Annotated in this window: 58 protein-coding genes, 1 tRNA gene and 5 pseudogenes (2 of these 64 only partly in view); 36 read left to right on the top strand and 28 right to left on the bottom strand. The window is 63.0% G+C overall.

Annotated features, from left to right (window positions below):
* From BN9444_RS03530 to BN9444_RS03500, 6 genes and pseudogenes are all read right to left on the bottom strand, one after another.
* Positions 1-405 carry the beginning of a serine/threonine-protein kinase gene (locus tag BN9444_RS03530; RefSeq protein ID WP_066511188.1) on the bottom strand. It extends 1,026 nt beyond the left edge of the window, so the window shows 405 of its 1,431 coding nt (coding positions 1-405); it begins with the start codon at positions 403-405; the stop codon falls past the left edge of the window.
* A 6-nt stretch (positions 406-411) separates the two neighbouring features.
* A pseudogene (locus BN9444_RS03520) lies at positions 412-1,996 on the bottom strand (penicillin-binding transpeptidase domain-containing protein).
* Positions 1,993-3,342: an FtsW/RodA/SpoVE family cell cycle protein gene (locus BN9444_RS03515; protein ID WP_066492827.1), complete on the bottom strand. Its 1,350-nt coding sequence runs from the start codon at positions 3,340-3,342 to the stop codon at positions 1,993-1,995. The pseudogene BN9444_RS03520 and the gene BN9444_RS03515 overlap by 4 nt, the downstream one beginning before the upstream one ends.
* The gene (locus BN9444_RS03510; protein WP_066492828.1) at positions 3,343-4,794 is read right to left on the bottom strand and encodes a PP2C family protein-serine/threonine phosphatase; all 1,452 of its coding nucleotides are present in this window, start codon (positions 4,792-4,794) and stop codon (positions 3,343-3,345) included. It lies immediately after the preceding gene.
* Complete coding sequence (locus BN9444_RS03505; protein ID WP_066492831.1) at positions 4,791-5,240, bottom strand: FHA domain-containing protein FhaB/FipA; 450 nt, start codon at positions 5,238-5,240, stop codon at positions 4,791-4,793. The genes BN9444_RS03510 and BN9444_RS03505 overlap by 4 nt, the downstream gene beginning before the upstream one ends.
* A 32-nt stretch (positions 5,241-5,272) precedes the next feature.
* The gene (locus BN9444_RS03500) at positions 5,273-6,103 is read right to left on the bottom strand and encodes a DUF3662 and FHA domain-containing protein (protein ID WP_066511203.1); all 831 of its coding nucleotides are present in this window, start codon (positions 6,101-6,103) and stop codon (positions 5,273-5,275) included.
* A gap of 194 nt (positions 6,104-6,297) precedes the next feature.
* On the opposite strand from BN9444_RS03500, the gene BN9444_RS03495 reads away from it, so the two are divergent.
* Positions 6,298-6,382, top strand: a tRNA-Leu gene (locus tag BN9444_RS03495).
* A 571-nt stretch (positions 6,383-6,953) separates the two neighbouring features.
* Here BN9444_RS03495 and BN9444_RS03490 read toward each other — a convergent pair.
* On the bottom strand, positions 6,954-7,616 hold the full coding sequence (locus BN9444_RS03490) for a response regulator (RefSeq protein WP_068801422.1): 663 nt from the start codon (positions 7,614-7,616) through the stop codon (positions 6,954-6,956).
* Positions 7,609-8,706: a sensor histidine kinase gene (locus tag BN9444_RS03485; protein WP_199872838.1), complete on the bottom strand. Its 1,098-nt coding sequence runs from the start codon at positions 8,704-8,706 to the stop codon at positions 7,609-7,611. The genes BN9444_RS03490 and BN9444_RS03485 overlap by 8 nt, the downstream gene beginning before the upstream one ends.
* Before the next feature lie 260 nt (positions 8,707-8,966).
* Here BN9444_RS03485 and BN9444_RS03480 point away from each other — a divergent pair, with 260 nt between their 5' ends.
* A complete protein-coding gene (locus BN9444_RS03480; protein ID WP_084759230.1) occupies positions 8,967-9,812 on the top strand; it encodes a CPBP family intramembrane glutamic endopeptidase in 846 nt (281 codons plus the stop codon).
* 302 nt (positions 9,813-10,114) lie between these two features.
* Here BN9444_RS03480 and BN9444_RS03475 read toward each other — a convergent pair.
* Positions 10,115-10,333 (bottom strand): annotated as a pseudogene (locus BN9444_RS03475) (recombinase family protein); the annotation flags it as partial.
* Positions 10,334-10,683: 350 nt separating this feature from the next.
* On the opposite strand from BN9444_RS03475, the gene cmtR reads away from it, so the two are divergent.
* Positions 10,684-11,043: a Cd(II)/Pb(II)-sensing metalloregulatory transcriptional regulator CmtR gene (cmtR, locus tag BN9444_RS03470; protein ID WP_035106074.1), complete on the top strand. Its 360-nt coding sequence runs from the start codon at positions 10,684-10,686 to the stop codon at positions 11,041-11,043.
* On the top strand, positions 11,001-11,639 hold the full coding sequence (locus BN9444_RS03465) for a cadmium resistance transporter (protein WP_197418401.1): 639 nt from the start codon (positions 11,001-11,003) through the stop codon (positions 11,637-11,639). The genes cmtR and BN9444_RS03465 overlap by 43 nt, the downstream gene beginning before the upstream one ends.
* 202 nt (positions 11,640-11,841) lie before the next feature.
* Here the strand turns inward: BN9444_RS03465 and BN9444_RS13415 are convergent.
* A pseudogene (locus BN9444_RS13415) lies at positions 11,842-12,555 on the bottom strand (IS6 family transposase).
* 185 nt (positions 12,556-12,740) lie between these two features.
* Here BN9444_RS13415 and BN9444_RS03455 point away from each other — a divergent pair.
* A complete protein-coding gene (locus BN9444_RS03455; RefSeq protein ID WP_066485647.1) occupies positions 12,741-13,406 on the top strand; it encodes a type 1 glutamine amidotransferase in 666 nt (221 codons plus the stop codon).
* Here BN9444_RS03455 and BN9444_RS03450 read toward each other — a convergent pair.
* Entirely contained in the window at positions 13,386-13,757 is a 372-nt protein-coding gene (locus tag BN9444_RS03450; protein ID WP_084759229.1) for an NUDIX domain-containing protein, read from the bottom strand. The two genes, BN9444_RS03455 and BN9444_RS03450, sit on opposite strands and share 21 nt — an antisense overlap.
* On the opposite strand from BN9444_RS03450, the gene BN9444_RS03445 reads away from it, so the two are divergent.
* The gene (locus tag BN9444_RS03445; RefSeq protein ID WP_338078332.1) at positions 13,705-14,070 is read left to right on the top strand and encodes a CHY zinc finger protein; all 366 of its coding nucleotides are present in this window, start codon (positions 13,705-13,707) and stop codon (positions 14,068-14,070) included. The two genes, BN9444_RS03450 and BN9444_RS03445, sit on opposite strands and share 53 nt — an antisense overlap.
* Here BN9444_RS03445 and BN9444_RS03440 read toward each other — a convergent pair.
* The gene (locus tag BN9444_RS03440; protein ID WP_230384179.1) at positions 14,067-14,630 is read right to left on the bottom strand and encodes a hypothetical protein; all 564 of its coding nucleotides are present in this window, start codon (positions 14,628-14,630) and stop codon (positions 14,067-14,069) included. The two genes, BN9444_RS03445 and BN9444_RS03440, sit on opposite strands and share 4 nt — an antisense overlap.
* A gap of 93 nt (positions 14,631-14,723) precedes the next feature.
* The gene (locus tag BN9444_RS03435; protein ID WP_066513304.1) at positions 14,724-16,031 is read right to left on the bottom strand and encodes a M20/M25/M40 family metallo-hydrolase; all 1,308 of its coding nucleotides are present in this window, start codon (positions 16,029-16,031) and stop codon (positions 14,724-14,726) included.
* A 95-nt stretch (positions 16,032-16,126) separates the two neighbouring features.
* On the opposite strand from BN9444_RS03435, the gene bioB reads away from it, so the two are divergent.
* The 3 genes and pseudogenes from bioB to BN9444_RS03420 all read left to right on the top strand — a co-directional run bounded on the left by bioB (position 16,127) and on the right by BN9444_RS03420 (position 18,303).
* Positions 16,127-17,107 carry a biotin synthase BioB gene (gene bioB / locus BN9444_RS03430; protein ID WP_066513303.1) on the top strand — a complete coding sequence of 327 codons (981 nt, stop codon included), beginning with the start codon at positions 16,127-16,129 and terminating at the stop codon, positions 17,105-17,107.
* Complete coding sequence (gene bsaP, locus BN9444_RS03425; RefSeq protein WP_068801416.1) at positions 17,107-17,364, top strand: biotin synthase auxiliary protein BsaP; 258 nt, start codon at positions 17,107-17,109, stop codon at positions 17,362-17,364. The genes bioB and bsaP overlap by 1 nt, the downstream gene beginning before the upstream one ends.
* A gap of 10 nt (positions 17,365-17,374) precedes the next feature.
* Positions 17,375-18,303, top strand: a pseudogene (locus BN9444_RS03420) (Sir2 family NAD-dependent protein deacetylase).
* A gap of 18 nt (positions 18,304-18,321) precedes the next feature.
* Here the strand turns inward: BN9444_RS03420 and BN9444_RS03415 are convergent.
* Positions 18,322-18,843 (bottom strand): hypothetical protein, encoded by a 522-nt coding sequence (locus tag BN9444_RS03415; RefSeq protein ID WP_068801415.1) that lies wholly within the window; start codon positions 18,841-18,843, stop codon positions 18,322-18,324.
* A gap of 125 nt (positions 18,844-18,968) precedes the next feature.
* On the opposite strand from BN9444_RS03415, the gene BN9444_RS03410 reads away from it, so the two are divergent.
* From BN9444_RS03410 to BN9444_RS03390, 5 genes are read left to right on the top strand one after another with little or no spacing between them, the layout of a single operon-like run.
* Complete coding sequence (locus BN9444_RS03410; protein WP_066513299.1) at positions 18,969-20,819, top strand: HtaA domain-containing protein; 1,851 nt, start codon at positions 18,969-18,971, stop codon at positions 20,817-20,819.
* Positions 20,820-20,862: 43 nt separating this feature from the next.
* Complete coding sequence (locus BN9444_RS03405; protein WP_066485711.1) at positions 20,863-21,921, top strand: heme/hemin ABC transporter substrate-binding protein; 1,059 nt, start codon at positions 20,863-20,865, stop codon at positions 21,919-21,921.
* Positions 21,914-22,957: a FecCD family ABC transporter permease gene (locus BN9444_RS03400; RefSeq protein ID WP_181734636.1), complete on the top strand. Its 1,044-nt coding sequence runs from the start codon at positions 21,914-21,916 to the stop codon at positions 22,955-22,957. Before BN9444_RS03405 ends, BN9444_RS03400 begins: the two co-directional genes overlap by 8 nt.
* Positions 22,957-23,763, top strand: coding sequence for a heme ABC transporter ATP-binding protein (locus BN9444_RS03395; protein WP_068801414.1), 807 nt, complete (start codon positions 22,957-22,959; stop codon positions 23,761-23,763). Before BN9444_RS03400 ends, BN9444_RS03395 begins: the two co-directional genes overlap by 1 nt.
* Positions 23,764-23,766: 3 nt before the next feature.
* Positions 23,767-24,825, top strand: a complete 1,059-nt coding sequence (locus tag BN9444_RS03390) for an HtaA domain-containing protein (protein ID WP_068801413.1) — start codon at positions 23,767-23,769, stop codon at positions 24,823-24,825.
* 15 nt (positions 24,826-24,840) lie between these two features.
* Here the strand turns inward: BN9444_RS03390 and BN9444_RS03385 are convergent, their stop codons facing one another.
* Both BN9444_RS03385 and BN9444_RS03380 read right to left on the bottom strand, forming a co-directional pair.
* Positions 24,841-26,001: an alpha/beta fold hydrolase gene (locus tag BN9444_RS03385; RefSeq protein WP_068801412.1), complete on the bottom strand. Its 1,161-nt coding sequence runs from the start codon at positions 25,999-26,001 to the stop codon at positions 24,841-24,843.
* 272 nt (positions 26,002-26,273) lie between these two features.
* Positions 26,274-26,693 carry an organic hydroperoxide resistance protein gene (locus tag BN9444_RS03380; protein WP_066485737.1) on the bottom strand — a complete coding sequence of 140 codons (420 nt, stop codon included), beginning with the start codon at positions 26,691-26,693 and terminating at the stop codon, positions 26,274-26,276.
* 85 nt (positions 26,694-26,778) lie between these two features.
* Here BN9444_RS03380 and BN9444_RS03375 point away from each other — a divergent pair, with 85 nt between their 5' ends.
* The 9 genes from BN9444_RS03375 to BN9444_RS03335 all read left to right on the top strand — a co-directional run bounded on the left by BN9444_RS03375 (position 26,779) and on the right by BN9444_RS03335 (position 34,596).
* Positions 26,779-27,234, top strand: coding sequence for a MarR family winged helix-turn-helix transcriptional regulator (locus BN9444_RS03375; RefSeq protein WP_066513290.1), 456 nt, complete (start codon positions 26,779-26,781; stop codon positions 27,232-27,234).
* 14 nt (positions 27,235-27,248) lie between these two features.
* Positions 27,249-28,640: an AMP nucleosidase gene (gene amn / locus BN9444_RS03370; protein ID WP_066485745.1), complete on the top strand. Its 1,392-nt coding sequence runs from the start codon at positions 27,249-27,251 to the stop codon at positions 28,638-28,640.
* A gap of 56 nt (positions 28,641-28,696) precedes the next feature.
* Positions 28,697-29,212 carry a phosphoribosyltransferase gene (locus tag BN9444_RS03365; protein ID WP_066485748.1) on the top strand — a complete coding sequence of 172 codons (516 nt, stop codon included), beginning with the start codon at positions 28,697-28,699 and terminating at the stop codon, positions 29,210-29,212.
* A 354-nt stretch (positions 29,213-29,566) separates the two neighbouring features.
* Positions 29,567-30,976, top strand: a complete 1,410-nt coding sequence (locus BN9444_RS03360) for a SulP family inorganic anion transporter (protein WP_066486039.1) — start codon at positions 29,567-29,569, stop codon at positions 30,974-30,976.
* Between the two features lie 178 nt (positions 30,977-31,154).
* Positions 31,155-31,817: a biliverdin-producing heme oxygenase gene (locus BN9444_RS03355; protein WP_181734637.1), complete on the top strand. Its 663-nt coding sequence runs from the start codon at positions 31,155-31,157 to the stop codon at positions 31,815-31,817.
* A 126-nt stretch (positions 31,818-31,943) separates the two neighbouring features.
* Complete coding sequence (locus BN9444_RS03350; RefSeq protein ID WP_082723180.1) at positions 31,944-32,726, top strand: HtaA domain-containing protein; 783 nt, start codon at positions 31,944-31,946, stop codon at positions 32,724-32,726.
* Between the two features lie 228 nt (positions 32,727-32,954).
* The gene (locus BN9444_RS03345; RefSeq protein ID WP_066485753.1) at positions 32,955-33,443 is read left to right on the top strand and encodes a ferritin; all 489 of its coding nucleotides are present in this window, start codon (positions 32,955-32,957) and stop codon (positions 33,441-33,443) included.
* A 135-nt stretch (positions 33,444-33,578) separates the two neighbouring features.
* Positions 33,579-33,947 carry a hypothetical protein gene (locus BN9444_RS03340; RefSeq protein ID WP_141629254.1) on the top strand — a complete coding sequence of 123 codons (369 nt, stop codon included), beginning with the start codon at positions 33,579-33,581 and terminating at the stop codon, positions 33,945-33,947.
* A 49-nt stretch (positions 33,948-33,996) separates the two neighbouring features.
* Positions 33,997-34,596 carry an HAD family hydrolase gene (locus BN9444_RS03335; RefSeq protein WP_066485755.1) on the top strand — a complete coding sequence of 200 codons (600 nt, stop codon included), beginning with the start codon at positions 33,997-33,999 and terminating at the stop codon, positions 34,594-34,596.
* On the opposite strand, the gene BN9444_RS03330 is transcribed toward BN9444_RS03335, so the two are convergent.
* Both BN9444_RS03330 and BN9444_RS03325 read right to left on the bottom strand, forming a co-directional pair.
* Positions 34,593-35,672 carry an ROK family transcriptional regulator gene (locus tag BN9444_RS03330; RefSeq protein ID WP_066513288.1) on the bottom strand — a complete coding sequence of 360 codons (1,080 nt, stop codon included), beginning with the start codon at positions 35,670-35,672 and terminating at the stop codon, positions 34,593-34,595. The two genes, BN9444_RS03335 and BN9444_RS03330, sit on opposite strands and share 4 nt — an antisense overlap.
* A 78-nt stretch (positions 35,673-35,750) precedes the next feature.
* On the bottom strand, positions 35,751-36,455 hold the full coding sequence (locus BN9444_RS03325) for an NAD-dependent deacylase (protein ID WP_066513284.1): 705 nt from the start codon (positions 36,453-36,455) through the stop codon (positions 35,751-35,753).
* An 18-nt stretch (positions 36,456-36,473) separates the two neighbouring features.
* Between BN9444_RS03325 and BN9444_RS03320 the strand changes: the two genes are divergently transcribed.
* Positions 36,474-37,043, top strand: coding sequence for an LOG family protein (locus BN9444_RS03320; protein WP_068801478.1), 570 nt, complete (start codon positions 36,474-36,476; stop codon positions 37,041-37,043).
* A 58-nt stretch (positions 37,044-37,101) separates the two neighbouring features.
* Complete coding sequence (locus BN9444_RS03315) at positions 37,102-38,748, top strand: DUF885 domain-containing protein (protein WP_066513279.1); 1,647 nt, start codon at positions 37,102-37,104, stop codon at positions 38,746-38,748.
* Between the two features lie 61 nt (positions 38,749-38,809).
* Here BN9444_RS03315 and BN9444_RS03310 read toward each other — a convergent pair whose 3' ends face one another.
* Both BN9444_RS03310 and BN9444_RS03305 read right to left on the bottom strand, forming a co-directional pair.
* Positions 38,810-39,175 carry a DUF1304 domain-containing protein gene (locus BN9444_RS03310; protein WP_066485766.1) on the bottom strand — a complete coding sequence of 122 codons (366 nt, stop codon included), beginning with the start codon at positions 39,173-39,175 and terminating at the stop codon, positions 38,810-38,812.
* Positions 39,176-39,212: 37 nt separating this feature from the next.
* Positions 39,213-40,268: an AbrB family transcriptional regulator gene (locus BN9444_RS03305; protein ID WP_230384180.1), complete on the bottom strand. Its 1,056-nt coding sequence runs from the start codon at positions 40,266-40,268 to the stop codon at positions 39,213-39,215.
* Between the two features lie 22 nt (positions 40,269-40,290).
* Between BN9444_RS03305 and BN9444_RS03300 the strand changes: the two genes are divergently transcribed.
* Positions 40,291-41,061, top strand: a complete 771-nt coding sequence (locus BN9444_RS03300) for a TSUP family transporter (protein ID WP_066513274.1) — start codon at positions 40,291-40,293, stop codon at positions 41,059-41,061.
* A gap of 141 nt (positions 41,062-41,202) precedes the next feature.
* Here the strand turns inward: BN9444_RS03300 and BN9444_RS03295 are convergent, their stop codons facing one another.
* Positions 41,203-42,225, bottom strand: a complete 1,023-nt coding sequence (locus tag BN9444_RS03295; RefSeq protein ID WP_233423536.1) for an ATP-dependent helicase C-terminal domain-containing protein — start codon at positions 42,223-42,225, stop codon at positions 41,203-41,205.
* 86 nt (positions 42,226-42,311) lie between these two features.
* On the opposite strand from BN9444_RS03295, the pseudogene BN9444_RS14065 reads away from it, so the two are divergent.
* A pseudogene (locus tag BN9444_RS14065) lies at positions 42,312-42,557 on the top strand (TSUP family transporter); the annotation flags it as partial.
* Between the two features lie 141 nt (positions 42,558-42,698).
* Here BN9444_RS14065 and BN9444_RS03285 read toward each other — a convergent pair.
* Positions 42,699-45,002: an ATP-dependent RNA helicase gene (locus BN9444_RS03285; protein WP_066513272.1), complete on the bottom strand. Its 2,304-nt coding sequence runs from the start codon at positions 45,000-45,002 to the stop codon at positions 42,699-42,701.
* A complete protein-coding gene (locus tag BN9444_RS03280) occupies positions 45,002-45,646 on the bottom strand; it encodes a sugar O-acetyltransferase (protein ID WP_066513270.1) in 645 nt (214 codons plus the stop codon). Before BN9444_RS03280 ends, BN9444_RS03285 begins: the two co-directional genes overlap by 1 nt.
* A 448-nt stretch (positions 45,647-46,094) precedes the next feature.
* On the opposite strand from BN9444_RS03280, the gene BN9444_RS03275 reads away from it, so the two are divergent.
* From BN9444_RS03275 to BN9444_RS03240, 8 genes are all read left to right on the top strand, one after another.
* The gene (locus BN9444_RS03275) at positions 46,095-46,787 is read left to right on the top strand and encodes an alpha-ketoglutarate-dependent dioxygenase AlkB family protein (protein ID WP_066485782.1); all 693 of its coding nucleotides are present in this window, start codon (positions 46,095-46,097) and stop codon (positions 46,785-46,787) included.
* A 78-nt stretch (positions 46,788-46,865) separates the two neighbouring features.
* Positions 46,866-47,588 carry an SDR family oxidoreductase gene (locus BN9444_RS03270; RefSeq protein ID WP_066513268.1) on the top strand — a complete coding sequence of 241 codons (723 nt, stop codon included), beginning with the start codon at positions 46,866-46,868 and terminating at the stop codon, positions 47,586-47,588.
* Positions 47,588-47,803 (top strand): hypothetical protein, encoded by a 216-nt coding sequence (locus tag BN9444_RS03265; RefSeq protein ID WP_066485799.1) that lies wholly within the window; start codon positions 47,588-47,590, stop codon positions 47,801-47,803. The genes BN9444_RS03270 and BN9444_RS03265 overlap by 1 nt, the downstream gene beginning before the upstream one ends.
* A complete protein-coding gene (locus BN9444_RS03260; protein WP_066485805.1) occupies positions 47,800-48,129 on the top strand; it encodes a YbjQ family protein in 330 nt (109 codons plus the stop codon). Before BN9444_RS03265 ends, BN9444_RS03260 begins: the two co-directional genes overlap by 4 nt.
* Positions 48,130-48,251: 122 nt before the next feature.
* The gene (locus BN9444_RS03255) at positions 48,252-48,539 is read left to right on the top strand and encodes an RNA-binding S4 domain-containing protein (protein ID WP_066485813.1); all 288 of its coding nucleotides are present in this window, start codon (positions 48,252-48,254) and stop codon (positions 48,537-48,539) included.
* Positions 48,539-49,369: a VOC family protein gene (locus BN9444_RS03250; RefSeq protein ID WP_066485816.1), complete on the top strand. Its 831-nt coding sequence runs from the start codon at positions 48,539-48,541 to the stop codon at positions 49,367-49,369. Before BN9444_RS03255 ends, BN9444_RS03250 begins: the two co-directional genes overlap by 1 nt.
* Positions 49,359-49,751 carry an MGMT family protein gene (locus BN9444_RS03245; RefSeq protein ID WP_309473694.1) on the top strand — a complete coding sequence of 131 codons (393 nt, stop codon included), beginning with the start codon at positions 49,359-49,361 and terminating at the stop codon, positions 49,749-49,751. The genes BN9444_RS03250 and BN9444_RS03245 overlap by 11 nt, the downstream gene beginning before the upstream one ends.
* A gap of 10 nt (positions 49,752-49,761) precedes the next feature.
* Positions 49,762-50,649: a hypothetical protein gene (locus BN9444_RS03240; RefSeq protein ID WP_068801409.1), complete on the top strand. Its 888-nt coding sequence runs from the start codon at positions 49,762-49,764 to the stop codon at positions 50,647-50,649.
* On the opposite strand, the gene BN9444_RS03235 is transcribed toward BN9444_RS03240, so the two are convergent.
* From BN9444_RS03235 to BN9444_RS03215, 5 genes are read right to left on the bottom strand one after another with little or no spacing between them, the layout of a single operon-like run.
* Complete coding sequence (locus BN9444_RS03235) at positions 50,646-50,897, bottom strand: hypothetical protein (protein WP_066485831.1); 252 nt, start codon at positions 50,895-50,897, stop codon at positions 50,646-50,648. The genes BN9444_RS03240 and BN9444_RS03235 overlap by 4 nt on opposite strands.
* Before the next feature lie 15 nt (positions 50,898-50,912).
* Positions 50,913-51,785: a shikimate 5-dehydrogenase gene (locus tag BN9444_RS03230; RefSeq protein WP_082723176.1), complete on the bottom strand. Its 873-nt coding sequence runs from the start codon at positions 51,783-51,785 to the stop codon at positions 50,913-50,915.
* A 42-nt stretch (positions 51,786-51,827) separates the two neighbouring features.
* Positions 51,828-52,544 carry an acetolactate decarboxylase gene (gene budA / locus BN9444_RS03225; protein ID WP_068801408.1) on the bottom strand — a complete coding sequence of 239 codons (717 nt, stop codon included), beginning with the start codon at positions 52,542-52,544 and terminating at the stop codon, positions 51,828-51,830.
* Positions 52,545-52,554: 10 nt separating this feature from the next.
* The gene (locus BN9444_RS03220) at positions 52,555-53,400 is read right to left on the bottom strand and encodes a PrsW family intramembrane metalloprotease (protein WP_068801407.1); all 846 of its coding nucleotides are present in this window, start codon (positions 53,398-53,400) and stop codon (positions 52,555-52,557) included.
* Positions 53,397-53,993: a hypothetical protein gene (locus tag BN9444_RS03215; RefSeq protein WP_066485838.1), complete on the bottom strand. Its 597-nt coding sequence runs from the start codon at positions 53,991-53,993 to the stop codon at positions 53,397-53,399. The genes BN9444_RS03220 and BN9444_RS03215 overlap by 4 nt, the downstream gene beginning before the upstream one ends.
* A gap of 32 nt (positions 53,994-54,025) precedes the next feature.
* Here BN9444_RS03215 and BN9444_RS03210 point away from each other — a divergent pair, with 32 nt between their 5' ends.
* A protein-coding gene (locus tag BN9444_RS03210) for a M13 family metallopeptidase (protein ID WP_066513259.1) crosses the window boundary here: on the top strand, positions 54,026-54,184 show its start. The gene runs 1,773 nt beyond the window's last position; the window shows 159 of its 1,932 coding nt (coding positions 1-159); the start codon lies at positions 54,026-54,028; its stop codon lies off the right edge, out of view.

Here is a 54,184-nt window from a genome sequence, read left to right as displayed (position 1 = left end):
GCGATGGATCACGGAGAGACCGTGCGCGGCCTGTTCCATGACGTCGAGGGCGAGTGCCTCGGGCAGCGCGCCTTCGCGGGCAAGGAGGTCCGCGAGGGACTCGCCGCGGACGTATTCGAGCGCCATGAAGCAGAACATGGCGCCGTTCGTGTCCTTGAGCTCCCGGTAGTCGTAGGTGGCGACGACGTTGTCCGAGTCGATCTGCTGGGCGGACTGTGCCTCGTTGCGGAAGCGGCCGAGAAATTCTTTGTTGTCCGAGAATTCCGGGCGCAGCACCTTGATGGCGACCTCGCGCTGGTGGACGTTGTCATCCGCGAGCCACACGGTGGACATACCGCCGTGGCCGATGACCCACTGGAGGGTGTAATCGGAGCCGATGAGCTCTTGCAAGCGTTCCTGTTCCATGGGCGACTAGCCCTCCGTTCCGGTGTAAGCGCGCAGGATTGCGCGGCCGATGGGGGACGAGACTTGGCCGCCGGTGGCGCCCTCGCCGAGGTGGCCGCCGTCCTTGACGACGACGGCGACGGCGATGTCCTTCTCCGGGTCGTAGGCGACGTACCAGACGTGCGGGGGAAGTCCATCTCCGTGCTCGGCCGTGCCCGTCTTCGAGGCAAAACCGTTGCCGTCATAGCCGTAGGTGGCCTGCTCAGAGCCGAACATGAGGTCCTGGATGGTTGCGGCGGTCTCCTCGGAAATGGCGGTGGCGGCGGCCTTGGGGTTGGGGGCGGGGGCGTCTTCCCTCTGGGCGGTGGGCACNGGCAAAACCGTTGCCGTCATAGCCGTAGGTGGCCTGCTCAGAGCCGAACATGAGGTCCTGGATGGTTGCGGCGGTCTCCTCGGAAATGGCGGTGGCGGCGACCTTGGGCTTGGTGACGGTGACGTCTTCCATCTGGGCGTTGGTCACCTTGTTGACGAGGTACGGCGTCATGCGCACACCCTTGTTGGCGATGGTGGAGGCCATGCTTGCCGCTTGGAGCGCGGACATGGTGACGTCGCGCTGGCCGATGGCGGACTGCGCGGTGGCGGAGGCATCCGCGAGATCGCCCAGCGTGCCGGAGGACATGTCGACACCCAAGTCATAGTCCTGGCCCACGCCGAAAGCGTCTGCGTACTTGCGCAGTTCGTCCGCGCCGATGGACTCGCTCATCTCCACAAACGCGGTATTGCACGACAGGGAGAAGGCGGTGCGCAGCGTGACCTGCGCGGAGCCGCCGCACATCTGGTTGCCGTAGTTGGTCAGCGTCGTCACGTTGTCGGGTAGCGTGATCGAATTTTGGCCCGTGAGCGTCGAGTCCGGCGTGAAGCCGTTGTTGAGTCCCGCGGCCGAGGTGATGATTTTAAAGATCGATCCGGGAGGCAGTGTCTCCTGCGTCGCGTGGTTGATGAGCGGGTTGCCAGGTTGCTCCTGGAGCTGCGCCCACGTGTCCGCGCCGGTGTCCTCGTTGGTGACGTCCGCGGCGGAATAGCTCGGCGAGGACGCGAGCGCGAGGATCTTGCCGGTCGAGGGCTGGAGGGCCACGGCCGCACCGTTGTAGCCAGCGTTCGTGAGCTGGTCGTACGCGAACTGCTGGAGCTGCGGGTCGATGGTGACCTCGACGTTCGCGCCGAGCGGCTGCTTGCCGGAGAGCTGGTCGAGCCAGTTCTGGCCCATGAGTGAGTCGTCCGTACCGTTCAAGACGTTGTTATACGAGGACTCGAGTCCCGAGGCGCCGAACTGCGAGGACAGGTAGCCCGTGACGGGCGAGTAGGCTGCCGATGCCGCCGGGTAGCTGCGGGTATAAATTCCCTCCGCGTCCGCAGTGGACTGGGCGAGCACGGTGCCGCCGGAGTAGATCTGCCCGCGCGGGGTGGTCTGCATTTCGTAGAAGCCACGCAGGTTCTTGGGGTTATCCGCATACTTCTCATCGGAGAAAGCCTGGACGACGGTGAGCCGCACGAGCAGGATGGCGGTCAACAGGATTGCAAAGATCGCAGCGAGCCGGATCGACTTGTTCATCGGTGTGCCTCCTGGACGGCCGGGAACATGGACGTATCGCTGGACTGCGCTGCGGTGTGCTCGACCGCGGGCCTGCGTGCGGAATTGGAGATGCGCAGCAGGATGCCCAGCAAGATGTAGTTAGCCATGAGAGAGGAGCCGCCCGCGGACATGAACGGGGTCGTGAGACCCGTCATGGGCAGGAGTGCGGAGATGCCGCCGGTGACGACGAAGACCTGGATGGCGATGGTGAGCGCGAGGCCCGCCGCGACGAGCTTGCCGTACGTGTCGCGCACGCGCAGCGCCGTGTGGAAGCCGCGGGAGCACAGTATGCCGAAGAGGATGAGCACCGCGCCGAGACCGATGAGACCGAACTCCTCGCCGATGCCCGCGAGGATGAAGTCCGAGTGCGCCACGGGGACGATTTCCGGGTGACCTTGGCCCAGACCCGTGCCGGTGATGCCGCCGGAGGACATGCCAAACAGCGCCTGCGAGAGCTGGTATCCGCCGGAATCATAATTGCCCAAAGGATCCAAGAAGTTGGAGAAACGGTTCTGGATCTTGTCCGAGATTTGGTAGATGCCGTAGGCGCCGATGGCGACCAGGAAGAGACCGATGGCCAGCCACGAGACGCGGCCGGTGGCCATGTACAGCATGCCCAGCACCGTCGAGAAGAGGAGCAAGGCCGGACCAAAGTCGTTGGAGATGCCCATGATGGCAATCGCGATGGCCCACACCACGAGGATGGGCGCGAGATCGCGCAGGCGCGGGAGCGAGACGCCGAGGAACTTATAGCCCGCCACGGTAAACAGGGAGCGCTTCTGCGTGAGCAGCATGGCGAAGAACAAGATGAGCAGGATCTTCGACAGCTCGCCCGGCTGCAAGGAGAAGGGCCCCAGCCACAGCCAGATGCGGGCTTCGGCATCCGGCGGCTGCGGCCACACGAGCGGCAGGGCGAGAAGGATAAGACCGAGCGCACCCAAGATGTAGGAGTATCGCGTGAGCGATTTGTGGTCGCGGAGGAGCACGAGGACGAGGACAAAGAGCACGATGCCCGCGATGGTCCACATGATTTGGCGCGACGCGAGTCCCCAGCCATTGGCGAGGTCGAGGCGTGCAAGCATGATAAGCCCCATGCCGTTGAGCAGGGCGACGATGGGCAGCATGATTTGGTCCGCCCACGGCGCGAGGAAGCTGAGCGCTATGTGTGCGACGGCGAAGACGCCCACGAAGCCGCCAATGAGATAGAACAGTTCCGTGGTGAGTGAATTGCCTTGAGAGAGTTCGAGAGCGACGAGAATAAAGGAGAATACGACCGTGGCGAGGAGCAGCAGCCCCAGCTCGGTCCCGCGAAAACGGGCCTTCATTTACTTCACCTCCCGGCAGTTAACTCCCGGTTCAGATTGGATTGTGGATGTGGGCGACGGAGCCGCCGATGACGACGGCTGAGCAGACGAAGCAGCGGACGGCGCAGCAGACGTGGTAGCCGACGGGGTGGCCGAGGCCGAGCGCTTGGGGGCATCGGCAGGCTTTGTCGACGCCTCGCACACCGGCAGGGTCTTCTCCGCCAGGCGCACGAGCTGTCCCTGTACCTCGTCATAGGAGCCGGCGCCGAGGTTGGCCGCCGCGCTGCGCTCCGAGGCCGGAAGGGCCTCGAGCGTGAACGGGGAAAAATCGCCCGTGCAGTCTGCCGTCCTGAGCCCCAGCTCACCCTTCTCGTTGAGGCAGGCGTGCTGGTAGGTGGAGTGCAGCGCGCGGCCGAAGAGCTCGAAGTCCGTGCCCTGCTGGACGGTGATCTCTCCGTCCGTGGCGACGTAGTAGCGGTCCGTCATGGCGTTCTTCGCCCACAGGCCGGCGGCGACGACGGCGATGAGGACGACGAGGATGGACGAGACCACGATCCAGCCGAGTTTGCCCCGTGGGGCAGGCTCCGAATCCTCGGAGCCCCCCTCACCGTCCTTATCGCCGACATGCGCCATGGTCTGTGCGGTGGTCGACGGGACGGCGCGGTTAAGCTTCGCCGCCCGCGAGGCCGCGGAATCCGGATGCGTGGGCTCCGGCAGCTCGCCGGCGATAGCGCCCACGAGGTGCGGGGACGAAGCTTCGCTGGAGCCCTCCACGACCTCGGCGATAACGACCGTCACGTTGTCCGGGCCGCCGGAACGCAGCGCGAGCTCGACGAGCATCTGTGCGGCATCCTCCACGCTGCCCTGCTTGAGCGCGGACTCGATGGTGGTCGCCGTGACGGGATCCGACAGGCCGTCGGAGCACAGGAGAAGGCGGTCGCCGACCTTGGCGTCGAGCATAAACAGCGTGGGCTCGACGTCGTGGCCGGTATACGCCTTCAAAATCAGGGACTTTTGCGGGTGCGACGAGACGTCCGCCGGGTCGAGCTTGCCCTGGTCCACGAGCGACTGGACGAAGGTGTCGTCCTTCGTAATCTGCTCGATCTTGCCGTCACGCAGACGGTAGCCACGGGAGTCACCCACGTGGATGACGCCGAACTCGGAGCCGTTGAACATGAGCGCGCTGAGCGTCGTACCCATGCCCTCGGTCTCTGGGTGCTCGTCGACGTGGCGCTTGATGTCCACGTTCGCATCGCGGGCGCTTGCGGCCAGGATCGACAGCATATCGTTGTCGCCCGGGTCCTTATCAATCCGCTCGAGGCGCGTGATCATGAGCTGCGAGGCGACCTCGCCGGCCGCGTGGCCGCCCATGCCGTCCGCGAGTGCGAGCAGCCACGTGCCGCCGTATGCGGAGTCCTCGTTATTGCCGCGGACGAGGCCGCGGTCGGAGAGGGCCGTTACTTTGAGTTTCATGGCATCAGCCTTACTGTGGTTCGACCCATCTTGATATCCGTGCCCACGCCCACGCGTTCGGGCTGGTCAATGCGCACGCCGTTGACGAACGTGCCATTGCGGGACTCCAAATCTTCCACGAACCAGTCGGAGCCGCGGCGGAAAAGCCGCGAATGCCGTGCGGACGAGTAATCATCGCCCGTCACGAAGTCGCACTCGTTGGCGCGGCCCAGCACCAGGTCCTCGAGCGTGCCTAGCGCCATGTGGGAGCCCTGCAGCGGGCCCTCCACGATGGAGATCTGGTGCGCCGCCTCCTTGCGGTGCGGCGTGCGCGCCGGGCTTGCCGATGCCGTCACGGCCGCCGCCTTGTTCGCGTCACGGCGCATGGCATTGAGGGCTACCAGGATAAAAATCCATAGCAGCGCCAGGATTGCGATGCGCAGTCCGAGCAATACAACGGAGGACACGTGGTGCCGCCTTCCTGGAAGTTGAAGAAAATCTAGTTATCGAGACCCGTGATACGGACCTCGATGTGCGAATGCCCCATAGTAATCACATCGCCGTCAGCGAGAAGCCAGTTTTCAATGGGGGTGTCGTTGACGGTCGTGCCGTTCGTCGACTGCAGATCGACGAGCACCGCGTCCTGGCCGTTCCACGTGATTTCCGCGTGCTGACGGGAGACACCGGTATCGGGCAGGCGCAGGTCCGCGTCCGTGGAGCGGCCGATAATATTCGAGCCCTCGTGCACTTGGTACGTGCGCGAGGAGCCGTCCTGCAGCAGCAGGTTGACGCTCGGGCCGCTGCCGGGATTGTCCGGCATGCGCGCGGCACGGAATGCCGTGGTTGCGGCTTCGGGATTGTTGTACTGATCAGTCATCTCGTCCTCCTGAGAGTCGCCCTCCTGCGGGGTGGGCTCGTGGAAAATGGCGTCGTAACCGGTTTCCTCGCCCGGCTCGTGGTCAATAAAAGAAGACACGCGCAGCTGTCCCGTGCGTAGTCCCGACTCCTCCGCGATGCGGACGATGACGGGTCCGGCGAGCGCCCAGCCTTTGTTGCGCATGAAGCGCCCCAGCTGGTCCGCCAAGAGCTCGGGAAGGTCAGCGTCGCGCGACAAGTTCTCAATATCCTTGGAGCTCACCGCGACGGTGACCACGTTGGGTCCGTAGAGCAACCCGTCGTCGCCGCGCGTGAGATTGTCCTGGGCTTCCTGCTTGAGGAGCTCCTCGATCTCTGCGGGGACGACGCGGCCGCCAAAGACGAACGCCATGCCGTTGTCGAGTCCGCGCTGCATGGCGGAGTCAAGCTTTGCGAGCCTGCCCATGATTCCCATTGGCGCGGACCTCCTTTACCACTGTGACTTGTAATGGATTATCAAATAACGTGCCTAAGTATAGGGGCAATGGGCAGATCCAACGAAGAACCGTGCGGACACGCTGGGGATTTTTTGGTCTGTGCCTGCGGATTTGTTAAAAACACTAACCCCCGTGCTATCTTTATTTAGTCGCCAAGACATATCAAAACCCTGCCCGGGTGGCGGAATTGGCAGACGCGCTGGCTTCAGGTGCCAGTGTCCTTATAGGACGTGCGGGTTCAAGTCCCGCCCCGGGCACAGTGAGCAGTTGAACAAACTGCACCGCCGGAAGTAATAAACTCGAAAGGGTTTGTGACCTCCGGTTTCTTTGTTTTTCTGAACTTGAGCGGTCGAGGATTGCAAGTGTGGGGATTTACATCCTAACTCCCGCTCTCAAGTTTAAGGGGCCAAGGCGTGGGGTTTAGCCAAAGCAACTAAGGGGCTATGCGATAAAATATGTGTCTTGGGCTTCTACCCCGTGTCGGGGTTTAGGTTCCTAGTCATCCTTTTTGTACGGCTAGGTTGTGGCTGTAGTCGGTTGGGATAGTGTTGCCGTAGAGGGCTGGCCGGCTCTAATCGGCCCGCCCTCAAGGCAAAGAAAAGCACCGGAGCTAGCATTCCCCTCAATGGAATTCCGCGCGGCGTTGAAAGTCACTTTGAAAAATCACCAGTTCAGCTGCGTCGACACAGATGGTTCTGTCCATACTGAAGGCAACTAAGTCATTGTGGGGCCGCGTCTCCTGCTGTGCCAGAGTGAACCGGTTATGTTCTCTTTCAGTTCGTGACCGCCGAACAGCACTGGGGGCACGATTCTATCGGATTTCGTATATTAATCTAGCTGACCAAAGGCGCGGGCAAGAGCGAGAGCGAGGACGGTTCTATCGGAAGCCTTCATCTTGCGCAGTAGGACGGACACATGGTTCTTTACGGTGCCTTCGGCCAAGTAGAGAATTTCAGCGATTTCCTTGTTGTTTTTTCCTTCCGCAACGAGGGTCGCGACTTTGCGCTCTGCACGCGTCAAAGTGGTGACTCCCTCCACGGACGCAGGCTGTTTGGATGATGGACTGCAGCTCGCGTTTGTTGACCGGTGCAGCATACGGGCAATACGGGGATCGAGAACGATGCCGCCGTTGGCGGCCGCATCGATCGCTTCCGCGAGATGATTGGCATCGATATCTTTGAGTAGATAGCCTGCAGCACCAGCATCGATGAGTGAGCGGACCAGTGTGGCGTCGTCAAAGGTGGTGAGAACCAGTACGGGAACATGAGGGTAATGCGTCGCACACTCGCGTACGACAGCGAGCCCATCGAAGCCAGGCATGACCGCATCAGTGACGACAATGTCGGGTGCAAAAGCATCGATAAGCGAGCCCACCTTTTTTCCATCAGTAGTAGTTGCGACGACTTCGCACTCGTCAATGGTGTCGAAAATTAAGGTGAGGCCGCGGAGAAGTAGCTCATGGTCATCGATGAGAATTACTCGGTTAGTCATACGTTGATCTGTCCTTCTGTTGGCAGTTAGTTACAGGCAGCTCTATACAGAGAAGAAATCCATCAGCAATTCCCCCGTGCCCCAAAACGTGGACTCGTCCGCCAAGCGCTTCGGCGCGTTCTTGTAGCGAGCGAATACCAAAGCCAGCCTTCGAGTCATCAGAACCTACACCGTTGTCAGAAACTGATAGAGTGATGGCGTTAAGATCGCTGTCAAAATTCACGGACATGCGTGCCGTGGTGGTGCTTGCACTGTGTCGGACCACATTGGTTAAGGCCTCCTGTGCCGCAGCGAGAAGAAAATTCTCCGCGGGAGGCGCGAGTTCTGGGGCGTTTGATGCTACTTCTACCTCAACGGTCAGTGCGGTAGAAGAAAAGGAGTTTCCTAACGCAGTCAGTGCGTCATAAAATCCTTCGGATTCTAAACGAATAGGGTGGAGAGCTCGCACGACTGTGCGCATATCGTCGAGAGCGGCAATTGTTGTTTCGCGCGCATGGGCGATCTCTTCGGTGGCACGTTGTGGGTTCTTCGCTATCATGCGTTGGGAAAAATCTAAGCTCATGCTGATGGCCGTGAGCCGATGTCCTAAACCATCATGCAGAGCTGCTGCAATGCGTCCGCGTTCTTCTGAGAGTGTGAGTTCACGGGCGGTCTCGATAGAGTGCCGTAACTGTTCATTGGCGTCGGCGAGTTCCGCAGCTCGGTGGGTCTTCTCTACAGCATCGGTGGCTGCCGTACGGGCGAGGCGTGCAAGAAAGACACCGATTGCTATCAGCGAGAACGACGCTAGAGTTTCGGTAATAATTCTGCCAAGGCTTGAGCCGGAGACGACATGAACTCCGGCCACGGTTAAGACAGGGATCAGACCGTAGATGATTCCAGCACGCAACGACTGGACAATGACTACGGCCACGACCCCAAGCCAGATTACTACCAGCGAGGATGAGTTATCTGCGGTGAGGAATACAACTAGGGCTGACGCAGCGAAGCACCACGTAGCCGCAATGAGAGGCAGGCGCTTTTTTACCGCGTGCGACCACCAGACTTCAGAGCCAAGGTAAAGCGCCAGGGCAACGAGTTGGGGGATCATGGCCTGGGGAGTATCCCAGCGAACAATAGCGAGAACCATGAACACCGCTACCGGGCTGAAGAAAGCTAGAAATGGCTGCACAAGCATGGCGACGTCATGTGTCGACGCAACATACGTAGACGGAGCAATGTGGCGAGCTCGGGAGGGCATAGGTCTAATCCTAGACCGGCCGACCCATGACGCGGGTCATGTATTTTGCGACCTGAAGTAATGACGGGAGACACTTAAAAGCAGCGCGCAGTAGCTGTAATTTTCCAGGCATGAACAAACTTCCATTGTCTCTTTCCCCACGTCTTCCATTGAACTGGTGGGGACTCCTAGTTCGCGTCATTGCCGCATTTGTCATGCTTATGGCTTCTAATATGGTGCGTGTTCCGCTGCACCAGCTACCCATTGCGAAGCGAGACGACGCTGCGGGTATCGGAGCTAATGCTGCAATCTTTCTGCTGACCCCGATCGTTGTTGTGATCATGCTGTGGGGATGGATGCGGTTTGTTGAGAGGCGACAACTGCGGGCGATCGGACTTTTTGATATTTCGAAGATCCTCCCTGGAATTCTCGGTGGCACAGCTATCGTCGCAGTACCGATGGCAGTTGGCTGGGTTTTCTTATCGCTATTCTCGGAGCCTGAGGCACAGCACGATGCGGTCCCCAGCTCCGGTTCAGTGGGAGTGATAGTGGCTGGTGTCGTCTATGTTTTAGTGCGTTCTTATCTCCTGCAGGGTATCCCAGAGGAATTGATTTATCGTGGATGGCTGTTTTCTACTACAGCTCAGCGACCCATATTCACGGTAGTGTGGACGACTTTGGCTTTTACTTTTCCGCATCTCTCCTCCTCGGGTGGGCAGCAAAGCACAACAGATTTTCTCTTGTACCTCGTTCTTCCTCTCGGCATGGCGGTTCTCGCCGGCGCAATGGTTGTGTGGAAGAAAAGCGTATGGTGGGCGGCCGGTACACATGGTGGCATGCATGCGGTGATGGCCGTGTTGGCAATCCTCTTTCCCGTGGCCCTCGATTCGACGGCGTGGATCATACTCGGCGTAACGCAGCTTGTTACGGGGTTTGCCCTACTGGCGTGGTGGCATTCGAGAAAGAAGAGGCCTTAGATTTCCCTTTGAGAATGCTGCATGGTTTGTGTGTCGAGCGAATGCTGGACCTAGCGCTGAAGGAAAGATAGTTAGCGTTGAGTATTAGTCCTTGGATGTTCACCTGTGTGCCTTGTTTAAAAAGCCCACGGGGCATGGTAGAGGTTACGAATACGCGCTACCCGCCAACAGTGCCGCCAGGCACCTGCAGGCAGTACAGACGGAGTTGCCTGCTCTTCTCGCCGGAAAATTACTGTTGAATCAAGGAATCATCATCTTTTTCAAACGGGAACTTTGGCTTTCGGTCTTGTTTTCTGCTGGCCATTGAGAGTGTCACGGACGGTGCGGCCCAGCCGGTCGAGGGTGTGGACGACAATGACATCTCCCGCGCGGGCTTGCTGGAGTCCGGGCCGATTCGTGGTGGATCCGGATTTCTTGTCGACGTAGATGTATTTATCCGCAACATCTTCTTTACGGAGCGCGTCGATCTGACGGTCGAGGTCTTGTTTTGCGGTGGAAACCCGGGCGTTACCAATATCCATGACCCACAGCGTGCCGGAAGTCTATTCTGCAGCAGGTTTTGCGAGTCAATTCGTTGGAATAGCTTGTGGAACAGTCCTCTCCTGGGGCTGTGTATTTTCTATTGGTTTCATTAAGGGTGTCTCACTTCCTTGGAAGTGGGACACCCTGATCGGTACGTGGGCCGCCACTGGCCTGGGCCGGAAGCTGCCGGCAATAGCCCTCACCTTTAAATCACGTCGGGAACACCGCCAACTAGGCGGCCGCTTCCTTCCTGCGCAGTGAAGGCCTCAGCCTGAAAGTGCAGACGACCTCTAGCAACAACGCCATCCCATGTTGAAGTTAGTTCAGCAACAACTGTATAGTTCAGCACATGCTGACTATTGCTTCTCGACTAGACGTGATGAACCGGTTGGGTCGGGCCATGGCGGATCCGACTCGTTCCCGCATTCTCCTGGCGCTGCTGGAGGGACCGGCCTACCCGGCCGCTCTCGCCCAGGATCTGGAACTGACGCGCTCGAACGTGTCGAACCATCTCGCTTGCCTGAGGGACTGCGGAATTGTTGTCGCCGAACCGCAGGGGCGACAGACCCGCTACGAGATCGTTGATGCTCATCTGGCGCAGGCGTTGAACGCGTTGCTGGATACCACCCTGGCCGTCGATGACAACGTCGAATGCATCGACGCCGGATGCGCCGTACCTGGGTGTGTCACTGGACAGGAGAGTGCGTAGTGGTAACCGGTCTACTGTCGGCGATTGGTCTGTTTATCGCCACCAATATCGACGACATCATTGTGCTCTCGCTGTTTTTTGCCCGCGGGGCGGGGCAAAAAGGGACCACGCTTCGGATTCTGGCTGGGCAGTACCTCGGCTTCATGGGCATCCTCGCGGCCGCAGTCCTGGTCATGCTGGGGGCAGGAGCATTCCTACCTGCTGAGGCGATCCCGTACTTCGGACTAATTCCCCTGGCCCTGGGACTATGGGCGGCCTGGCAGGCTTGGCGAAGCGATGATGACGACGATGATGATGCGAAGATCGCCGGGAAAAAGGTGGGTGTGATGACCGTCGCCGGTGTGACGTTTGCCAACGGTGGCGACAATATCGGCGTCTACGTTCCGGTCTTCCTCAACGTGGACACTGCCGACGTCATCATCTACTGCATCGTTTTCCTCGTCCTGGTGGCAGGCCTGGTCCTGCTGGCAAAGTTCGTGGCCACCCGCCCGCCCATCGCAGAAGTCCTTGAGCGCTGGGAGCACGTGCTGTTCCCGATCGTCCTGATCGGCCTGGGCATCTTCATCCTCATCAGCGGCGGCGCCTTCGGCCTCTAATAAGCCCATCCCGAGTGAACTGACCCCCATTTTCTGGACTGGGTTAATTCTAAATGGTTAGGGTCTTTGCGGGGGCCTGGTTCCGATACTGCATCGGGGCCAGGCCCTTGAATCGTTCTTGGAGGGTGCTGTTGCAAAGTTGGGCGGAGAGCAGCGAAGACTCAGTTTCTCATCCCCTGATGGCCGCTGCGGGTGGGCGTTGTCAGGCCGTCTCGAATATCCGGTTGACGATCACCGCGTCCGGGTTCGGTTGCCCGTGAGGGCAAACATCGTGCCTTGCCCTTTCCGCAAGGAGTGCATCGCTTCCATCCCTTTCAACGTCCGATGTGCAGATGTCCGGTTCTTAAACGCGCCTTTCGGCCCGAGGATCCGCTTCAGTCGACCATGGTCGCCTTCCAGGATGTTGTTGAGGTATTTCACCTGCCGGTGTTCCACTGTTGGCGGGCAGATTCCCTCTGACTTCAACTCGGCGATTGCCCTGGCTAGGGAGGGTGCTTTATCGGTGTTGATCACTCTGGGATACCCGGCTGGCGCATTGGATCTGAGGGTCTTGGCCAGGAAACGCTTCGCTGCGGCCACGTTCTGCTTCGGAGAGAGGTAAAAAGTCCAGGGTCTGGCCACCGGCGGTGATCGCCCGATAGAGGTAGCACCACCTGCCGCCGACTCGGATATAGATCTCATCCGCCCGCCAGGAACTGGCCTGCCAGTCAGGTAACGTGTCGGTACCACCGTGTTTGCTTGTCGAGCTCAGGGGCGTATTTCTGGCCCCAGCGGTAGATCGTGGTTTGATCGATTGGCACGCCCCGCGCGGTCATCATTTCCTCCAGATCGCGGTAGCTCACCCCGTAGTGGCAGTACCACCGCACTGCCCACAGAATGATGTCACGGGGAAATGACGACCGGAGAAGATACCCATGGCTGTGACTATTTCACGTCGCTCTTCCTACTGCCCCAACTTTGCAACAGCACCAATCGAAAGCGTATACGCAACCCCAACACCCGCCAGGGGTAGTTGGGAGGGTTGAGTGAAAAGGGTGCAAGAACGCGAATTGGTCGGATAAAACGCGTGAGATTTCCCAGTACATCATCTAAATTGAGCGCATGATTACTGTGATTCAACCGGACCCTAAGGTGACCGTCGACCGCTTTGGTCAGTGGCTTAAAGCGGGCTTTCGGATTGTTGAACTCTTCCGGAATCCGGTCCCGAGGATGGAGGAGTGTGCAGGGGGCATCGTCGTGCTGGGCGGCACGATGAACGCCGTGGAAGGGCCGGAGTGGCTGCCGGCTTTGCGGCAGTTGCTCGTGGATGCGGTGGATAAAGAGATTCCAGTTCTCGGGATCTGTCTCGGACACCAGGTTCTCGCCACAGCCTTCGGCGGCGAGGTCGCGGTGGGGACGGCGGACGCCAAGGAGGACGGGCCGTACGAGATCCGTGTGAACGACGCGGGTCAGGCGGATCCGGTCTTGCGCGTGCTCGGAGAGAGCGCCATCATGCCGGAGTCACACAATGATGCAGTGACGGTACTTCCGCCGAATGCGCAGCTCCTTGCATCGTCATCCCGGTGCGAGGTTCAGGCCATGCGGATCGGCTCGGCGGTATCTGTGCAGTTTCACCCGGAGGCCTCGCCTGCGACGATGGCGCGGTGGGCGGAGATGTCCGGCTTGGATGGAGCAGAGATGCAGCGTCGCATGGAGCTTGCCGATGCCCCCATCCGAGCCGCTGGCCAGGCTATCGCCGCCGCATTCTCAGCGGAATGCGGCGCTTAGAGGGGCGAGCGGCACGTGCGGGTTGGCGTGATCGACCCAGGCGAGCTCAACGATTTCGGCGGCCGGCTGGGCAATGATCGGCCGCGGGTACTCAAAGAGGTGCGCGAGGACGGTGTAGCCCGGCTCATTGGAGGCGGGCGCGGTGCGGGTGCCGAGGGGGACCAGGTCGCGCCTGTCGAGGTAGACGGTGAGTTCTTCGGCGACTTCGCGCACGGCGGCATCGGCAGGCTTTTCGTGGGCTTCGGGCTTGCCGCCGGGGAACTGGAAGGCGGTGGTGCCGCGCTTGCGGACCTGAAGGATGCGGCCGCGGGAGTCGCGGAAGATAACGGCGCTGACCTCGATGATGGGCATGGAGGCTAGTCTAGATCTCATGGAAATTGTGGGAGCTATCGACGCCGAAGGGCGCTGTGCTCATTGGCACAGCGCCCTCGATGTGGTGGCGAATAAGTGCGCCACCTGCGACACGTGGTTTGCCTGCGCGTGGTGTCACCCGGCGGACCATGCGTTTGGGCAGATGCCCTTAGACGAACCCGCCGTCATGTGTGGGGTCTGTGGGCATCAGATGACGTTCCACGAGTACGGGACGGAGTGTCCCTCGTGCGGTGCCCCGTTTAACCCCGGGTGCAAGCTGCATCCGGAGCTGTACTTCCAGGTCTCCGATTAGAAAGAGGACAGGTTGGCGAAGTCGCCAGCCTGAACCTTGGCGATGGCCGCCTGGATGAGCTGCGGGACGTTGGGAACGCGGACGGTGACGTTCGCGGCCGGGACCGGCACGTCGATGGTCGGCTGGCCGGCCTGGACGAACAGCGGGATGATGCGGGTGTTGTTCTGCGCCGGAGCCTGGTTGTTGTTTGCCGGGGCCGGGGTGTTCGACTGGTTGTTCGCCGGGGCCGGGGTAGTGGTGTTGTTCGTGGTGGTGTTGTTTGACTGCGTTCCGCCATTCGCCAGGTTGCAGCGGGCGATGGCCTCGTCGGCGCGGGAGATGGCGTCGCGGATCTGCGGGCCGCGGGAGTCGAAGGTGGCGACGGCGAGCGCCTGGCGCTTCTTGTTGTTGTAGTCCGTCGGGTTTGTGTAGTACTTCGCCGCCTGCTCACAGGAAATCTGGCCGGAAGGAACCTTGGCCAGGTAGTCATCGATGGCGTCAGCAGATGCTGCCGGAGCAGCGAGAGTGGCGGTCAGGCCGGCGGTGGCGGCGAACAGGGCAGCTTTACGTGCGATAGTCATGCGGGCCATTGTGTCACGAATGTGACGCATGTGAAAGACCTGTGTGAGCCCGTACGCTGGCCCTATTCGGCTTCACCTGGGGTTTGTGCGAACTTAGGAATTTACTGCCAGTTCCATTCCGAGGAACTTTTCGGTGACGCGGGCGTATGCCTGGACGGTGAGCTCGAGGTCTTCCAAGTGCAGGCACTCGTCGTGGCTATGGAGCTCCGCGTTGGCGGTCGCAAGGTCGCGTTCTGGCGCGTGGAGGGCAAAACCGTAGCCCACGCCGCCCAGGCGGCGTGCGACGCGGAGATCGGAACCGCCGGTCGCGAGCGTGGGGACGACGTCCTTGCCGGGGAAGAACTCACCGACGGTCTCGACGAGGGTGTCCCACAGCGGGCCCGTGGTCGGGGAGACCGTGGCGTCCTCGTTGATGAGGTGCTCGATCTCTACGTCGATATCGCCGATGGCGTCGCGGAGCATCTCGTCGACCTCGTTCTGAGTTTGTCCCGGTAGCGGACGGATATCCATTTCCAGGTACGCATGCGAGGGCAGCACATTGATGGCGCCACCAGCGCGCAGCACCGTCTGGGAGATGGTCGTGTGCGAAAACGCATGCGCGAACGCGGAGAGGTTGCCGAACGGGGAGAAGTCGCCTGAGTCGATGAGCTTCTCGGACTCGGGGTCGAACTTAAACGACTCGCGGAAGCCCTGCCAGATGGGATCGTTGGCGATGGGCAGATTCGCTTCCGCGATGCGACGGGCGACCTCGCCAATCTTTAGGATTGCGAAGTCCTTGTTGTACGGGGTTGAGCCGTGTCCCGCATCGCCGTGGACGTGGATGCGGCGCTGTGCCGCGCCCTTCTCGCCGACAATGACGGCGACGCCGCCCGGCAGGTGGCTGCCACCGGTCTCGGACAGGCAGTTCTTCCAGTTGATGGCGCCGGGGTTCTCGCGCTCGAACCAGCGCGCGCCCAGGCCGCCACGGGCTTCTTCGTCAGCGAGGGCGGCAAAGGTGAGGGTGCCGCCCGGGTTGCCGCGGCGGGCGACCTCACGGGTGACAGCGGCCATCGTTGCCGTGATGAAGAGCATGTCCACGGCGCCGCGGCCGTAGAGCTTGCCGTCCTCGATAACCGCCGCGAACGGATCCTTCGTCCACTTATCGGCGTCCACCGGCACGACGTCCGTGTGGCCGAGGAAGGTGAGCGGTTCCTTGTCCGGATCGCCCGGCACGGTGAATATAATGCTCGTGCGGTGGGGGTGCGGCTCGAAGCGTTGCACCTCGACACCGGAGCCGACGAAGAACCTCTCCAGTGAGTCCGCATTGCGGACCTCGAAGCCAGAATCCGCGGTCAGGTCGTTGACGCAGGCGTTGCGGATCAGTTCTTGGAGAAGTTCCAGGGTGTCGTCGTAAAGAGTCATGGCTCAATTGTAGGTTTGTGCCTTTATCGGGGGAATTTTGCGGAAAACGATCAGAAAATTGAACACCGTTCAGGAAAATTGTTTAGGGTATCCGCATGACTATTCTTGACACCGCGCGCGCGAAGGCCCTCGAGCAGGGCATCGGCCTCAACGAAGAAGAACTCCTGGAAATCCTCCAGGTCCCGGACGAGCAGCTCGAGGAGCTCGCCGATATCGCCCACCAGACCCGTCTGAAGTGGTGCGGTCCCGACGTCTCTGTCGAGGGCATCATCTCCATCAAGACCGGCGGCTGCCCCGAGGACTGCCACTTCTGCTCGCAGTCGGGCCTGTTCGAGTCGCCGGTGCGTGCGGCTCGTTTGAATATTCCTGAGCTCGTCGAGGCCGCCCAGAAGACCGCGAAGACCGGCGCCACCGAGTTCTGCATCGTCGCAGCCGTGAAGTCTCCGGATGATTCGCTGCTCGACCAGGTCGGCGAGGCGATTGCCGCCATCAACGACGCGGTCGACATTGAGATCTCGTGCTCGCTCGGCACGCTTACCCGCGAGCAGGCTCAGCGCCTTAAGGACATGGGTGCCCAGCGCTACAACCACAACCTGGAGACCTCCCGCTCCTTCTTCCCTCACGTTGTCACCACCCACACCTGGGAAGAGCGCAAGGAGACCCTCGACCACGTCCGCGCGGTGGGCATGGAAGTCTGCTCCGGCGGCATCATCGGCATGGGCGAGTCGCTCGCGCAGCGCGCCGAGTTCGCTGCGCAGCTCGCTGAAATCGAGCCCTTCGAGGTTCCGATGAACTTCCTCGACCCGCGCCCAGGCACCCCGTTTGCAGACCGTCCGCTCGTTCCCCTCGGCGAGGCACTGCGTGCGGTTGCAGCATTCCGCTTGGCGATGCCCTCTGCGACCTTGCGCTTCGCCGGCGGCCGCGAGCTCTCGCTGGGCGATGACGGCACGGAGAAGGGCCTGCTTGGTGGCATCAACGCGATCATCGCGGGTAACTATCTCACGACGCTTGGCCAGCAGATCGAGAAGGACGTGGACATGCTCCACCGCATCGACCTGCCGATTAAGGCGCTGTAATGCCTGAACAGTCTGCTCTAGCGGCGGCGGTGCTTGCCGGGGAGACTCCGGTCTTCCATCCCAATACCGGTGAGCCCTTCGCTGAGGTGGCGCACCTTCACCCGGCCGCCGCGGCCGGCCTGGACGTGCCGCGCTACTGCCAGCTGTGCGGGCGCCGCATGGTCGTGCAGGTGCGCCCGGATGGCTGGAGCGCGCGGTGCTCCCGCCACGGCGAGCTGGATTCTGACTGGCTCTACGAGGAACACTTGCCAGCGTAAACTCGGCCGCATGGCTTTTGAAGATCCCGGCATTGCGCTTGCCCACCGCTCCGCGCTGCGGTCTATCCAGCGGGTGGTGAGCGAGACAACTGAGCCGACCCCGAACGCGGCGGAGCGGGTCGCTGAGCAACTGCGCGCCGGCGGGGTCATGGTCCTCACGGGAGCAGGCGTGTCGACGGATTCCGGTGTGCCGGACTATCGGGGACCGCATGGGTCGCTTGCCCGCCATACGCCGATGACGTATCAGGAATTCCGCTATGATTCCGCCGCGAGCCACCGCTATTGGGCGCGCTCCTTCGTGGGCTGGCGCGTTATGGACGCGGCGCGGCCGAATCGTACGCACTTCGCGCTCGTGGAACTCGAGCGCGCTGGATTGGTATCCGGCATCGTTACTCAAAACGTCGATGGCCTCCACAAGGAAGCGGGGACCGAGACGCTCATTCCACTCCACGGCGATATGGAACATGTCGTGTGTCTGAACTGCGGGTACGCAGAAGACCGTGGGGCCTTCGATGCCCGCCTTGCGGCTGCGAATCCCGGCTATCTCGAGCGCTGGGTCGTCCGCGCGGACCAAGTGAATCCGGACGGCGACGTCGCGCTGTCGCAGCAGGCGGTCGATGAGTTCGTGATGGCACCGTGCGTCCGCTGTGGTTCGGAGCTGCTGAAGCCGGACGTCGTCTACTTCGGCGAGCCGGTTCCGGCGGAGCGGCGGGACGCGGCGCGTGGGCTGCTTGGGGTCTCGCGCTCGNGCTGCTTGTCGCCGGTTCGTCGCTCGCCGTGATGAGTGGCTATCGCTTCATGCTCGATGCGCTCAAGCAAGGCAAAGAGGTCGCCGTGGTGAACGGCGGGCCAGGGCGCGGCGACCCCAAGGCCACGACGCTGTGGCGCACGCAGGTCGCGCCGGCTTTTGATGAGCTACTGGATCTGCTTGATGTCTAAGGCTGGGGTACGGCAGGCCTAAAGCTTCTCGAAGTACATGACTGCGGTGTCGGTGTTTTTCTCTGGTGCCGGGAGATCGGTCTGCTTGCCTCGCCACAAGGGGCTGATGCCTGGCATGAACCAGGCGAGCAGGGCAACGAAAACCGCGATGACGATGGCGGCGGGAGTTGCATATTTGGACGGCACGAACCAGTATCCGGCCGCGCACAAGGCGATGATGACACAGACCCACAAGGGGACCAGGATGCCGAGGTTGAGCCGCCGCGTGGCGCGGTATTCGGCCCAGTCTTCGCCGGGGAAGCGAGTGCGCGCCTCGGAGCGAATCCGACGCGCAGTCTTGTGCTGTTGCAGCACCGAGGCGATGAGGGTGAAGGCCACGCCGGCGCCTGCAACGAGCATGTCTGCGGTGACGGCTCCATAAGCTGCAATCGCGAGCGCGAGAGACAGCGCAAGGCGCTCGGAGATGCTGAGAGGTAGCCCACGCGTGGGGTCTACGTCGGGATACAGATTTTTGAAGGCGCTGGTAGACGAGGGTGTCATGGCCGAATGAGGGTGTCCTTTATTGGGGGTGGCTTACCTAATTTAGGTTAGTGTAACCTATACAAAACCGATTAGGTATGTATAGCCTAAATTCTGATTCTTTTTGTTCATCGCATCAATACTTCATGAGGACTTTCTCCGTGATTCTCCGTCGAATATTGGGCACTCTTGCTGCCAGTACCCTCATCGCACTCCCTTCGGTCGCGCTCAACGCTCCCGTAGCCTCGGCTGCCGGCACCTGCTCCTGGAATTGGGGCATTAAGCAGTCCTACCGAAGCTATATCCAAGGCCAAGTCGCCAAAGGCCAGTGGGAAACGGACGGCATTGGTTTTACCGGTTCCGAAACCGGCGCAGACGGTGCTTTTACCTTCACTCCGGGCAAGGCCTCCGTACAAGGCGATACCGTCACTGTTCCCTTCGGCGGCGTCATCCACTTCACTGGACACAACTACGGCGGCGACGATCTGTTGGATATGACGCTGACGGACTGGCAGATTCAGGCCTCCGGCAACCGGGCGGCGATCGTGGTGGATTACGTCTCTTATGAATCTGACATGGTGGATAAGTCCGCACGCGGCCCGCAGATTACCGGCGATAACGTGGTCATCGCGAGGATCGATCTAGATCAACCCGTCGACGCGTCCGTGCACACGCTCGACCTTTCCGGCGACGTCACACTCACCGACGAAGGACACAAACTCTTTATCGCCTATGAGGCGGGACAGTCGATGGACCCCTCGTCAGGGACCGTGGCCACGGACGGCAGCTGCGGCGGGTCCTCTGACGGTACAGGCAGCGGTTCGAAGTCCTTGGGGACAATCTCGGGCACGTTTACCGGTCGCAATGCAGAAGCCATGGCGATTTTGAAGGAAACGAACGACACCATGAATGGCCTGACCACCTTCATGGGCAACACGGAGTCTTTCCTAGACCAGCTAGAATCCTTCCGTTCTCGCACGGAAGCCGCCACGGGTACGACCACCAGCACTACCACTAGCACCACGAGTGGTTCAGGCGCGTCGGGAGCCAGCACTTCGAGCGCCGCGAGCCCTTCGAGTGCTTCGGGTAGTACTTCGGGTACTTCCGGCACTACTGGTGCTACTGGAACCACAAGAACCGCGCGGCCACAGGACCCCGGGTCCGCGGCTAGTGGTGGGCAGTCAGAAACCTGCGTAGCCACGGGCGTGCAGGCTGCGACCGCCGAGTGGGGTGTCAAGAAGTCCTTCCAGTCGTATATCACCGGTTCCATCGCCAAGGGCTCCTGGACGCTCGACGGCGTAGGGTACGACAACTCGCGTTTTCAGTTCACGGGCACCGGCGGAGATGTGGATACTGCGGCGCAGTCAGGTTCCATCCGCTACGGCGGCGCTATGCATTTTACCGGCCACAACGGGGTCCTCGATCTCAATATCGCGAACCTGGAAGTCCGGTTCAACGGTACGAGCGGTCAACTCATCGCCGACGTGCGTTCCTCCAACATGGAGGGCGAGCGCAAGGACTTTGGACGCACGGTGCTCGGAGACGTGTCGTTTAGCCTGCTCGACGTGAGTGACTCCGCCGTCGACGGCGAAGCCACCGTCACGCTGACCGCAGCGGGCAATGATGCGTTCGCGAATTTCTATGAGCCGGGCACGACCCTCGATCCGCTCTCGTTGCATGCACAACTTGGCGGATCCGGGGACTGCGCCGGGGCGAGCGGAACTACGGCACACACTGGTGCGGCGACGACCTCCGGCGGTCAGAGCGCTGCGGCGGCGAAGCGGGCGGCATCGGAAAGCTCTGCGGGAGACGGCCTGCAGGCCGCGGCTGGCACGAGCACGTCTGGTTATGAAGACGGCAGCGGCAACTTCCAGATCAAGAAGGCCGCGGCCGCGGGCTCCTCGCCGGAGGCGAGCACGTGGCTCTTGCTGCTTATCGCAGGCCTCGCCATCGCCGGCGGTTCCATGGGCTCCGTCGTCCTGCGCAACCCGGCGTAGCGCACCACTTTTTACCCAAGACCTGAGAAAGGATACGTTTCACATGAAACGACTTTTGGTGGCGTTGGCGTGTGTCCTTGCCCTCACGGGGTGCGGCGTCCAAGGCGCCTATGAATCCCAAGACGCGCAGCTGCGCGAAGCCCTCCCAGACGCGCAGTCGGCCAAAGACCCGCGCTCGTTCACGGGAGTGTCGAATGTGACGGATTTCGAGGATGTCGTCGCGGTGACGGAGTCTCCTACTCCCGCGCTGCCGGTGGAGCTCACGGATGCTGACGGCTACGACGTCTCCGTTACGGATGTGTCCCGAATCGTGGCATTGGATCTCTACGGTACGTATACGAAAACCCTCGAGGGCCTGGGGCTTACGGACAACATCGTGGGCCGCACGGTGTCGTCGACGGAAAACGCTATCGCCGATCGCCCCGTCGTGACTCAGGGCGGACACAACATCAATGTGGAAGCCGTGCTCGAACTCCGGCCCACGCTGGTCATCGTCGATCATTCGATCGGCCCGCGCGACGCCATCGACCAGATTCGCGCCGCAGGGGTGACCACCGTGGTCATGGAGCCGAAACGCACCATTGACTCGGTGGCCGAGGACATCACAAACCTGGCCGCGGTCGTGGGTCTGCCAGACGACGGCGAAACGCTGGCTAACCGCTCCGTCGAAGAAATCGAAGAAGATAAGGCGGCCATCGCAGACATCGTGCCGGAGGATCCCATGCGCATGGCGTTCCTTTACGCGCGCGGCAACGGCGGCATCTTCTTCATCATGGGAGAAGGCACGGGTGCCAAGGACCTCATTGAGGGTGTGGGCGGCGTAGACCTCGGCACCGAATACCACCTCTCTTACGCCGAACCTGCCAACGCCGAATCTTTGGCAAAGATTAACCCTGAGGTCATCATCATGATGACGGGCGGCCTGGAGTCGACCGGCGGCGTCGAAGGCCTCCTCGAGCGCCCCGGCATTGCACAAACCACTGCGGGCCAAAAACAGCGGATCGTGACTATCCCAGACGGGCAATCGCTCGCCTTCGGGCCCTTGACCGGACAGACCCTTCTCAAACTTGCGCAGGCAATCTATGACCCAGACAATGCTTAAACCGGCGGCCCCCACGGAGGTCTTTGCTCGGCGCTCCCGCCTGCGGCTTGGTGTATTCGTATCGCTCGGGGCGCTGCTTGGTGTCGCCTTCGTCCTGTCGCTTGCGCTGGGGCAGTACTACGTCGCGCTGGGTGACTTGGTGCAGATTATGGCCGCAGGCCCTGGCGGTGGCTTGACTGCCAACGTCGTGTGGCAGATCCGCCTGCCGCGCATTCTGCTCGGTTTCTTGGTCGGCGCGTGCTTGGGCGTGGCGGGCACGCTCATGCAGGCCGTGTTCGCCAACCCGCTGGCTGAGCCCTCCATCGTGGGCGTGACCTCCGGTGCCGGTGTAGGCGCGGCCGTGGTAATCGTCTTTAATATCTCGGTCCTGGGTACCTTCACGGTGCCGCTCGCGGCGTTTGCTACGGCGCTGTTGGTTACCGCGCTGATCTACCAGTTGGCGCGCTCACGAGGGCGTGTGGCGGTGGTCAATCTGATCCTGACCGGCATTGCTATCAACGCGGTGTGCAACGCCATCATCTCCTTCATGATGTACCTGGCGCCCACCTCGAACCGCGAGCAAATCATCTTTTGGCAAATGGGTTCGCTCAATGGCTCTCAGTGGAAACACGTGTGGGTGGTCCTCCCCATCGCCCTCGTCGGGATGGCCATCGCGCTGCGTCTTGGCCGTCAGTTAGATGTGCTCGCGCTGGGCGAGCGCGCCGCGGAACACACTGGCGTCGACGTCAAGAGACTGCGCATTATCGCCATCGCTGCCTCGGCGATCCTTACCGCCGGCGCAGTTGCTTTCGCCGGACTTATTGGGTTCGTCGGCCTTATCGTGCCGCATCTGCTGCGTACGATCATCGGCCCAGAAAACAGGGTCTTGCTGCCGGCCTCTGCGGTGGCGGGCGCCGTACTCATTGGCTTTGCCGACGTCGCTGCGCGCACGCTCATTCCTTTCGCCGACCTTCCCATCGGTATCTTTACCGCGCTCGTGGGTGGCCCCACCTTCTTCGTGCTGTTGCGCCGGATGATGAAGAAGGGAATGCATTGATGATTAACGTTGCGAATCTTTCCGTTTCGATCGGCGAGCGGAACCTGCTTTCCGATGTCTCCTTTGTCGCCCGCCCAGGGGAGGTCACCGGCCTCATCGGCCCGAATGGCGCGGGCAAGTCCACGCTGCTGGCGGCCATCGCCGGCGATATTGATTACACCGGTTCCGTTTCCCTCGTGGGGCAGGATCCGGCGGTTTCCTCCCCAGGGGCGTTGGCCCGTGCGCGTGCGGTGATGCTGCAGGACGTTACTGTGTCCTTCCAGTTTCTCGTGCGTGATGTAGTGGCCATGGGCCGGCGCCCTTGGGAGGGCACCGCCAGGCAGGCCGAGGACGACGCGATCATCGACGCAGCGCTTGCGGCGGTGGATGCGACGCACTTGGCCGGCCGCGATATTGCCACGCTCTCTGGCGGGGAGCGTGCGCGTGTGGCGTTGGCCCGTGTACTGGCGCAGCAGACCCCGGTGATTCTTCTCGATGAGCCGACTGCGGCGCTGGACATCCGCCATCAAGAACAAATCTTGGGATTGGTGCGCTCGATTGCGGCGCAGGCTGGAGTGGCGGTGCTGGTGGTACTCCACGATTTAGGCGCCGCTGCGGCCTATTGCGATCACATCGTGTGCCTAGCAGACGGGGCAGTTGCCGCCGCCGGCCCGGTGCGCGAGGTCTACACCGACGAGATTTTGTCGCAGGTCTATCGCTGGTCCATCCAGGTGAGCGAGGCAGACGGCCACATCTCAGTCCATCCCGCGCGACGTCAGGTCGCCGATCCCGAGCAGTCTTTTGTCGATCTACTTAAGGAGTCTTAACTCATGCGTATTGTCTCTTCTTCTCTCGCGCTGGCGCTGACCGCCTCGGCGCTGACCGTTCCGGCAGCCTTTGCTGCCGATGCCCCCACCTGCGCCCCTGGCCAGACCCTGGAGACCCGCATTGTCTCCGGCACTGTGAATTGGGGCATCAAGGAATCTTTCCGCAACTACATCACCGGCCCCATCGCGAGGGGTGGGTGGACCACGTCCGGCGCGGTGACGCAGGACGAGGGCAACAAAGGCGGAGCAGACTTCCAGTTCCACTTCGAGGTGGATCCTTCTGCGACCTCGGTGAGCCTGGGCGAAGACGGCACCGTCACGAAAGCCGATATTCGAACCAAGGATTCGACGCTGGAGTTTGAGGGCCACCACGGCGCGCTATACACCAAGATGCTCTCGCCTTATATCCTCACGGAGGCAGGGCAGGCAAAGGCGGGCACGTCCTACGAGGGCTACTACGTGCCGGGCAAGGGCATGACGGAATACACCCCGGAGGACCGCACGGAAGAAAACAAGAAGTCGGGCACGGATACCTTCGCTGAGGGCGATGCCGCATGGTCGAAGGACGGCGATACGCTCACGCTGAATGCGACCGACGTGACGTACAAGCCGAAGGCGGGTACCTACTACGATCGTGAGTCGAAGATCCAGCACATCGAGGGTATCGACGTGATCTTCATGGGCATGTACAACGAGAGCTACAAGCCGGAACTTGATGATGTACAGGTGACCTTGAAGACCGCGTCCGAGTGTGTGGGTCCTGCCGATGAGGGCACCGAGACCACCCCGGGGGAGCAGACCGAGTCGGGCCGCGGCGAGCAGGGCAAGGACCATACAGAAGACCAAGGAAAGACTCCTGGGAAGGATCCAGAGAAGAAGCCGGACAAGGAGCAGGATCAGAACCAAGGCGGCACGGATAACAAGGGCGAAGAGGGCTCTTCTTTTTCCAACGTGTGGAATATCGTGTTGGCGCTGACCGCTCTGGGCGGCATGTTTGCGGTCATCGGCGGCGCCATTGTGCAGTCCGGCGTCCTTAATCCCCTGCTGGCGCGCCTGCGTTAGCGAACCTGCGCGGGTTTAATCCGAGTCGGCGTGCCCCGCGTTGGCAAGGGCGTGGCTTTGGGCGTCGTGAGGATCGTCCAGGGTGGGGGAGAGCTGTTTGAGCACCGTGCGCACGATGGCGCGCACGCGCTTGTCCATGGGCATATCCATGTGTAAGACGACGGCGCGTTTGTCGACGTCTTGCACATAGACATTGCGCACCGTTCCGTCGGGAGTGTCGCCGGGATCCAAGAAACAGGTTTCCGGCGGCACGACGATGGAGTCTTGCTTAGTGGCCACGCACGTGTAGCTCACACCGGGGGCCAGGTCACCGTTGTGGTTGAGCTCGTTCAGCGTCGCGCTGCCCACGATTTGTTCCATGCCGACCGGGCCGAAGTAAGCGTCGATGATGGAGCGCATGACGTGTTCTTGACGTCGGTTGGAAATCAACGAGCTGACGATTCCGCCTTGGGTGGTGCCGTGGTTGGGCGCCGACAGGCAGATGATGTGACGCACGCGGTCCACCGCATCGTCGTTATGCATCCAGTAGCGGGCGACGATACCGCCTTGGGAGTGTCCGATGAGCACGACCTGCTCCGCGCCGGTGACGGCTTGGACCGCGTCGATATACGCGCCGACCTGATCGGCGGAGGCGGCGATGGGGCCGGTGGCGCGGGCGCCATAGTCCGGTGCGAACACGGCCCAGCCGTCCTCGCGCAGCTCGGAGCCGAGCAGCTGCCATACGCCCTTCGTATCCGTCGTCCCGTGGATGAGAATGATGGGCCATGGGTGGTCTTCATCCGGGCGTGCTGCCCAGTCGTCCTCGAAAACGCCGCGTGGCTTCAGGCGTGCGCCGAGCGGTAGCGATGCCAGGCGTGCCGCGGTCTCTGCCTCGTGGTCGTCGCCTGCGGACCCGCGTGGATGGCGAAAGTCGAGGTCGAAGAAGCTGCGGCGCTCGGCACGCAATAGCTCGGCGATTTCGTCGGCCACTTCCTCGCGCAAGGCATTAGCTGGCGCAGGGGTGGTAATGCCATGGCGCGGAGAGTCTGAAACTTGTTTCGCCGGTGTCGCCGGCAGGCCGTCGGCAGCGTCGTAGCTGACGGAAGGGGGAGTCGGGTCTGAACGCCAGAACCGCCCGAGTCCCTCGGAGATGAGGGCTTCGAGTTCTTTGAACGAGTCTGTTGCCATAACTTCCATCCTATTTCGTGCCGCGATACATTAATGTTTCGGAATTATTAGTGGTAACGGTGATATTTCGCGGGATCGCAAGAGAAAAATCTCGTTACCCCTTGACCATCCAACTAAAGGTTTATAAACTAAGCCTTGCCTAATCACGGGCGGTTGCTTACCAGGAAGGTCGCGCTCCACTTCCTTCTTACGGTAAGTGCCGAAAGATTAGTCATGGGGAGAAGGCCCGTCAGCGCGCAGCTGACGGGCCTTCGTTATGTCTCAATTCCTCGAGGTGGAAATTAATCCTCGATGACGGAGACCTTCACGTCGATGTTGCCGCGGGTGGCCTTGGAGTACGGGCAGACCTCGTGAGCCTTGTCCGCGAGCTTCTGGGCCTCATCGTGCGGCAGGTTCGGAATGGTGACCTCAAGCTCGACGGCGAGACCGAAGGAGGTCTCGTCCTTGCCGATGGACACGCGCGCGCCCACGGAAGAGTCGCCCAAGTCTGCGCCCTCGCTCTTAGCGACAAGCTGCAGTGCGCCGTGGAAGCACGCTGCGTAACCGGCGGCGAAGAGCTGCTCCGGGTTGACGCCGTCGCCGGAGCCGCCCATCTCCTTCGGTGCGGCCAGGTTGAAGTCCAGGTCGGAGTCCTTAACAACGGAGCGGCCGTTGCGGCCAGCGCCGGTTGCGAGTGCCTCGGTGGTGTACATCGGTTCCATGATGAAAGTCCTTTCGCAAGCTTCTGAGCTGTTTTCTTTGTACGCGATTTAATTGTACGCAACCCTTGTGCGTTATGCTAGGAGCATGTCTCGCGCGTCACTGGAACTGGACAAACAACTCTGCTTCGCCCTCTACCGGGCGAGCCATGCCGTCCAACGGTCCTACCTCGAGGAACTTACCCCGTTGGGTCTGACCTATCCGCAGTACGTCACCATGCTAGCGCTCTGGGGCCATGAGGATCCGGTGACGATGAAAGAGCTCTCCGCAGAAATCGCCTTGGATTCGGGGACTCTCACTCCGCTGCTCCGCCGCATGGAGAAGCAAGGCCTGCTCACGCGTGCCATCGATCCCGCGGACGAACGCCGCCGCATCGTGGCTCTCACTGATAAGGGTCGCGCCCTGCGCGAGCAAGCCGAGGGCATCCCGCGCCGACAGATGGAGCGTTTTGCAGCCTCCGGACTCGATATTCGCATGCTTAAGTCCGAGCTCGACCGCCTGTCCGGCTCCTTTACACCGGATGCCGACGCTGAAGATCGCTAATACACTCGGGGGCTATGACCCAACTGTCGCCTGTTCCTGACGCCGCCGCAGCGGTCGAGCGCCTCATCGACCTCTACGAATCCTCGTGTGAGTGCGCTCGCGTGTGCCTCGAGAAGGGCGAATATGCGGACTACGCGCACGTCGTCTATCCGCAGATCGTCGTCGACGTCAAGGAATGGCGCCCCATCGACCGCTCCGAGCCTTTCGGATACGTGGATGAGTCCGGCCGGTACGTCGCTGTGCTGTCTAAGCCGCACCTCCTGCGCGGCTACCTTGAGGAACAGCTCACTCGGCTCACCGAGAATTACCCGTGCGAGATCTTCGTCGGCCCCTCGGACGTGCGCATCCCACCCGAGTACATCAAGGGCGTCGAGATGGTCCCGCAGCAGCGTCCGGCGGAGGTTCCGCGCCCCACGCTTGACGAGGTGCACGACGCCATCGTGGACGGTCACTGGGATGTCTTCCACGGGGACGACAAGCCGCTGTTCCACTTCGGTCCGCAACGCTTCGACATCGCCTGCGCGCGCATTGAACACTACACCGGCATCGAGGTCGACTCGCTTCAGAAGTACATTCTCTTCACGAACTACGGCATGCACATGACGGAGTTCATGCGCTTTGGCCTGCGCGCGCTGGGTTCCCGCTATGACTCCCTCGTTCTACCAGATGGGCGCACGGTGCCTGCCGATGCCGCCGAGGGCGTCGAGGTCGCAGACCTCCAGACCCGAGTGCAGATGCCGCGCTACGATCTCACGACGCCGGACGGCGATGGCATCACGATGATCAATATCGGCGTGGGCCCTTCCAACGCGAAGACCATCACCGATTCCCTCGCGGTGCTGCGTCCGGAGGCATGGATCATGATTGGCCACTGCGCGGGCCTGGACGGCCGCATGCGCATCGGCGACCTTATCCTCGGCAACGCCTATCAGCGCGATGATCACATCCTGGATCGTGCCATTCCCGTCGACGTTCCGATCCCCGCCATCCCGGAGGTCCAGCGCATGCTCGAGGCCTCCGTCGAGGAGGTCTACGGCGCCGACAACGAACTCATGCGCACCGGTACCGTCCTGTCTACTGCGGACCGCAACTGGGAGTGGCGTACCCCGCGCGAGCTGTGGGAGTGGCTGCGTGGTTCCACCGCCGTGGCCATCGACATGGAGTCGTGCATGCTCGCGGCCAACGGGTATAGATACCGCGTCCCCTATGGCACGCTGCTGTCCGTGTCGGATCTTCCGTTGCACGCGGTGCCCAAGCTGCCCGCCGGCGCCCAGGCCTTCTACTCGAATTCGAAGGAGGCGCACGTCATGTGCGCCGTGCGCGCGATGGAGGCCCTAGCAGAGAATCCCGAGCGACTCCGCACTCGCAAGCTGCGTCGCACCATTGGGGAGGTTCCATTTCGTTGAGTGGGACATGCGACTAAGCTGGATCGAAAATTATCGTCTCCCAAGGAGTAGATTCCATGACTCAGCCCGAGTGGTACCACCCCGATCGCGAAAATCTGACGTGGGAGGTCTTCGGTGAAGCATCCCGGCACCTGTCTCAGGAGATTGTGGACTCCGGCTGGTTCCCTGAGCTCATCGTGGGTGTGGCGCGCGGCGGTCTTATTCCTGCTGGCGCCATCGGTTACGCCATCGGCGTGAAGGCCATGGGCGCCATCAACGTCGAGTTTTACACCGACATTGGCGAGACCCTGCCGGAGCCGCTCGTCCTGTCGCCACAGCTCGACATGGACTCGCTCGCAGGCAAGCGCGTGCTCGTCGTCGACGACGTCGCGGACTCCGGCAAGACGCTCGACCTCGTGGTTAACCTGCTCAAGGAAACCGCCGCCGAGGTGCGCTCCGCCGTCATCTACACCAAGCCCACCACCATCTTTGAGCCGGACTTCTCGTGGAAGAAGACGGACCAGTGGATCAACTTCGCGTGGTCCGCGCTTCCCGTCATCACCGCGGACGGCTCGTATCAGGAAGGCGCGTAATCTGCGCATTATCGCTTTCCTAGTGAACGGACAGGAACAGACAGGAAACGCGCAGGCGCATGCCATTGCCTCGGCAGGTCCATGCCCCATACTTAACTCATGCGTTTGAGAGAGGCGCATAAGAGAGATAGAGAGATACCCCAGCTACGCGGGGCGGACGGCGTGAGACACCGTTCGGGAGCGTATGCACCTTGAGAGAGATAGAGACACACGTCAGGCTCCGGGCAACCGGAGCCTGACGTGGTTTTTCGTGCCGTAGCTTTACACTGACTTGTCGTGACCCTTCAAACTTCTGCGCCTACCGGCGTGCTCGCGAGCTTTCGCTACGCCTTTTCTTCCCCCGCGCGCCTGCGCATGGAGGTCTTCGGCGGCCTTGCCGTTGCCCTCGCGCTTATCCCCGAGGTCTTAAGCTTTTCGATCCTGGCGGGGCTGGATCCACGCGTTGGACTCTTCGCGTCCGTCATCATGGCAATCTCCATCTCCTTTACTGGTGGTCGTCCTGCCATGATCTCCGCCGCGGCCGGCTCGGTCGCGTTGGTCATTGCTCCCTTGTCTGCCTCCCACGGTCTGCAGTACGTCCTCGCTACGGTGCTGCTAGCGGGAGTCCTGCAGATCGTTCTCGCTTTCCTCGGGGTCGCCAAGCTCATGCGTTTTATCCCGCGCTCCGTCATGACTGGCTTCGTCAACGCGTTGGGCATCATGATGTTTACCGCGCAGCTGCCGCACCTCATGCACGTGCCGTGGATCGTCTATCCGCTCGTGGCGCTCGGTGTGGCCATCATGCTTCTGTGGCCACGGCTCACGGAGGTTGTCCCGGCGCCGCTCATCACCATCCTCGTCATTACGGTCCTCGTTGTGGTCTTCCGCTGGGACATTCCCAACGTCGCGGACCAAGGCGAGCTACCCACGAGCCTGCCGGGCTTCGTCTTCCCTGACGTGCCGCTCACGCTCGACACCCTCACTCTCATCGGCCCGTACGCGGTAGGCGTGGCCCTCGTCGGCCTCATGGAGTCGCTGCTCACGGCCAAACTTGTCGACGACATTACGGACAGCCACTCGGACAAAACGCGCGAGTCCCTTGGTCAGGGTATTGGCAACGTCCTTGCAGCGAGCATCGGTGGCATGGGCGTGTGCGCGATGATTGGCCAGACGATGATTGGCGTCAAAGCTTCTGGTGCTCGCACGCGCCTGTCGAGCCTGCTCGCTGGCGTCTTCCTCCTCATTCTCATCCTGGTGTTGGGCGATACCGTGGGTGCGATTCCCATGGCTGCGCTTGTCGCCGTCATGATCCTTGTCGCCGTGGACACGGTGGATTGGCATTCGGTGAAGACGCTACGTCGCATGCCGCTCTCGGAAACGCTGGTCATGCTCGTGACGGTGGTGGGGACATTGGTTACCCATAACCTGGCCGTCGGCGTTATCGCCGGCGTGCTCACGGCGATGGTCGCCTTCGCCCGCCGAGTCGCGCACCTCACCGAGGTCGAGCTCATTGCTTCCGATGCCACCCGTGCCGCGTACCGTGTGAGCGGCCAGCTTTTCTTTGCCTCGTCTAACGACCTGGTCTATTCCTTCGACTACACGCTGGGCGTGTCAGAGGTCGACATCGATATGACCGGCGCGCAGGTCTGGGATGCCTCGACCGTGGCGACGCTGGATGCGGTGCGTGAGAAATACGCGCAGCGCGGCGCGACCGTGGATATTCGGGGTCTTGATCCGGTCAGTCAGCAGCGCCTCGACCGGCTCTCGGGCAACTTGGGGGACTAAAACCTGGGGGAGAGATGTCCGCTGGGCGTGGGGGTGCGGTGGGTAGTCATACTTTCGGTGGAATATGCGTCACTGTGGGCATGAAGTATGACATAAGCCTTGATATGTAAGGCTTGCCTTGTTTAGGCTATCCACATTAAGGTTAGGCAAGCTTTACTTACTTAGGAGGAATTTGGCCATGACTGTTGCCATGACCACGACGCCGCTTTCGCAGATGCTGCGTGAGGAAACCGCGCGAGCGCACGCCAGCGCAGAAGGCTCAGATTTTATGACCCGCTTGATGGCGGGTGAGCTCAGCGCAGAGGCACTCGCCACCTTTACTGGGCAGTTGTGGTTTATCTATGAGGCGCTTGAGCGTGCGGTCCGCTCGGTAGCGGATACTCGCATCGTCGGAGCGGTGGCTGACCCCCGGTTGGAACGCCGCGACGCGCTGGAACTCGACCTCGCGGAAATGTACGGCCCGCAGTGGCGCGACGAGGTACGTATCCTTCCCGCCACCGCACGCTACGTCGCGCGCCTGGAATCGCTCGATACGCCGGGGTCGGAGCCCCGGGTCGTTGCCCATCACTACGTGCGCTACCTCGGCGATATATCGGGCGGGCAGGTCATTGCCGCGCGCCTGGGGGCTCTCTACGGTATCGACCCGGATGCGCTCAATTTCTATAACTTCGCGGCGATTGGCAAGATTCCGCCCTACCGCAGCGCGTACCGCGAGGCGCTCGACGAGCTCGCGCTTTCTGATGCCCAGCGTGCTGCCCTCATCGCTGAGGCACAGGCCGCCTTCACGTGTAACTCGGCAGTCTTCGCCGAGCTAGCGAAGCTGTATCCGGGCGCAGCGTAGCGCCGGGTTCACTATTTCCCCTCTTCCCCCTTCTTATTTTCTCTGTATTTCTAAAGTGACCTGGAGGTCTGTCGCGTGAAGAAAATCTCTTCTGCTTCTCTCGCATCTGCTCTTATCGTCTCTGCAATGGCTGTTCCGGCTACTGCTGCAACGCAGGACCTGACGGCGGGTACATTCGCCTGGCCCATTAAGACCTCCTTCATGGAGCACCTCGCTGGCCCAATAGCGGCTGGCCGTTGGACGACCACGGATGGGGCGACGTATAAGGACAATCAGCTGCTCTTTCGGGTCAACGTCGCTGAGACGACGTTAGATGCGGACGGCAACGGCACCATCGTCCTTGACGGTTCGGCGCATATCGTGGCCTACACAGGCCTGGGCGCGGGCGGCTCGGCCGGCCTCGATCTCACCTACTCAGATCTCAAGCTGCAGGTGCAAGGCACGAAGGTCGAGCTCGTTGGAGACTACGTTTTGTCCGGGGATCCGGGCGACAAGGGCAAGCAGGTCGACAGGGATGGCGATGATGACGTGCTGGTTACGTTCACCCTCGATGCTCCCATCGCGGTTGGTGCCGATGTGAGCGCGCAGGATCGCCCGGCCACCGCGGGCGCGGGCCTGGAGGGCTCGCTGCTGCGCTATAAGGAAGGTCAGATACTTGAGGGCGGCGACGTTGACCTCGTGCTGGACTTTGCTGATGGCAAGGACGCCGGGGTGGTCGAGGGGCATAAGTCGACGGGACTCGCCCAGGCTTCCGCGCAGTTGGGAACGCTGAGTTCGGAGGATCCGTCGCGCGGGGGCATCGGCATCCTCGCGGGGCTGATCGCGGGCGTCGTGGCGCTCGTGGGTACCGCGGTGGCAGGGATGCCTTTGGTGCTTGATGCGCTCAAGCAGGCGGGCATCCGACTCTAGTCTGATTGCTTCCGTTTGTGTGGATTTGGGTGTTGATTAGGTCGTGGTAACTTAGGTTACCGTGACCAAAATTGCTTTTGGCCTGCATGTTTGGAAATCCTAACCTGGCTAGCGGAATTTTTGAATGTGGGTATTATGGTGGCCTATACCGCCGGAAACCCGTTGGATAGCCGTCGGAAATGACAGAAATTTACCTATTGAACAGGTATCGAAAGGCAAGGATATTCAATGAACGAGAAGCTGCAGAGCCTGCTGAACGCACAGGTTATTAACGAGCACGGCGCCGCCCTCATCTACACCCAGCTGGCCTACGAGATGGATGATCTTTCCTTCCCGGGCATGCGTGACTGGTTCTACGCTCAGGCTGCGGAGGAGCGCGAGCACGCTCAGAAGATTGCCAACCACCTCCTCGCACGCGGCTACCGCGTGGAGCTCACCGATGTCCCAGTTCCGTCCGTGAAGGCCGCGACCCCGCTCGACGCTTTCGAGGCTGCCTACGCACACGAGCAGAAGGTCTCCGAGCAGATCCGTGAGATCGCTTGTACCGCTGATGAGGTCAAGGACCTTGAGTCCCGCCAGATCGTGAACTGGTTCCTCGACGAGCAGATTGAGGAAGAGGACACCGTCACCGAGATCATCGACCAGATCAAGCTCGTGGGCAACGATGGCTCCGGCCTCCTGCGCATCGACGCCACTCTGGGCTCCCGCGCAAAGTAGGCACGCGCGGCCCTCAAGGCCTAGCTAATACAAAAAGGTCAAGGGACAGTGACCATGCGGTAACAAACCCATCAAGATTGCCCTAATATCTCCCACCAACCCCGTGGTTGGTGGGAGACTGCGTTTTATATGTCTATGAAGCAGAAAACCTGGACCGTGGTCGTGCTCCTCGCGCTCGCCGTCGCCTTGGGCGTCGGCACGGCGTTGAGCAGTACGCACGTCGCGCTCGGCACTTTTCTGCTTGGTGCGGCACTCATGCTGGGGCCTTTCGCGGGGGCGGGTCTCTTTCTTTTTGCTGCGCTCATCGCGGTGAGCCTGCCGCAGAAATCCATTGCGTCAGTCGGCGGAGCGCTCGTGCTTGCTGCTGTGGGCCTGGTGATCTTCACGCCGCTGGGTATCATTCCGGACGCCATCGTGCCGCTGTATGCGGGAGGCGCGGCGCTGGGTGCTGTGGCGGTGCTGCTCGTGCCCACGGGGCTGCCCGGACGCTTGTTCCGTTTCTAGAGCTCTGTCGTTTGGGACGAGTCTGCGCGGCTTTCCGTAGTCTGGATGTATGTCGACGTATCTTTTCGATTTCTACGGAGTCTTGCTCCGTCATCGCCCACCGGCGCCGAAGGAGGCGCTGCTACGTCTCGTCGGTGCCGAGGATCCGGTCGCTTTTTGGACGGCGTATAACGAATTGCGCCCGGCCTATGACGCGGGCGTGGTGAGCGACGAACGCTGGTGGCGCCAGATGCAGGTGCGCCTAGGCCTTCCGGACTTCGATATCTCTGAGGCCGTCGCTCAGGACTTCGAGCCGTGTACGGCGCCGGACCTCGACGTCGTGGGGGTCGCCCAGGAGTTGCTTGGCGCGGGCAATGCGGTGGGCGTGCTGTCCAACATTCCGGTGGGGCTCGGCCGCATGGTGCGTGAGCGCAATGAGAGCTGGCTTAAGGAATTCACCGCGGTGGTGCTCAGCGGTGAAATCGGCGTGGTCAAGCCCGACAAGCGGGCCTTCGATGTGGCGGTGGACGCGTTGGGGGCCAATGCCAAAGACACGCTCTTCATTGATGACACCCAAGGCAACGTCGACGCCGCGCGTGCGGCAGGGCTGCGTGGGTACCTCTACGACGGGAACCTCGCCGAGCTGCGCGCGGAGTGTGGCTTGAGCTAAGCGGCGCGCACCTTCGCGGTGTTCAGCTCAAGCGGCGTGCGCAGGAGGGGGTCGAGCGCGACGGCGCGGGCGATGGAGCGGACGATCTCCTTGTGATTGGGGATCATGCGCAGCTCCGTCGCGGAGGCGAGATCGGGGTCGAGCTCGCCGCGTGCGGCCGAGGCGAAGAGCTTCGGCGCCGTGGGGACGTCGTAGAACGCAGAGCCAGCGATGACTACGGTGTCCGGGCGGTGGGCATCGATAAGCTGGGCCGTAAGGCGGCCGAGGTCGGAGGCGCGCTGGGCGAGGACCGAGGAGGCATCGGCAGCCTCAGCGAGGCGGGGAGCCAGCGCGGCGTTGACGAGGGTGTCGCGCGGGTCGGCGCCGTCGAACTGTGGGAGATCGATGGGGGCGACGCCGTCTTCGTCGGAGAGCGCGGCGCCAATCGAGTCATCCGCGAAGAGGACGAGCGTGCGGGCCTCGTCGCCGAGGGGCGCTGCCTGCGTCTCCGAGGCGAGGATGGCGGGCACGGCCGGGGTGACAGTGACGGGGACGCCGAACTGGAAGTCGAGGCGTCCTGCGATATCCATGCCGTCCCAGCCGAGGTTGGCCGCGTGAACCTTGCCCTCTTCATCGACGGTGCCGGAGGTGGTGACACCAACGGAGACCAGCGTGCGGTCGACGCCGGTGGCGAGGCGATTCACGCCGGCGATGACGTGCTCGACGAAGTCATCGGGGCTGAGCTTAGAGACCGGGGTGGGAACGTTGTCTTCGCGGATAATGCGCCCGCGGGTGTCGTAGAGGCCGATGTATGTCGAGGAGGTGCCGACGGCGATGCCGGCGAGTAGCCAGCCGTTATCGGAGGCCTCGAGCGGAACCGTGGGACGACCGCGGCCTTGGGAGCGGGTGAGATCCGTGCGCTCCTGAATCAGACCGGCCTTAAGCAGGGCGGCGGTGGCACGGGTGATGGTGGGCTGGGACAGTCCGGTGGCCTCCACGAGCTCGCTGCGCGTGATGATGGGATTGAGGCGTACGAGGTGGAGGCTCTTAGCCGCAGGGGTGCGGGGACGGGCGAAGACTGGTCCGGCTGTACTCATGGATATAAATAATATCCCTCCCTAGACCGCATAGTCTAAATCACCCCCGTCTTTTTTAGACTGAGTGGTTTACAGATATTACGTGAGGAGTGGGAGAACCTCTCCTGCACGGCCCGTGAACTGCACCGTTGCGAGCGGCGTGAGTGCGGTGGGCTGCGGCGTGATTTCGAGGACAGGTACCCCACGTGTTGCCGCGAGGCGGGGGAGTCCGGCCGCAGGCTGAACTACACCGGACGTGCCCACAATGATGAGCGCGTCGGTGGTGGACATCAGGTTTTCCGCGGCGTCCCACTCGCGGGGTGGGAGGGCCTCGCCGAACCACACGACGCCAGGCCGGATGAGGTTGCCGCACAACGGGCACTCGGGGATGTGCTGGGGTTTGGTGGCGCCTTTCCACGGTCGGCTACAGATGGTGCAGCGAAATTCGAAGAGACTGCCGTGGAGGTGGACGACGTCCGTGGAGCCGCCGCGCTCGTGGAGGTCGTCGATGTTTTGGGTGATGATTTTTGCGCCTAGCTCCGCGAGCGCCCGATGCCCGGGATTGGGGTGGGCGTTCTCGGACAGGGACTTCCGGTGGAGGTACCAGCGCCACATGGGCTCCGGGTCGCGGGCCCACGCGTCGATGGAGGCCATGGCGTGGGGATCGACGTTTTCCCACACGCCGGTCTGTGCGTCGCGGTAGGTATCGAGGCCGGAGTCAGCGGACATGCCGGCGCCGGTGAAAGCGACGAGATTCTGCGCGTTCGCAAGGATGTCGCGGGCGGCGGCAATCATGTCGGTCATGCCCCTATGCTAGTTCTTATGAATTCAGTAGCGGTGTATTGCGGATCGGCCACGGGGGATAATCCGGCGTTTGCGGAAGCGGCACGCCAGCTGGGGGCGGAGCTGGCGCGGAGGGGCATCCGGCTTGTCTATGGCGGCGGCAACGTGGGGCTCATGGGCATCGTCGCGGACGCCGCCCTGGCCGCTGGCGGCGAGGTCGCGGGTGTCATCCCGCACCAGCTCGCGAATCTGGAGATGGCGCACGCGGGGCTCACGGTGCTGGAGCGCGTGGATACGATGGCCGAGCGCAAGACCCGCATGGAGGAGCTGGCGGATGGCTTCCTGGCGCTGCCAGGGGGCATCGGCACGCTGGAGGAGCTCACGGAGGTACTCACCATGCAGCAGCTGGGGCATATTACCGGTCCAGTTGGCCTTATCAATGCGGAAGGCTACTGGGATCCTTTCGTTGCGTTGCTGGAGAATTTCGCGGACAACGGGTTCATGCAGCAGCGTTTCGTCGACGCGCTTATCGTGGAGCCGACTCCTGCGGCGGCGCTCGATGCTTTCGCTGGTTGGGTCCCGCTCGGGTCAAAATGGGATAACGCTTAAGACACAGTGCGGGTCTCAGGTGGCACTTACCCCTAGGTAGTGGATAGACTTCCGCCTTATGTGTTCTCACCGCCAGCCCTCTTTGTTGGATGCCTCGTGCGATAACTTCGTCCACGATCTCGCCGCGCTCTCGCCCACGACAGCGACGTCTCTGGGCATTCCCGGATTCGATGGCGAACTCGAGGATTTCTCGCCCGAGTACCACGCCGCCGTCGCGGATCGCACGCGCGAGATGATGGCGGACCTGGACGCCTTGGACGACTGCACGGACGAGTCTGATGATGATGACGACTTCGACGACGTCGATTATGTGACCGCCGCCGTCCTGCGCGACCGCCTGTGCCTGGAACTCGACCTCCACCACAACGGCGAGGACCTGCGCGAGCTCAATAACATTGCGTCTCCGGTGCAGACCATCCGCGACACCCTCGTGCTCATGCCGCACGAGACAGCGGAGCAGGTCGATGCAATCCGTTCCCGCATGTCGAAGATCCCGCGCGCGCTCGACGGCTACAAGCGCTCGCTGCTTGAGGCGGCTTCGCATGGCGCGGTGGCGGCCTCCCGCCAAATCAACGAGGTCATTGGCCAGTGCAATGCGCTTGCCGATGGCCCCCTCTTGGAAGGCTTGGGAGTCAACCCCGAGGCCCCAGAGGTCGAGGGTGCCAAGCGCTCCTTCGAGGAGTTCTCCGCCTGGCTGTCTTCCGAGCTGCAGCCGCAAGCCCCGGCTCATGACGCGGTGGGCCGCGAGCGCTACGAGCGTTTCTCCAAGCTCTTTGTGGGCGACGCCGTGGATCTGGACGAGGCCTATGAGTGGGGCCTGGATCGCGTCGCCGAAATCGGCGCGGAGCAGGAAAAGATCGCGCACCAGTTGTACGGCGCCGAATGCTCCCCACGCACCGCGATGCGCAAGCTCAACGGCGAGGAGCGCTACACGCTGCACGGCCGCGAGGAGCTCGTCGCGTGGATGCAGGCGACGGCGGACCGCGTCATCGCGGAGTTGAATGGCACGGAGTTCGATATTCCGGAGCAGGCACAGACGATTGAGTGCCTCATCGATCCGGCGGGTACCGGTGGGATCTTTTACACCGGTCCTTCGGAGGACTTCTCGCGCCCGGGCCGCATGTGGTGGTCCGTGCCCGCAGGCCAAGACACCTTCCACACGTGGCAGGAGCTCACCACCGTCCATCACGAGGGCGTGCCGGGCCATCACCTGCAGGTCTCCGCGGCGCTGCTGCAGGACGACCTCAATCTGTGGCGCCGCGCCGCCTGCTGGAACTCCGGCCACGGCGAGGGCTGGGCGCTCTACGCCGAGTCGCTCATGGCGGAGCTGGGCCACATGGACGATCCGGGCTACCGTATGGGCCTGCTTGACGCGCAGAAGCTGCGTGCCGCCCGCGTGGTCGTCGATATCGGACTCCACCTGGGCAAGCAGATGCCGGACGGCTCTGGCGTGTGGGATAAGGCGCACATGAAGACCTACCTGCGCGAGCACACCGCCATGGACGACGCGAACCTTGCGTTCGAGGTCAACCGCTACCTCGGCTGGCCGGGTCAGGCTCCGTCCTACGCGCTGGGCGAGCGTCTGTGGCACCAGACTCGCGCGGACGCGCTGGCGCAGGGCATGAGCCCCAAGGAATTCCATGCGCAGGCGCTAGCGCTGGGCTCGATTCCTATGCCGATTCTGCGCGAGACGATCCTTAATTAGATCTGCATCGTGAATCTAAGGGCCCAGCAGGCCAAGAATTGAGCCTTGAGGTTCACGATTCTTACGCGAAGGCGAGCGCGATGAGGGCGAGCAGGGGGAGGATCCCCTGCTTGACTGCAGCGCCGCGCTTGTCCGGGGAGGTTGCGAGCAGCCATACGGCGGCGGCGAGTATGCTGCCCAGCCCGGCGATGATGAGCGCCGGGCCGGTGGGCGAGCCCCAGAGGGCAAGGCCCACGGCCGTGATAATCGCGAGCATGAGGTTGTAGAAGCCCATGTTGAAGCCGAGCTCCTTGGTGTGCTCGGCTTCCTCTCGGGTGCCGCCGAAGACGCCCAGCGCCTTCGTGGTCCACGCGAAGGACTCCAGGTAGAAGATGAAGACATGGAGCAGGGTCGCGAGGATAGCGAGGACGAACATGATGATGGTCATGTCACCTAGCATGCGCCCAAATTAGATTGTGTACAATTTAACGCCGGAATTTGCCCAGGAGGCGCAGGATCTGTGGCAGGTAGCCGGCGATCACGAGCACGATGATGAGGCGCACGATCTGGACGGAAACTACCGCAGGACCTGCGCCGCCTTCAGCCGAGAGCGCGAGGACGGTTTCGAGCGCGCCGGGCGAGGTCGCGAGGTAGGCCTCGAAGTACGAGATATCGATCCACACGGTGAGTGGCCACGCCGTGAGTGCGCAGACTCCGATGACGACGACGATGAACAGGATGGTCGCGGGCAGCTGCTTGGCAAAGGACGTGAGCGCGGGCAGGGACAGGCCGCCGCCGCAGATCCAGCCGATGGACATAAACGCCATGATCTTGAAGATGTCGAGCGGCTCGAGCGTGTGGCCCTCCGGCAGGAACTGCGCGGCGATGACGGTGAGGATGAGGGGGCCGAGCACCGCCGCGGCGGGCAGGTGCGCGAGCTTGCCTAGCTTCTCGCCGCCCACGGCGATGGCGATGGTGAGCAGGATGATCCACCACGTCGTCTCGCCGGCGACGGAGAGGCCGACGCCCTGGCCGGCGGGCGAGTCGAGGAACGCGACCACGAGCGGCAGTGACATGGACACGGCGAGCAGGCGCAGGTACTGCGTGAGTGCGACGTAGCGGTAGTCGGCGCCGAGCTCGCTGGCCAGCGCCGGCATGAGCGAGGCGCCGCCGGGGAGCATGGACAAGATGCCGGTTTCCCACGAGATATCTTTCGGTTGTGCGCGGTGGATGAGCATGCCGCCCACCATGCCCACGAGCACGCTCACCAGCGACATCGTCACGGCGGCGGGCAGGTAGCCCACGACTTGCCCGAAGGGCACGAGCGTGAGCGGGATGGCGGCCATCATGCCGATGAAGCCACGGGCGAGCGCGTAGAACTGCTTGTTGACAGGCAGCTCCTCGCCGGTGGTGAGCGCCATCGCGCCGGAGACCACAATCGCTGCAAGAATCCACGCCGCGGGCACATGGAGGTACGTAAATAACGCACCCAAGGCAAATGACCCAGGAACGATAATGGCCCAACGTGCGTGAACAGACATGGCGTCGAGTTTAATGGGTGCCATGGAGATTGCAGCAGGAGGTTGGGCGGTCCTCGTCGGTGGCGCGGCGGTCGCCGGATGGATCGATGCCGTCATCGGCGGCGGCGGGCTGGTCCTCATTCCGCTCATTCTGGCGGTGGCGCCGCAGCTGGCGCCCGCTGCGGCGCTCGCGACGAACAAGCTGGCGGCGGTGTCGGGGACGGCATCGGCAGCCTTCACGCTCGTGCGCAAGGTCCGCCCGCCGGCCCGTGAATTGATTCCCATGGGGATCATCGCCGCGCTGTCCTCCGGCCTGGGCGCGCTCCTCGTCTCCATGCTCGACAAGTCCGTCATGCGGCCGGTCATTATCGTGTTGATGGTCGTCGTAGGCCTCTTCGTTGCGTTCAGGCCGAGCTTCGGTTCCGGCGAATCCGACGGGATCCACGCCGGATGGCGCGTGGCCGCAGGGCTTGCCGCAGTTGCCGCGATCGCCTTCTACGACGGCATTTTCGGTCCAGGCACCGGCATGTTCCTCATCATGGCGTTCACCGCAATTTTCTCGCAAAACTTCCTGCGCTCCGCTGCGATGGCCAAGGTCGTCAACACGTGCACCAACCTAGGCGCACTCGTCGCATTCATCGCCGGCGGCCACGTGCTCTGGGGGCTGGGCATCGTCCTCGCGCTCGCCAATATCGCCGGCGCACAGCTCGGCGCCCGCACCGTCCTAGGTGGCGGCACGAAGCTCATCCGCTACGCGCTTCTCACGCTTGTTATCGTCATGAGCCTCTATTTGTCCTGGCAGCAGTGGAGCTAACTGCCCCGCTCGTGGGCTACGCCTTTTCCTTGGGGTTTAAAAATAAAAGCCCTTAGTTCTTGTTGAGTGGATTTTCGGTATGTTCCCGCCTGCTGAAATTCTGCAGTACAGCGCCCGCGTCTCTGAGCGCGGGCGTCTTTCTTATTTCATGCGGTTCTTCGTCCGGGCTGTCGCCGGTGCCGTCCACGGATCCTCCGGCCACGGGTGCTTGGGGTAGCGCCCGCGCATCTCGGAGCGCACGCCCTGGTACGGCCCCGCCCAAAAACTTGCCAGGTCGTCCGTCACCGCGAGGGGCCGGCCCGCGGGGGAGAGCAGGTGGAACTGGACACGATGGCCGCAGTATTCGGGCGACTCCGCCAGCCCAAAGCATTCCTGCAGCTTGATGTGGACAATCGGGCGCTCGCCCGTCCAGTCAATGCGCGCGTCGCGGCCGCTGGGCACCGCGAGCCGCTCCGGCGCGAGCTCGTCCAGGTGCGTCGCTTCCGGCCACGGCAGCAGGCGTTGCAGCGCAGGGTACATGTCGACCTGGGCAATCGGCGTGCCGTCGGCAATCTTTCGCAATTCCGGCGCGAGCCACACCGCGAGATTCTGTGCCTCGAGGTCGGGCCAGGGCTCGCCGTAGAAATCGTGCAGGTGGCGCAGACGGTCGCGCAGGAGCTGGGCCTTCTCGGAGAAGTGGAAATCATCCAAGTTGATACCGGCAGCGAGCGCGTCGGCCGCCGCCTGTCCCGTGACCTTGACCGGAGTGGAGGAGAGCTCAATGGCTCCGGCACGCTTGACCTTCCGGCCGCGGACTTTCCCTCCGTTGAGCTGTGCGACGACCTCCTCTGTGATGCCGATCGCGTCCAGGGCTTCGGCCTCCTCGATACGTGCGGCCGCGCGGACGATGGCGTTGCCAGCGTGCGACAGGGAGACCTCCGCGATGGCGAGCCACGCGGAGCCGAGGAGCGAAGAGTCGCGGACTTTCGCGCGTGTGCCGCTGGCCAGGAGATATTCGTCGTCCTTCATGCGCTTGGCGACCTGCTCGGGGAAGGCCGCGGCGACGACGGCGCCCGGCGTGGTCGGTCCCTTGTCCTCGACGAGCCGCTCAAGGCGCTGCGTTTCCCGCTTGGGTGCGCTCAGCTTTCCGATGTCCCCTCGTGCGTCGTTGCTTACGATCGCCACCGTCGGCGCCGCGCGGCGTCCCAGCTTGAGCAGGGCCGCGCCCAGCCGCGGGTCTGTGGGCAGGACGGCGAGCTTCTCGCCGAGCNTTCCTGCGCTCCGCTGCGATGGCCAAGGTCGTCAACACGTGCACCAACCTAGGCGCACTCGTCGCATTCATCGCCGGCGGCCACGTGCTCTGGGGGCTGGGCATCGTCCTCGCGCTCGCCAATATCGCCGGCGCACAGCTCGGCGCCCGCACCGTCCTAGGTGGCGGCACGAAGCTCATCCGCTACGCGCTTCTCACGCTTGTTATCGTCATGAGCCTCTATTTGTCCTGGCAGCAGTGGAGCTAACTGCCCCGCTCGTGGGCTACGCCTTTTCCTTGGGGTTTAAAAATAAAAGCCCTTAGTTCTTGTTGAGTGGATTTTCGGTATGTTCCCGCCTGCTGAAATTCTGCAGTACAGCGCCCGCGTCTCTGAGCGCGGGCGTCTTTCTTATTTCATGCGGTTCTTCGTCCGGGCTGTCGCCGGTGCCGTCCACGGATCCTCCGGCCACGGGTGCTTGGGGTAGCGCCCGCGCATCTCGGAGCGCACGCCCTGGTACGGCCCCGCCCAAAAACTTGCCAGGTCGTCCGTCACCGCGAGGGGCCGGCCCGCGGGGGAGAGCAGGTGGAACTGGACACGATGGCCGCAGTATTCGGGCGACTCCGCCAGCCCAAAGCATTCCTGCAGCTTGATGTGGACAATCGGGCGCTCGCCCGTCCAGTCAATGCGCGCGTCGCGGCCGCTGGGCACCGCGAGCCGCTCCGGCGCGAGCTCGTCCAGGTGCGTCGCTTCCGGCCACGGCAGCAGGCGTTGCAGCGCAGGGTACATGTCGACCTGGGCAATCGGCGTGCCGTCGGCAATCTTTCGCAATTCCGGCGCGAGCCACACCGCGAGATTCTGTGCCTCGAGGTCGGGCCAGGGCTCGCCGTAGAAATCGTGCAGGTGGCGCAGACGGTCGCGCAGGAGCTGGGCCTTCTCGGAGAAGTGGAAATCATCCAAGTTGATACCGGCAGCGAGCGCGTCGGCCGCCGCCTGTCCCGTGACCTTGACCGGAGTGGAGGAGAGCTCAATGGCTCCGGCACGCTTGACCTTCCGGCCGCGGACTTTCCCTCCGTTGAGCTGTGCGACGACCTCCTCTGTGATGCCGATCGCGTCCAGGGCTTCGGCCTCCTCGATACGTGCGGCCGCGCGGACGATGGCGTTGCCAGCGTGCGACAGGGAGACCTCCGCGATGGCGAGCCACGCGGAGCCGAGGAGCGAAGAGTCGCGGACTTTCGCGCGTGTGCCGCTGGCCAGGAGATATTCGTCGTCCTTCATGCGCTTGGCGACCTGCTCGGGGAAGGCCGCGGCGACGACGGCGCCCGGCGTGGTCGGTCCCTTGTCCTCGACGAGCCGCTCAAGGCGCTGCGTTTCCCGCTTGGGTGCGCTCAGCTTTCCGATGTCCCCTCGTGCGTCGTTGCTTACGATCGCCACCGTCGGCGCCGCGCGGCGTCCCAGCTTGAGCAGGGCCGCGCCCAGCCGCGGGTCTGTGGGCAGGACGGCGAGCTTCTCGCCGAGCGGGGTCACGGCCCCTGCGGACCTGGCGCCGAGTGCTTCGAGGGTGCGGTGGGCATCGGCAAGCGCGGCTCGAGGCGGCTGATCGAGGAGCGGGAAGTCGGGGCCCGCGCCCCACGCGTCCATGAAGAGCGCGGCCTGTGTGAGATCGGCGCTCAAGATTTCCGGCGTGATGTGAGGGCTGAAGTGTTGGTAGTCCTCTGCGGAATAGCAGCGAACGACGTGGCCAGGAGCCTCGCGGCCCGCACGGCCGGCGCGCTGATCGGCGCTCGACTTCGACGTGGAGACCGTCACCAATCCGGACATGCCGCGCTGCGCGTCGCGCCGGGGCACGCGCGAGAGGCCTGCGTCGACGACGGTGCGCACGCCCGGCACCGTGAGCGAGGACTCCGCGATGGAGGTCGCGACGACGATGCGTTCCTCGTCGGTGTAGAGCGCCGCGTCCTGTTCTGCCGTGGTCTGCTGGCCGTGGAGGGGATACACGTTGGTCTCGTGATGCGCCAGCAGCACGTCTGCCACTTGGTTTACTTCTCGCAGACCGGGGACGAAGACGAGCGTGGAGCCGGGATTCTTCGCGTGCGCCTGCTGCGCGACGCGGGCGACCTCCTGGTAAAACTCGCGCGTGCCTGCAGCTCGGCCATGGAGCGGTTGGTAGCTGGTCTCAACCGGGTAGGTGACCGCCTCGGTGGCGTGAATCGGCGCGTTGCCAAGCAGGCCGGCGAAGCGCTCCGCGTCCACCGTCGCGGACATGGCGACGACGCGAAAATCCTCGCGGAGGGTCGCGAGCTCGACGCACATGGCGAGGACAAGATCCGTGTCGAGCTGACGCTCGTGGACCTCATCAAGCGCGACGGCGGACACGCCTTCAAGCTCCGGATCCTTGAGCAGCCGGCGCAGGAGCACTCCGGGCGTCACGAACTCGACGCGGGAGCCTTTCTTGCTTTCCCCACGGATGGCGTAGCCGACCTGCTCGGGTGTGCCGGAGAGCGCCGCGAGGCGATTCGCCGCGGCGCGGACCGCCACGCGCCGGGGCGCAGTGACGATGACCTTGCCGTCTACTTGATTGGACAGCGCCGGCGGGACGAGCGTGGTCTTACCCGTGCCGGGCGGTGCTTGGACCACGACGTGGCCGGTGCTGGGCAGGCTGCCGATGGTCTTGGCAACAGGCAGACCCGCGCCGATGGATTGAAGATCAAACATTAGAAAGGAGATTCGCCCGCCCCAAAGCCCTCGACGGGGCCGTCAAGATCGACGCGCTCGAGGTTCTCACCTTCGAGCTTGCGCACCACGCGGCCAGGCGCGCCGAGAACCAACGAATTATCCGGGATGTCCCGCGTGACGAGCGCGCCCGCGCCCACCACGCAATTCTCGCCAATCGTCACGCCCGGCATGACGGTGACGTTCGCGCCGAACCATGTATTGCGGCCGACCGTGATCGGCTTCGCGATTTCCCAGCCGCCCTCGCGCATCTCATGGTCGTTCATCGGGTGGCCCACCGTGATGAGCGAGCAGTTCGGGCCAATCATGACGCGCTCGCCGAGCGTCACCTTCGCCTGCGCCAGGATGGTCGCGCCGAAGTTGATGAACACGCCCTCGCCACACACGAGGTTGCGGCCATATTCCAGGTTGAGCGGCGCATGCATGCCGGGGACCTCGGATTCCTCCGGGAGGATCTCGCGCAGGATGTCCTTTGCGCGCTCGTGGTCCGTATTGCCTAGCTCATTGAACTGCTTGACGAGCTTGAAAGTGCGCGCGTGTTCCGCGCTCGCTTCCGGGTCCGTGCCCGGCAGATGCCACTGGCCGCTGGTCTGGCGTTCCCACGTTCCGAATTGCTGCAAGTCCATGCGGACATTCTACGGGTGCGGTCGTGAGCGCTACTACGCCAAGCGATGCGTGCTGCTTTCCTCTAGGATTCTTTGACAAGCCATGGTTTCTGGGGACATGACTCGGGTTTGGCAGCCTACGGGGCATTTCACTTGATCAGTCGGGACTGGCCTGAATGGTGTCCTCGCCATAAAGCCGACCACGGGGCCGTTGATGCCTATAGGGCGCTTGAGGCGTTGTGATGGTCTGGCTGCGAAAAGGGAATCGTCTTTCTGGATGAATGAATTGCAAGAGCTCCTGCGGTTCGTTATGAACTGCAGGAGCTCCGCGGGGCAAGACTCCCGACCCAGCAACGCGGCTGGAAGGACCCTTGCAATACTGTTAATTCTACGCGATAAATCCCCAAAATCAATCGTGGTGGTGCGTAACGGGATACGTTAAATCCCAAAAAAGTGATTGGATGGATCCATGCTTTTTGATTCGCTCCCGCGCCCTGCGGTGAAGGTCGCGCCGGGCGTGGCGCACCTGCCGGGGTGGCTGGATATCGACCAGCAGCGCGCGCTCGTGGAGGAGTTTCGCGAGACGGCGCGGGCTTACGCAGGCACGCCGATGGGCATGTACAAGCCGCAGCTCAAGTCCGGGCAGATGAGCGTGTTTCAGCTGCATGTGGGGCGTTTCTGGCACTACGCGAGCTACCGCTATGTCAACAATATTGAGGGCACGCAGGTGCCGCCCATGCCCGAGTCGCTGGCGGGGCTGGCTCCTGCGGCGTTGCGGGCGGCGGCATCGGTAAGCGCGGAGCTCGAACCCTGGGTCGAGGGCTACGTCCCGCAGATGGCGCTTATCAATTACTACCCGCCGGGCTCGGCGATGGGCATGCACGTCGACGACTTCGAGGAGTCCGAAGCACCCGTGATTTCACTGTCCATCGGCGACGAGGCGCTGTTTCGGATGGGAAACACGGACAACCGTAACAAGCCGTGGGATGACATCATGGCGTGCTCGGGCGACCTCATCGTCTTTGGTGGGCCGAAACGCTTTGCGTACCACGGCATCGTGCGCGTGGACGACGGGACGCTGCCGGAAGGCTGTGGCCTGCGCGAAGGGCGGATCAACATCACCATTCGGCAGGTGGATGCGGCGCCGCGGACTCCCGAATAATTCATCGGTCTGGCTACGGATAACCGCGTACCATGTGGGAAAAGATCTCATGTACACGCAGCGAAAGGACCCTGAACCATGGCAATCCCGGTAGATAAGAAGGTAGCGGTCGTCACGGGGGCGTCCTCCGGTATCGGTGAAGCTTCGGCTCGCGCGCTGGCCAGCGATGGCTGGCACGTGGTCGTCGCGGCGCGTCGCATGGATCGCCTAGAGAAGCTCGCCGAGGACATCGGTGGCACGGCGGTGCAGCTCGACGTGACGGATCAGAAGTCCGTGGACGCGCTGGCCGAGGTGCTCCCGCGTGTCGATCTGCTGGTCAATAACGCCGGCGGTGCGAAGGGGCTTGAGCCGCTCGCGGAGACGAAGATTGAGGACTGGCAGTGGATGTTCGACACGAATGTCCTGGGCACCGTGCGCGTGACGCAGGCGCTGCTGTCCAAGCTCGAGGCGGCCCCGGAGAACTCCGGTCTCATTATCAACATGGGCTCCGTTGCGGGCTGGAATGTCTACGAGGGCGGCTCCGCGTACAACAACGCGAAGCACGGCGTGCGCGTCATTTCGCGCGCGCTGCGCATCGAGAACCACAACGTCCGCGTCACAGAGCTGGATCCGGGCCGCGTGGCCACGGAGGAGTTCTCGCTCAACCGCTTCCGCGGTGACGCGGGCAAAGCCGCCGCGGTCTACGACGGCGAGGTCAACCTCACCGCTGAGGACATCGCGGAGGCTGTGCGCTGGGTGGCCTCGCTGCCCGCGCACTTCAACATCGACGTCATGACGCTCAAGCCGCGCACGCAGAGCTAGTGCCGCTGTCTACGCTGGCCGCCCGCTTGGGAGTGTGGGTGGCCGTCCTCGTCGTGCCCGGGCCCGACATCGTGCAGGTCATGCGCGTCGCCCCGCGGTCCATGATGCGGTGGATCGCGCGGTGGAGCGCCCACATCGACGTCGTGGCGGGTGTGATCTTTGTCGTGCTCGGAGCCGTCATGGTGGGGGAGGGATTCGGTAGTCTGAGGGCATGATTTTTACGACCACGAATAACGTTGAAGGCCACGAAATCACTTCATACATTCGGGTGATTGCGGGCGAGACCGTCACCGGCATCAATTTCCTCAAGGACCTGGGCGCGTCCCTGCGCTCCTTTACCGGCGGACGCTCCGCGGGTTACGAGGACGAGGCTGTCAAGGCCCGTGAGTCCGCGCTCAACGAGCTGTGGAACCGCGGCGCGGAGCTCGGTGCCGATGCCGTCGTGGGCATCGCTTTCGACTACTCGCCCATGGGCGCCAACAACGACATGCTTATGGTCACGGCCACCGGCACGGCCGTGAAGCTGCGCCCGCTGAACTAAGCATGCGCCGCCCACAGCGGGTTGAGGCACGCTGGTTGCCGAAAACCCTGTCGTGGCAGGCGTGAGAAGAAGATTTTTGGCAGCCGCGGGGGTGTGCGGCGCGGGCCGCTAGACTGGCACGCATGCTAGAAGTCTCAATCAAAGGCGAGTCCATCAAACTCGGCCAGTTCATTAAGCTGGCCAGCCTCGTGGCCACGGGCGGCGAGGCCAAAGAACTCATCGCCGAAGGTGCGGTGACCGTCAACGGCGAGCCGCAGACCGCACGTGGCCATGCGGTGCACGTGGGCGACGAGGTGTGCATCGGCGACGCGTGCGCGCGCGTCATCGCGCAGGACGACGAGGACGATGACTACTTCGACGAGGCCACGGCCGATGACGATTTTGATCCCGAAAAGTGGAGGAACATGTAATGCCCGCATTCGAAGCTGAAGTGGGCATGCCCTACTGGATTGACCTCACCACGGCGGATACGCGCAAGTCGGCGCGTTTCTACGAAGAAGTCTTGGGGTGGGAGGTTTCCCTCGCAGGCTCGGGAAACCTCGACGCACGCGGATATCGAATGGCCCGCATTCAGGGCCTGCCCATCGCCGGCATGATTCCGCAGCCCGAGGAAGGCAGCATGCCGGATACGTGGGTGACGTACTTCTTGTCGCGGAATATCGATGAGGATTTGGCGAAGGTGGAAAAGCTGGGCGGGCGCGTGCTCGTTCCGGCGCAGCCGGTAGAGCTGGGTCATATGGCGCTCGCCGTCGACACAGCTGGCGGCATGTTTGGGCTCATCCAGCCGGGCGGTGCGGACCAGTTCGTCGCGGGCGGCGAGCCGGGTACCCCGGTGTGGCATGAGCTCACGGCCACGGCGAACTTCCAGCAGGCGTTGGACTTCTACGGCGAGCTCTTCGACTGGGAGATTCGCACGCAGACCGGCCCGGAGATGGACGGCATCGTCTACGCCACCGCCGAGGAAGACGGCGCGCCATTCGCGGGCTTCTGGAACGCGCAGGGCCAGTTCCCGCCGCAGGTCCCGAGCTTCTGGCAGACGTATCTGGGCGTGCGCGATGTGGAGGCCGCCGCGAAGAAGGCCGTGGAGCTTGGCGGCGAGATTATCCGCGAGCCGTGGGATTCGCCGTTTGGCCGCATGGTGCTGCTCGCGGACTCGACGGGTGCGACCGTAACGCTCACCGAGGTTGAGGATGCGCCGGAGGAAGACCCGCGCGAGTCGGACGATCTGCTTGACCTCTAAAAAGACCTCTAAAAGGACCTCTCAGAAGGGGGCCTGGGTGGAAGGCGTGCCGCCGCGCTCGGAGAAGGCGAAAGCCAACGTCGAGCGCGTGCAGGCGCTTGTGCAAAGCATTCCCCCGGGCAACGTTACAACCTACGGGGAGATCGGCAAGGCCACGGGCGTCGGTGCGCGTTACGTCGGCTGGGTCATGCGCGTGCACGGCGCGGATCTTCCCTGGTGGCGCGTGCTGCGTGCGGACGGTTCTCCGCACGACCCGGAGCGGGTCTGGCCGCGCTGGGAGGACGAGGGCATCGGAAGGCTAGCGTCCGGAAAGGCGGACATGCGGGCGCATGGGCTGGACGCGCGGGACCTGCGCGCGCTGTTTCACGGGAAAGAGGACTAAGGTTTTCGGCATGCTCAAACGGGCTCTTCCTGTTCTCGTCGCCTCCCTTGTGCTGGGCTCCGCCCCGGCCGTCGCCGCCACCATCCTCGATCCCGCCGCCGTTGCCGCCCGCACGCAGGTCACGCTGCGCTACAACAATGGCGTGGTCGTCTCCACTGCGAACTCGCACGAGTCGCGCCCGGCGCTCTCGCTGGTCAAGCTCTATCTGGGCTACTGGGTGCTCCACCACGGAGCGCCGGAAGATAAGGCCCGCGTGGAGAACATGATCCGCTACAGCGAGGACGCCACCGCGTCCGACCTGGACCGCAAGTACCCGCAGGCGATTCCGGAGGTCATTCGCCAGTTCGGCCTGAACGAGACCCACTACCGCGGCTACTGGGGCAACACCACGACCTCTACGGAGGATCTCGCGCGCTTTACCTCGATTATGGTCGGCGACCCGGTGGCGCAGCCCATCGTCACCGGCATGCGCACCGCCGCGCCCGTCGCTGCGGATGGCTACAAGCAGGACTACGGCACGTCCCGGATTCCGGGGATTATCGGCACGAAGTTCGGCTGGTCCGACGCCCGTGACGTCCATGCGACCGTCTCGCTGGGCAACGGTTTTGTGATCGCGGCGAATACCTATGGCTCCGCCGCGGACCTTACTTTCGACGTCCTGCGCGCCGTGCGTGTGACGCCGGATGGTGCTCCGGCTCCCGCACCGCTTCCCGATGCCCCTGCCACCCGCCAGCCCTCGCAGCTCGAGGCCTCCATCCTGCCGGGCATCCCCGTGCAGTTCCGTGCCCAGGCGCGCCAGTTCATCCGCAACGCGGAGGACCAGGTCGCCGCGACCCAGGCGCAGGCCTGTGCGGTGCTGGCCCAGGCTGGGTCCTCTGGGTCGTCGCAGGCCTGCTAGCTCACGGAGTCGATGGCGCGCTTGCCGGTAAGCAGGTCTGCGCCGGTGCGTTCGCGGTAGGCCTTGATGGCCTTGATGGGTTCGCCCTGCGCGACGAGCGTACGCTCGGCGTCGCTCACGCCGTAGGCGTTGACGTCTTCTGCGGTGAGGCCGAGACGCTGCGTGAGATCCTCGATGACGGCGGCTTGGCGCTGCACTTCGGCGCGCAAGCGCTTTACTTCGGCTGCGTTATTGAACCAGGCGAGCATGATGTTCTCCTTGACTTAGACGGCACGGCTAAACGCGGTGGCGCGCGCGACGAGTTCGGGCTCGGGGCGAATGCCAGTGTAGAGCACAAACTGCTCGAGGGCCTGCAGGCTCATGACCTCGGCGCCGGTGATGATGATTTTCTCGAGTTCCTGCGCGCGGGCGAGCAGCGGCGTGATGGTGGGGCGGGGTACGACGTCGAAGACGACCTCGGCCGCTTGGACTGCGGCGTCGGGCACGGGCAGGTCGGCCGCTTCCGGACCGCCCTCCATGCCGATGGGCGTGCAGTTGATGATGAGCTGTGGTGTGAGCGAACCAAGCTGGGGCGCGTACCCGAAGCCGTACTTGTCCGCGAGCGCAGGGCCCGTGGTGGTGTTACGGGCGACGACGGTGACGTGGGTGAAGCCCTCGTCGCGCAGGGCAGCGACGGTGGCCTTGGCCATACCGCCGGAGCCGAGGACGACGGTCTCGAGCGCTGGGTCGAGCTGGTTGGAACGCAGCAAGGAGACGATGGCGAGGTAGTCCGTGTTGTAGGCCTTCAGATGGCCGTCCGTGTTGACGATGGTGTTGACGGACTCGATGACCTCGGCGGACGGATCCATCTCGTCGACGAGGGCGATGACGTCTTCCTTCCACGGCATGGAAATCGCGGCACCCCGGATCTGCAGGCCACGCACGCCGGCGATTGCCTGCTGGATGTCGTCCGTCGTGAACGCTTTGTAAACGTAGTTGAGCTCGAGCGCGTCGTACAAGTAATTGTGGAAGCGCGTGCCCGTGTTGCCAGGGCGGCCGGACAGCGACAGGCACAGCTGCGTGTCCTTCGTGATGCCGCCGGCGACGAGACGCGGCGAGTCTGTGTTGAGTGATGCTACGGCCGGGATTTCAGTCATGACGCCCAGTGTAACCAGACTTCCCACGGCGCCTCGCGGAGCTTAGTGGTGCTCGACCTGCTTGATTTCTTCGGACATGTCGCGGCCCAGATCGGCGGCGCTGAATTCGTCCGTGAGCGGCAGGCGCAGCTGCAGATCCGTGCACAGGCACAGCTCGACGGTGCCTTTCTCGAGGACGAAGTCCACGAGGTGGCCGCCCCAGGTGCGCTCGTCGTTGATGACGTGGGCGTGGCAGCCGGCCACGGAGATGGCGGCCTCGTAGAGCGGCGTGCGGAACCCGGCGATGGTGCCCGTGAAATTGTCGAGCCGCACGACCTCCTCGCCGTCCGTGGCCTCGACCATGGGGCGGTAGGGCTGCTCCTGGCGTTCCACGGTGCGCGCGCTGGCCCAGCTAAAACGGCCGGTAACGCGCAGGGCGTACATGTAGTTGGAGCTGGGAATGAATCCGTCTACGACCTTGGAGAATTCCTCACGCGTGAGCGGGCCGGTGAGTTCCTCGCGGATAGAGGGCACGAAGTTGGTGACCACGGCATAGGGCGTGCGCTCGTCGAGCGGGGGTTCGGTGACGGAGCCATCGGAGCGCAGGCGGTAGCAGCGCCCATCGAGGATGACCATCTCGCCGTCGAGGCCGTTGAAGGTGCCAATGCCAAAGGAGCCGTGACCGAGGAGCTCGGACAACATCATCTCGTCCTCGTAGACGCCCTGGGCGAGAGAGGTGATGAGGCTGGTTTGGAAGATGGCGTGGCGCGTGTGGTGCATGCGTTCCAGCTTAGACGCGGGTCCGCAACTCCTTCACGGCCACGTAGCCCGGATCCGCCGCTGCGAGACGCCGCGCGCGGTGCACGAGCAGGAAAACTGTGGGATAAGTAAGAAGTGCGGAACACACCATGGGGGCGTAGACCCACCACGCGTCCGTGTCGAGCGTGATGTTCCACAGGAAGTGGCCCGCGAAGGCGAAGGCGAGGAAACCCGCGGCAACGCCCACGCGGCGCAGGCGCGACCACTCGGCGGCGTAGAGCGCCCAGCCCACACCCCAGCCGGCGATGGCCGTGAAGACGACGTGGAGGCAGGGCCCAGCGATAACGCGCAGGCCCCACATGGCCCAGAAGCCGCCCCAGTCCGAGACCGGATCCATGAGCGCTCCCATAAACGAGTACAGGAGATTCTCGGTGGTCTCGAAGCCCAGGCCCACGACGGCGCCGGCAAGGAACCCATGCCACGGGCGGCGCAGCTCACGGAAGGACAGGAGCAGAAGGAACACGCCCAGGGCCTTCGCCGGTTCTTCCGGGTAGGCGCCGCCGAAGGAGGCGATGAGGGGATCCCAGCGCCAGTGGTCGATGATGTCGAACCACCCCAGCCCTGCAGCGGAGACGACGCCGAAGGACGTTCCCGAGCCCCAGAGCAGCGCGGCGACGACCCACGCGCGCCCGCCCGGCCACGCCGGCCGGGTGAGGTGGAGCAGCCACAGGACTATCGCGGTGTAGAGGGCGGCGAGGGCCGAGCCCGCCAGCGCGAGCCCCGGCAGCACAAAGAAAATAGGAAACACGAAGAGGGCCAAGACCACAATGCCCAGGCCCAGACCAGCCCAGAGGACCCCGCGGGCGGCGCGACTCATACGTTCACCGCCTGCGGAAGCGCCGGCTCAAAGCCGTCGTGGGAGTCGATGTGCGCGAGCTCGTCCGTGATCGTCGCCGGCAACGCCTCGCCGGTCGCCGCCTGCCACGTGGGAGCCAGGACAGAGGCCGCGTCCGCGCCCTCAAAGGTGACGACGAAGGCCGTGTTCTCTTCTGGGGCCTCGTTTGGGGCGGGGAGGATGAGGGCTGCGGCGCCGGTGGGGGCATCGGCAAGCACGAGGGTCGAGCCGGAGACTGCGACGGGGCCAGCAGGGTCCGTGCCGAACGCGATATTGCGCAGGGCGCGCCGGGCGGCGAGCTCTGCGTCCGCGACGCCGGGAGTCTCCGTGACCGTGACGGTCGTATCCCCGCAATACCAGCCCTCAGAAGGCAGCAATCCGGCCGTGGGCGTGCACTCCATGGGCACGGCGACGTCTCCAATGACCAGTGGCTCCGCCGGGCGGAGTTGGTCTGGAAGCGTGAGCCAATAGACCGTGGGCGCAAAGAGCAGGACCGCGGCGCTCAGCAGCACCGCAGTGAGCCCTGCCCCCATGCGCGGGGGCTGGAGACGATAGGAGAAAGCGGGAGCGGACATGGCGTCCACCTTAGCTATTAAGCTTGGGCGGCATGAATGACCTTTACCAGTTTCTGAATGGGCCCTGGCTGGCCACGCACGAGATCCCCGCGGACCGCGCGGTGGACGGTACGTTCCATAAGCTGCGCGATGACGCGGAGGAGATGGAGCACGAGATTGTGAAGAACGATACCGGCCGCGCCGGGAAGTTC

It is taken from the genome of Corynebacterium phoceense (assembly GCF_900092335.1).
Classification (GTDB): Bacteria; Actinomycetota; Actinomycetes; order Mycobacteriales; family Mycobacteriaceae; genus Corynebacterium; species Corynebacterium phoceense.
This window is presented reverse-complemented; position numbering and strand designations above follow the sequence as displayed.

Coding starts and splice junctions, on each gene's coding strand:
- BN9444_RS03355 (WP_181734637.1), top strand. CDS start 31,155: ATGACTGTTGCCATGACCACGACGCCGCTTTCGCAGATGCTGCGTGAG.
- BN9444_RS03285 (WP_066513272.1), bottom strand. CDS start 45,002: ATGTTTGATCTTCAATCCATCGGCGCGGGTCTGCCTGTTGCCAAGACC.
- BN9444_RS03435 (WP_066513304.1), bottom strand. CDS start 16,031: ATGACTCTTTACGACGACACCCTGGAACTTCTCCAAGAACTGATCCGC.
- BN9444_RS03450 (WP_084759229.1), bottom strand. CDS start 13,757: ATGCCCATCATCGAGGTCAGCGCCGTTATCTTCCGCGACTCCCGCGGC.
- BN9444_RS03485 (WP_199872838.1), bottom strand. CDS start 8,706: ATGATCCCCCAACTCGTTGCCCTGGCGCTTTACCTTGGCTCTGAAGTC.
- BN9444_RS03350 (WP_082723180.1), top strand. CDS start 31,944: ATGGCTGTTCCGGCTACTGCTGCAACGCAGGACCTGACGGCGGGTACA.
- BN9444_RS03345 (WP_066485753.1), top strand. CDS start 32,955: ATGAACGAGAAGCTGCAGAGCCTGCTGAACGCACAGGTTATTAACGAG.
- BN9444_RS03490 (WP_068801422.1), bottom strand. CDS start 7,616: ATGACTAACCGAGTAATTCTCATCGATGACCATGAGCTACTTCTCCGC.
- BN9444_RS03510 (WP_066492828.1), bottom strand. CDS start 4,794: ATGAAACTCAAAGTAACGGCCCTCTCCGACCGCGGCCTCGTCCGCGGC.
- BN9444_RS03375 (WP_066513290.1), top strand. CDS start 26,779: ATGTCTCGCGCGTCACTGGAACTGGACAAACAACTCTGCTTCGCCCTC.
- BN9444_RS03445 (WP_338078332.1), top strand. CDS start 13,705: ATGCGGCCGCGGGAGTCGCGGAAGATAACGGCGCTGACCTCGATGATG.
- BN9444_RS03315 (WP_066513279.1), top strand. CDS start 37,102: ATGTGTTCTCACCGCCAGCCCTCTTTGTTGGATGCCTCGTGCGATAAC.
- BN9444_RS03410 (WP_066513299.1), top strand. CDS start 18,969: ATGAGGACTTTCTCCGTGATTCTCCGTCGAATATTGGGCACTCTTGCT.
- BN9444_RS03275 (WP_066485782.1), top strand. CDS start 46,095: ATGCTTTTTGATTCGCTCCCGCGCCCTGCGGTGAAGGTCGCGCCGGGC.
- BN9444_RS03465 (WP_197418401.1), top strand. CDS start 11,001: ATGCGCCGTACCTGGGTGTGTCACTGGACAGGAGAGTGCGTAGTGGTA.
- BN9444_RS03335 (WP_066485755.1), top strand. CDS start 33,997: ATGTCGACGTATCTTTTCGATTTCTACGGAGTCTTGCTCCGTCATCGC.
- BN9444_RS03305 (WP_230384180.1), bottom strand. CDS start 40,268: ATGTCTGTTCACGCACGTTGGGCCATTATCGTTCCTGGGTCATTTGCC.
- BN9444_RS03330 (WP_066513288.1), bottom strand. CDS start 35,672: ATGAGTACAGCCGGACCAGTCTTCGCCCGTCCCCGCACCCCTGCGGCT.
- BN9444_RS03220 (WP_068801407.1), bottom strand. CDS start 53,400: ATGAGTCGCGCCGCCCGCGGGGTCCTCTGGGCTGGTCTGGGCCTGGGC.
- BN9444_RS03325 (WP_066513284.1), bottom strand. CDS start 36,455: ATGACCGACATGATTGCCGCCGCCCGCGACATCCTTGCGAACGCGCAG.
- BN9444_RS03235 (WP_066485831.1), bottom strand. CDS start 50,897: ATGCTCGCCTGGTTCAATAACGCAGCCGAAGTAAAGCGCTTGCGCGCC.
- BN9444_RS03500 (WP_066511203.1), bottom strand. CDS start 6,103: ATGGGAATCATGGGCAGGCTCGCAAAGCTTGACTCCGCCATGCAGCGC.
- BN9444_RS03260 (WP_066485805.1), top strand. CDS start 47,800: ATGATTTTTACGACCACGAATAACGTTGAAGGCCACGAAATCACTTCA.
- BN9444_RS03365 (WP_066485748.1), top strand. CDS start 28,697: ATGACTCAGCCCGAGTGGTACCACCCCGATCGCGAAAATCTGACGTGG.
- BN9444_RS03255 (WP_066485813.1), top strand. CDS start 48,252: ATGCTAGAAGTCTCAATCAAAGGCGAGTCCATCAAACTCGGCCAGTTC.
- BN9444_RS03320 (WP_068801478.1), top strand. CDS start 36,474: ATGAATTCAGTAGCGGTGTATTGCGGATCGGCCACGGGGGATAATCCG.
- bsaP (WP_068801416.1), top strand. CDS start 17,107: ATGCCTGAACAGTCTGCTCTAGCGGCGGCGGTGCTTGCCGGGGAGACT.
- BN9444_RS03385 (WP_068801412.1), bottom strand. CDS start 26,001: ATGGAAGTTATGGCAACAGACTCGTTCAAAGAACTCGAAGCCCTCATC.
- BN9444_RS03360 (WP_066486039.1), top strand. CDS start 29,567: ATGGAGGTCTTCGGCGGCCTTGCCGTTGCCCTCGCGCTTATCCCCGAG.
- BN9444_RS03515 (WP_066492827.1), bottom strand. CDS start 3,342: ATGAAGGCCCGTTTTCGCGGGACCGAGCTGGGGCTGCTGCTCCTCGCC.
- BN9444_RS03340 (WP_141629254.1), top strand. CDS start 33,579: ATGAAGCAGAAAACCTGGACCGTGGTCGTGCTCCTCGCGCTCGCCGTC.
- BN9444_RS03400 (WP_181734636.1), top strand. CDS start 21,914: ATGCTTAAACCGGCGGCCCCCACGGAGGTCTTTGCTCGGCGCTCCCGC.
- BN9444_RS03250 (WP_066485816.1), top strand. CDS start 48,539: ATGCCCGCATTCGAAGCTGAAGTGGGCATGCCCTACTGGATTGACCTC.
- BN9444_RS03230 (WP_082723176.1), bottom strand. CDS start 51,785: ATGACTGAAATCCCGGCCGTAGCATCACTCAACACAGACTCGCCGCGT.
- BN9444_RS03415 (WP_068801415.1), bottom strand. CDS start 18,843: ATGACACCCTCGTCTACCAGCGCCTTCAAAAATCTGTATCCCGACGTA.
- BN9444_RS03405 (WP_066485711.1), top strand. CDS start 20,863: ATGAAACGACTTTTGGTGGCGTTGGCGTGTGTCCTTGCCCTCACGGGG.
- BN9444_RS03440 (WP_230384179.1), bottom strand. CDS start 14,630: ATGACTATCGCACGTAAAGCTGCCCTGTTCGCCGCCACCGCCGGCCTG.
- BN9444_RS03300 (WP_066513274.1), top strand. CDS start 40,291: ATGGAGATTGCAGCAGGAGGTTGGGCGGTCCTCGTCGGTGGCGCGGCG.
- BN9444_RS03390 (WP_068801413.1), top strand. CDS start 23,767: ATGCGTATTGTCTCTTCTTCTCTCGCGCTGGCGCTGACCGCCTCGGCG.
- BN9444_RS03270 (WP_066513268.1), top strand. CDS start 46,866: ATGGCAATCCCGGTAGATAAGAAGGTAGCGGTCGTCACGGGGGCGTCC.
- BN9444_RS03455 (WP_066485647.1), top strand. CDS start 12,741: ATGATTACTGTGATTCAACCGGACCCTAAGGTGACCGTCGACCGCTTT.
- cmtR (WP_035106074.1), top strand. CDS start 10,684: ATGCTGACTATTGCTTCTCGACTAGACGTGATGAACCGGTTGGGTCGG.
- BN9444_RS03280 (WP_066513270.1), bottom strand. CDS start 45,646: ATGGACTTGCAGCAATTCGGAACGTGGGAACGCCAGACCAGCGGCCAG.
- BN9444_RS03480 (WP_084759230.1), top strand. CDS start 8,967: ATGAACAAACTTCCATTGTCTCTTTCCCCACGTCTTCCATTGAACTGG.
- BN9444_RS03240 (WP_068801409.1), top strand. CDS start 49,762: ATGCTCAAACGGGCTCTTCCTGTTCTCGTCGCCTCCCTTGTGCTGGGC.
- budA (WP_068801408.1), bottom strand. CDS start 52,544: ATGCACCACACGCGCCACGCCATCTTCCAAACCAGCCTCATCACCTCT.
- BN9444_RS03215 (WP_066485838.1), bottom strand. CDS start 53,993: ATGTCCGCTCCCGCTTTCTCCTATCGTCTCCAGCCCCCGCGCATGGGG.
- bioB (WP_066513303.1), top strand. CDS start 16,127: ATGACTATTCTTGACACCGCGCGCGCGAAGGCCCTCGAGCAGGGCATC.
- amn (WP_066485745.1), top strand. CDS start 27,249: ATGACCCAACTGTCGCCTGTTCCTGACGCCGCCGCAGCGGTCGAGCGC.
- BN9444_RS03395 (WP_068801414.1), top strand. CDS start 22,957: ATGATTAACGTTGCGAATCTTTCCGTTTCGATCGGCGAGCGGAACCTG.
- BN9444_RS03380 (WP_066485737.1), bottom strand. CDS start 26,693: ATGGAACCGATGTACACCACCGAGGCACTCGCAACCGGCGCTGGCCGC.
- BN9444_RS03310 (WP_066485766.1), bottom strand. CDS start 39,175: ATGACCATCATCATGTTCGTCCTCGCTATCCTCGCGACCCTGCTCCAT.